We start from the raw sequence: 57,671 nt of genomic DNA on the forward strand, positions 1-57,671 counted from the left end.
GCAGACACACTCAAAGCCGCAGGAAAACCAGCGAAGGTCATCCTGGTCGCCGTCATGCGTAAATTGCTCGTTCTGGCAAACTGCCTCCTATCTCACGATCGCCTCTGGACCCCAAATCCGCCTTGACAACCAACACAGATTCTCATCCGACCCTTCGGGCCACCTTCTCCCCGAGGGGAGAAGAGGCAGCAAGGCGCGCCGTCACTGCCAAACGAACCCGCCTGCTCAACGGCACTGCCAAACAATGGGGTCGGTGACGAAGCGGCATTTTCCCTCTTCTCCCCAGCGGGGGTCCGAAGGACGGGTCGAGACCCGCGGCTCGACCCCGGTCGGTGCCCGTAGGGCGGATGAGGGGGCCGCACGGCACGCCTTTCATTAGCGCCCGTTGTTTCGCCGTGGTTAACATTGGGGTAACGAGATCAGGATAAATGTAGCGAGCGCCGCCCTCCGCGGCTTTGTTTTTGCGTTTTCTGGAGTGCGGACGTGTCTCATCGATCAGTCGTATCGATCTCTCTGGCTATTGCCCTTTCTTCCTTTGGTTCGGCCGCCGCGCAGGAAAGTGGCCAGCACTTCTGGTCCGGCGACTGGTATCTGAGCGTCGGCGTCGCCGGCTTCTCCGCCCCGAAATTCGAGGGCTCGTCGCACAATGAATTCAAGTTCAGCCCGTTGATCTCGGTTGGCCGCCAGGGCGCCGGCCCGCGTTTTGCCTCGCGCAACGACAATCCTTCTTTCGCCCTCATCGACAAGGGTGCCTTTCGTGCCGGCATCGTCGGCAGGTTCGTGCCGTCGCGCGATGACAGCGACGGCAGCGAGCTGAAGGGCTTGAAGAAGGTCAAATGGGGCGCGGAAGCCGGCGGTTTCGTCGAAGTCTACCCGACCGATTTCCTTCGCGCCCGCGCCGAAGTCCGCCAGGGCATCCGCTCGCATGACGGCATCGTCGCCGATCTCGCGGTCGATGCCTTCACCGATATTGCGCCAGACCTGCAACTATCAGGCGGTCCGCGCGCGACCTTCGCCACCAGCGGCTACTACGACGCCTATTACGGCGTCAACGCCAAGCAGGCGGCGGCAAGCGGCCTTGATCCTTACAAGCCCTCATCGGGCATCCAGTCCTATGGCGCCGGCACGGCGCTCACCTGGAAGGCGACGGAAAACCTCTCGGCGAGTTCCTTCCTCGAATATAAGCGGCTGGCGGGTCCTGCCGCCGACAGCAGTCTCGTGCGCGAGCGCGGCTCGAAGAACCAGGTCCTGATCGGGGTCTCGGCGACCTACAAGTTCAATTTTTCCCTGCAGTGATTGACGGCGCCACGGGCCTTTCCGCGTACGCGGCGCTGTAACGCTTTGAATTTGCACATAATTCATCCCTGGATCGATTCCAGTCTGAGGAATGATGCAAGTGGCATTGCAATGATCGCTTCTTGACCGGATCGGCGGCCCGCCGCTAGATGAGCGGCATGCACGATACCGGCGATTTCAACGATCGCGTCTCCGACGCACCTTCCGATAACTGGGTCTACCGGATCCTGCCGCCATGGCTTTGGCCCTATGCGCAGCTCGCACGCTGGGATCGCCCGATCGGCTGGCAGCTCTTGATGTGGCCGTGCTTCTGGTCGGCAACGCTTGCCGCCAATGCGGCGATCGGTGAGGGGATCTATTCCGGCAGTGTGCTGGTGTCTCACCTGTTCCTCTATTTCATCGGCGCTGTCGCCATGCGCGGCGCCGGCTGCACCTATAACGATCTTGTCGACCACGAGATCGACATGGAAGTGGCGCGCACGCGGTCGCGTCCGCTCCCCTCCGGCCGCGTCACGCGCCGACGGGCGAAGATCTTCATCGGTTTGCAGGCGCTGGTCGGCCTGTTCGTGCTGCTGCAGTTCAACTGGCTCAACGTCTTCCTCGGCGTGCTCTCGCTCGCGATCGTGGCACTTTATCCCTATGCCAAACGCTTCACCGACTGGCCGCAATTTTACCTCGGACTTGCCTTCTCCTGGGGCGCGCTGATGGGCTGGGCCGGCATTTTCGGCAGTCTCTCTTTCGCCGCCATCCTGCTCTACGCCGCCTCCGTCGCCTGGACGATCGGTTATGACACGATCTACGCGCATCAGGACAAGGAGGATGATGAACTGATCGGCGTCCGCTCCACTGCGCGCCTGTTCGGCGACAGGACGCGGCAATGGCTGATCGGCCTTTATGGACTGACGCTGGTGCTGATGTTTATCGCTTTCGCTCTCGCCGGCGCCAATCTCATCGCTTTCCTGGCCTTGCTCGGTGCGGCCGGCATGTTCGCCTGGCAGATTGTCCGGCTCGATATCAACGATGCCGACCAATGCCTGGCGCTCTTCAAATCAAACAATCGCGTCGGCCTGATCATCTTCTTCGGCCTCTTCGTCTCGCTGCTGTTTGCCATTCCCTGATTGGGACGAACYGGGCGCGGGCGATTGTCCCCAGATAGGAGGATTGGTCTAGCAGGCATTCGTGTTGTGCTTCATGGCAGATGGAAGCCATGCCTTGATCTGTTGATCCGTGAGGTTAGCACCACACAACATAGTCGCTACACGGCAGCCTTTCAGGGCAGATGCCTGCGCAAGAATAGCCGCGAGCCCCGCCGCTCCGGCTGGTTCGACGAGACGCTTCCATGTGTCATGAGCAAACCGCATTGCATCGAAAAGCTGATCGTCATCCACGAGAACGACGTCATCGATCGTGTCTTTAAGCCAGCCGATGGCCGACGGGACGGGAATCCGCACGGCAATTCCATCGGCAATCGTGCGTGCCTCCGGCGTTGAGATCACGTCACCCGCATTGTAGGACAGGGCCATGCAAGGTGCGCCCTTTGCGGCGACGGCGACGACCCTTGTTCGCGGTGATCGTGATTTGAACCAGCATCCTATTCCGGCCGCCAGAGCACCGTTGCCAAGCGGAATGAAAACGGCGTCGATATCTTCGACCTCTTCCGTCAGCTCCGCCGCAATCGTTCCTGCCCCTTCCGCAATGGCGGCACTCGCTCCGTCCTCGACGAACTGCAGTTTCCGTTCGGCGGCGTAGATTTTGGCCGCCTCCTTTGCAGCGTCAAAATCTTCCCCGGCGAGAAAGACTTCCGCCCCAAACCGGCGCATGGCTTCGATCTTCAGCGGATTAGCGTTGATACTGGCGAACACGACCAGAGATCGCCCATGCCGCGCGGCATTGTAAGCAAGCCCCTGACCGAAATTCCCGGCTGATGCCGTGATCAGAGGCGTTCTATCGCCGGCGACGTCGGCCAGAAAATACCCCGTGCCGCGCCCCTTGAAGCTGCGGATCGGATTTTCCGTTTCGTCCTTGGCGACGAGCGACAGCGCGAGCCTGTCAGAACGCAACAGATTGGTGTTGAGGAAAATCGGATCGATTTTCTGGCGAGCATCGTCGATTTTGACGGCTGAAAGAGGTGCTTGTTTTGTCATGGAGAGATGGTATGAGTTTTCGACGCGGGAAAATCGCGCCGATAGAAAAATTATAGCGGATTTTCCGCATAAATCTTGGCTATACGCTGTGGATGATATTGATCGCACCATTCTGTCGATGCTGCAGGAGAATGCCGACATTCCCGGCAAGGTCATTGCTGACGCGGTCAATCTCTCACCCTCGGCCGTCGAACGGCGCATCAGCAAACTGAAGCAGGATGGGATCATCGAGAAGATCGTGGCGGTGGTCAGTCCGAAAGCCGTTGATCGCACCCTGTCCGTTCTGGTTGAGCTCGAAATCCAGAACGAACACCGACACACGCTGGAGCAATTCCAGCGATGGCTGGACCGTGCGCCTGAAGTTCAGTCATGCTGGTATGTCACCGGCGACATGGACTATGTCCTGCTCGTGGCCGTCCGCAATCTCGAGGAATACAATGCCTTCATTGAGCGGCTTATGGGCGAGCAACAGGCGCTCGTGCGAAAATACAAGAGCCTGATCGCACTCAAAACGGTCAAGCACGGATTGGGACTTTCCGTCCTTGAATGAGAGGTTTTTCACCGGTGGCCACCGCAGTGATCCTGTCAAAATTCATCCTGCGGTGCCAACCGAGATTAAAGCGACAGTTTTGCGGCCGAATTCGACAGTGTCGCAGAAACGGGCATTCCGCGACAGATGAGTGCGCAGAATGCCCGGCAATGATATGTCCGGTGTCGCGATTTCGCTCAATTGCGGGCGATGATTTCCTTGCCTTCGATCTTCATGGCGACGCCCAGCCGGCCGGTGGTGCGGCGCACGAGGAAGCGCGGACGGCGATTGGCGAAGTAGGAATGACGGCGGCGCGGCTTGAGATCGCTGGTGCGTAGGGCACCAATATGGTCTTCGAGCGGCCGGGCGACGCCATCGGCCTCGACCATCAGCATCGGAATACGGAAGGCTTCGGACCAGCTGCGCCAGTCGGCGGCGATATCGCTGAGATCATGGGCGACGAGCAGCGGAATGCAGAGCTCCGGATCGGTGTGATGGAGTTCGAGCGTGACGGTGACATCGCCGTCGCCATGGTCAATGGCGCGGGCGGCGACACCCTTGAAGACGCGCTTCGGCAGCGCAATCGAGAGCGGCAGGCCGCTGGAGGGGAGGACCTTGCGCAGGACCGCACCGCGTTCGTCTATCGTGATATTGACGTCATCCGAACAATCGTGGATGGCGTAGCTGACCTGCTGGGGAAAGCGGGACGGATCGAGGCGTAACGTCGTGCCAGCCCAGGCGGGCTTCATAACGGGATTGTTCATTTCATTCTACCCTTGTCTTACCTGAGAGCCGATTTCCGGTCTTCTCCTTGGGACTTTTCGTCCTCTATGGCCGACAATAGGCAGCCGCCGTTCCGTACAGCTTAAAAATTGCGGTTAAGAAAACTTTGCCTCCTCTGATGGTTATCAAAACCGAATCCGGCAGGGTTTCCGGAAGGTGAACGGTGTGGTGTCCTGAAATGATGCATCCAGAGGTAAGCCTCAGGTAAGCTTTCCATGGCAAAATGTGCTCACCAGCAGTTCGTCGTTTTTTTAGAAATTTGGGTGAAAAGGGCGCTTTTCATGATCTCGGCTTCCCTCGCTTACACGATCCTGTCGCGGGATATGACGTCCAGCCTCAACAAGGTTGCGTCGCAGGCGACGGTCAAGAAGGATGCTCAATACTACGCCGACCATATCAACAAGGTCGAAAACGTCGACGATTTCCTCGGCGACTACAAGCTCTACAGCTATGCAATGAAGGCCTATGGTCTCGAGGACATGACCTATGCCAAGGCCTTCATGAAGAAGGTGCTCGAAAGCGACCTCACAGACCCCGACAGCTACGCCAACAAGCTTTCCGATACGCGTTATCGCGAGTTCGCCGCCGCCTTCAATTTCAACGCGCCGGCCAAGGATGTGCAGACGGACGCGCAGGAGGACGACCTGATCGGCCTCTACAAACAGTCCTTCGTCGATGCCGACAAGGCCGCCAGCGCCGAGAGCACCTATTACAGCAACAATATCGATAGCGTGCAGACCGTCGACGACCTGGTCAACAACACGCGGCTGCGCACCTATGTGCTGAAGACCTTCAAGATCGATCCGACCTATGCGTCGAAGGATTTTCTGCGGCAGGTGCTGACGAGCGATCTCAGCGACCCCACGAGCGTCGTCAACACGCAAGGCGGCGACAAGTACAAGGCGCTTGCCGCCCAGTTCAGCTTCAATGCCGACGGCACCGTCACCGGCACGGCGCAGACCGCCGCGCAGAAGGCCTCGGTCATCGAATCCTACACCCTGAATTCCCAGTCCGTCATCATCGACAATTCGGTCGGTTCGGACGTCTATTACGTCGGCCAGACGGCGGCGGACTACAACAAGGCCTATTACACGGCGAAGATCGGCACGATCACCAATGTCGACGATCTGGTCGCCGACAAACGCCTGACGTCTTATATCACGACGGCCTACAGCATGGGCGCCGACTTCACCGCTGCCGCGCTGCGCACGGTGCTGACCGATCCCGGTTATGCCCAGCTGATGGGYTTTACCAATGTCTACAACGCTTTCAACTTCAAGGCTGACGGGTCGGCCTCCAGCACCGCGCGCGTCCAGACGGTCGACCAGGCGAACAATCTGAAGAACGCCGCCGCGATGACCGGCAACTACTATACCACGACGTCCCAGTCGACCGGCATCACCAACGTCGATGACCTGCTCGCCGACAATGTGCTGGCGCGCTACATCAAGGATGCCTATGGTCTCGGCACGGACTTCAGCAATGCCGACCTGAAGAACATCCTGACCGATTCGGCCTATGCCGCGGCCCAGGGCCATGCCGATCTCAATGCCGACTTCAACTTCCAGGCAGACGGTTCGATCAACGGTTCCGTGATCCAGACTGCGGCGCAGCGGAAATCGACGACCGACAGGTCGGCGGCGAATGCAGCACATTTCAACAGCATGATCGGCAACGTCACCAATGTCGACGACATCATGTCGGATGCGGTTGCGGTCAGCTATATCAGAAACAGCATGCAGATCGCCGACAGCGTCTCCGATGCGACATTGAGGACTTTCCTCGTCGACCGCACGGCTGCCAGCGCCCAGGGCTACAGCGACGTTCACGATCTCTTCAATTTCAAATCGGACGGTTCGATCGCGACCCTTTACGCCTCGCAAACGGCGACGCAAAGTGCCAGCACCACCAGCAAGGCCGACAATGCGGCAGTTTACTACCAGTCGACCATCGCCGGCATCTCAAACGTCGATCAGTTGCTGGCGGACCAGAAGCTGAATAATTTCGTGCGCAACGCCTACGGCATCCCGTCGACGGTCAGCGACGTCGCTCTTCGCGCTATCCTGACCGATCAAAGCGGCACCGGCACCTATGCCGACGTCGCCGCGGCCTTCAATTTCAAGGCGGACGGCACGCTTGAGGACGGCATGGCGGCGCAGACGGCGACCCAGATCAGCAGCACGAAATTTGCCGCCGCGGCGCGCACGGATGATTATTCCGCCAGGATGTCGACGATCAGCAATGTCGATGATCTGCTTGCCGACAGCGCCATTACCAATTTCCTGAAAAGCACCTACAATCTGCCGTTCGATATTTCGGACGCCGATCTGAAGAGCATCCTGACCGATGCGACGGCCGCTGCCGCAGCCGGCCATGCCGATCTCAATGCCGACTTCAACTTCGCCGCCGACGGATCGCTTCCTGTCGTCAGCTCGGCCCAGACGGCCGATCAGGCACAGACCACCAACGACAATTATGCCGCGCGCTACGACGACGAACGCGACGAGGCGATCGACGAGGTCGCATCCAACTACCAGAAGCTTATGGCCGACAGCAGCAGCCTGCTGAATTTCTCCGACGTCAACAGTGTCAATGATTTCCTGCGCAGCAATTCGTCGGCCGATTTCAGCAAGAGCAACGACAATCTGCCGGATCTCTTCCATGTGGCGCTGCAGGCCTTCGGTCTGACCGACCAGGATGTCTCGCGCTCGATGATGCGCAAGATCCTGACGAGCGATGCCTATGATCCGAATGGCTATGTCGCCTCGCTCAAGGATGAACGCATCACCAATCTTGCCCGCGCCTTCAACTTCGGCCCCGACGGCAAGGCGGCATCACCCTTCCAGGCGCTACCCGACGCGACCCTGGCCAAATACGCCACCGACTATAGATCGCATATCACTATGCTGATGAAGGACGGTCCGCTGAAGGACAAGGCGGCGAAGGACGCGACGGCTGAAGTCACCTATTTCGCCAAGGGCATGGCGAAGGTGAAGTCGCTTGACGATTTCCTCGACGACAGCCGCCTGACCGACCTGGTGCTGAAGGCAAACAACCTTGATCCGAAGGATTACGACAAGGCGACGCTGAAGAAGATCTTCACATCCGATCCCGACGACAAGAAGAGCTATCTCAACACCACCGCCGATGCACGTTTCAAGGATATCGTCGCCGCCTTCAACTTCGACAAGGACGGCAATCTGACCCGCGCCAAGATCGGCACCATCCAGAACAAGGCGGCCGAGGAGCACACCCAGGGGCTCTACGTCCAGCAGACGATGGAAACCCAGGAAGGCGAAAGCAACGACGGTGTGCGCCTGGCGCTCTATTTCAGCCGCAAGGCCCCGAGCATCACCTCGATCTATTCGATCCTCGGCGACAAGGCGCTCTATCAGGTCATCACAACAGCCTACAGCCTGCCGTCGCAGATCTCGGGCATGGACGTCACCAAACAGGCCGATCTCATCAACCGCTTCGTCAAGCTCGAGGATCTCCAGGATCCGAAGAAGGTCGACAAGCTGCTGCGCCGGTTTACCGCGATGTACGACGTCCAGAACGCCACCCAGCAGTCACCGGCGCTGATGATCCTGACCGGGGGCGGCACACAGTAGTCCTGAGGCAATTTCCGGCAAAGTACGCAGCGGGTTTCCCCACGCTTCGTCGTCCCAGGGCTTGAGCTACAGCTGTCCGGTTGGCGTCAATGACTGCCCCTCACGCTAACCCTCTCCCCGTTCTGACGGGGAGAGGGGACGTGCCCTGCGAGAGGTGAGCGAGGAACGGAAAGGTCGCGGCTTGTCCCTTCGCCCCGTTTACGGGGAGAAGGTGGCGGCAGCCGGATGAGGGGCCGGCATCGGCGATCTCTTGGGCCGAGTAGCAGAAGATGACATTGAACTCCCGCTCTCAACCATCGGGAAATGCCCCGATCGTCGCCCTCACGGATCGAGGCTGACAACCTTTCCCGGGTTCATGATATTGGCGGGGTCGAAGGCGCGCTTGATGCGGCGCATCAGCTCGATTTCAATCGTTGGGCGGATCGCCGCCAGTTCGTCGCGCTTCAGCTGGCCGATGCCGTGCTCGGCCGAGATCGAGCCGCCATGCGCCAGCACCAGCCCATGCACGATGTGGTTCATCTCGCGCCAGCGAGCGATGAAAGCGGCCTTGTCGGCACCGAGCGGCTGGGAAATATTGTAATGAATATTGCCGTCGCCCATATGGCCGAAGGCGCAGATGCGGGCGCCCGGCATCGCCGCCATCACCGCTGCTTCGGCCTCAGCCATGAAATGCGGGATCTTCGACACTGGCACGGAAACATCGTGCTTGATCGACCCGCCTTCTGGCTTCTGAGCATCCGACATGCTCTCGCGCATATGCCAGATCGATTTCTGCTGGGCCACGGATGCGGCGATCGCGGCATCAAGCACCAGCCCGGCCTCGAAGCCCTGTTCCAGCACGCCATTCATCATCCGCTCCGCCGTCTCGGCCGAATCCGACGTCGAAATGTCGATCAACACGTACCAGGGATAGGCCGCGTCTAGCGGATCGCGCACGCCGTCGATGTGGCGCGTGGTGATCTCGACGCCGAAACGCGGCATCAGCTCGAAACCGGTGAGCGAGGCGCCGCAGAGGCTGGAGGCGAGGTTGAAGAGGGCAAGGGCATCCACTACCGAATTCAGGCCGGCGAAGGCCACCTGATGGCCGAGCGGCTGGGGAAAGAGCTTCAGTACCGCGCCGGTGATGATGCCGAGCGTGCCTTCGGCGCCGATCAAGAGGTCGCGCAGGTCGTAGCCGGTATTGTCCTTCTTCAGGCGGCGCAGGCCATCCCAGATCTCGCCGGTCGGCAGCACCACCTCGATGCCGAGGCAGAGCTGGCGCATATTGCCATAGGCAAGCACCGCCGTGCCGCCGGCATTGGTGGAAAGGTTGCCGCCGATGCGGCAGGAGCCCTCCGAGCCGAGCGACAGCGGAAACAGCCGCCCATGCGCCTCGGCCGCCTTCTGCACCTCGGCCAGGATGGCGCCGCCATCGGCCACCAGCACGTTCGCCACGGGATCGACATCGCGGATCTTGTTCATGCGCTCGAGCGACAGGATGACATCGGACTTGCCCTGACGCGGCGTCTGGCCGCCGACGAGCCCGGTATTGCCGGTCTGCGGCACGATCGCCGTTCCGGTCTCCGTCGCAAGCTTCATGATATCAGAGACTTCCTCGACCGAGCCGGGTTTCAAGAGGAGAGGGGAGGAGCCATGATAGAGCCCGCGGTTTTCGACCAGATGCGGCGCAAGATCGGCCTCGCTGCGCAGCGCGTATTTTTCGCCGACGATGGCCGCGAAGCGATCGAGGAGTTCGGTGGAAATTCTGGAATTGCTCATCGGCCTCGATTCTCCATCGTCATCTACAGCGCCGCGCGTCTTTTCAGTCGCGGGGCGCAGCCGCCCGCTGCAGGCGGTCGTTGATCGCTTCGCCGAGCCCCTCCTCGGGAATCGGGGAAAAGGCAATGCTCTGGGCCCCGCTGGCATCGGCCCGCTTCATGTAATCGAAAAGATTGGCGGCCGCCTCTGCCAGGTCGCCGCGCGGGCTGAGATCAAGGACGATCCGGGCACCGTTCGCCCCGGAAACCGCAGCGCTGCCGAAGGCAATCAGTGCCTCGCCGGGTTCCACTGCCGTCGCATTGAGGCGCACGGAAGCGCCCGGCGCGTAATGTGAGGCGAGCATGCCTGGCGCCTCGATCGCCGCCGATGCCGTTTTCGGCCGCAGCAGCGGCTGGCCGGCGACGCGCTCGATTTCACGCGCCGCCAATCCGCCCGGACGAAGCAGCCGCAGCCGGCCGCCCTCTGCCTTGACGATCGTCGATTCGACGCCGACAGCACTTGGGCCCGCATCGAGGATCAACGGGATCCGCGCCCCGAGATCGGCTTCGACATGGGCAGCACTCGTCGCGCTGATCCCGCCCGAGGTATTGGCGCTGGGGGCTGCGAGCGGCCGTCCGAAGGCGCCGATCAACGCGCCCGCGAAGCCCTTCGGCACGCGGATGCCGACGGTGTCGAGCCCGGCGGTCGCCAGCGAATGGATGGAGCTCTGAGGCTTCAGCGGCAGCACGAGGGTCAGCGGACCGGGCCAGAAGGCTCTGGCGAGCGCCCGCGAGACGGGGTCGAACTCGGCGTGCTCTTCGGCCATCGCGAGATCGGCCATGTGGCAGATCAGCGGGTTGAAGCGCGGCCGTCCCTTTGTCTCGTAGATGCGGGTGATGGCTGCGGGATTGGTGGCGTCGGCCGCAAGGCCGTAGACGGTCTCCGTCGGGATGGCGATGGCAAAGCCGTCGGCAAGAGCAGCCGAGGCCGCCTCGAGCGCTGCCTGCCTGTCTGCCGTGATGTCGATTATGCGTGCCATGTCCTGCCCGGTATTTGCTACTGCGCGTCTGAAAAGACGCGCAGTGCTGTAATCCCGGCAGTCATTAGGCTTTCCGCCGCCCGCGATCAATCGCTTTAGAGCTGGCGGATGATTTCGCGCAGCTGTTCGTTGCGGGCGCCGAGCAACAGAATGTTGCGGATCGCCGCTTGCGGATCATGAGTGCGGAAGAGCAGGCCGTTGCCGCGCACCGACCGGTCGATGGTCATCTTTTCCGCGGAGTTCTCGCCAGGTTTGATGGCGACGGCAAAATACATGCGGGAATAACCGACATCGATGCGCTCGAAGAAATTATCGTTCTCGCCGATGTCGGAATAGAAATTCGAGATGTAGAAGGCCCAGCTTACCTCTTCGTAATGGGCGAATTTCGTCCGCGCGGCGGTGACGTGGCAATAGCCAAGATGCGGGCTGTCCTCCAGCGTCCGGTGGAAGATCATCTTCGGAAACTGGATCGAGTGGTGAAAGCCGTTGATGTGCTGATGCGTCTTTTCGCCGGCGACCTGCAGCTTGCGGCCGGTCTTTGCGGCGACCTCATCATGGCTGAAATAGCGTTTTTCCTCGGCCAGCCAGTGCCGCCGCTCGCGGGGGATGCGGCCGGTGCGCAAAAATTCGGAATGCGCGGCAATCAGCTGCGGCTCTTGCAGTTTACCTGCTTCTTTCGCGTCGAAATAACGGAGTTTGGCCATGGTTCGCGTTCTTCGGTCGGTCTGAATCAACAGTAGGATAGGACGGTATGCTTAAGGCGATGTTAAAAAATCGCCATGGCGGCCGGCCGGCTGAACGGCAAATGCCGGTAGATGTCGCAAACACGACTGACATCGATATCAGGCAGTCGACCTCTTTGCGCAACGGGTCTTTACGCCATGTCGCAATTGAGGATAATTGCCGGGAGAGTCGGGCGAGGTGATCGACCGGGATGGGCTGCTTCAAGCCTTGCCGCATCCTGTCGTCAATTTCGAAGCCGATGTCGCATTACAACCAAGCGGCAGCCGTGCTCGGTGATTAAATGACGCCATGAACAATTCTCCCGAAGGAGAAGGAAGCGGGCGCGCTTCCGCCGGCCTTCTTGCCAGAAGGCGGTAGCCGGGTGCACGAGGACATGAAGATGGATATTCGCAGCAACGTTTTGCGTCAGCTCAAGAGCCGCCGTGAGGGCTTCAGCCTCGAACAGCCGTTCTACATTGACGAGGATTATTTCCAGCTCGACATGGAGATGATCTATTATCGCGACTGGCTGTTCATCGGCCATGATTGTGAACTGCCGAAGCCGGGCGCCTATTTCACCGTTCAGATCGGCAGCTATCCCGTCGTCATCGTCCGCGGCCGCGACAATGTCATCCGCGCCTTCCACAATAGCTGTCGCCATCGCGGCTCGCGCGTCTGCACCAAGGAGCACGGCTCCTCCGTGCGTCTCGTCTGCCCCTACCATCAGTGGACCTATGATCTCGAAGGCAAGCTCGCTTTCGCCCGCCACATGGGCGATGATTTCGACAAATCAGGTTTCAACCTGAAGCCTGTCCACTGCGAAACCGTCGCAGGCTTTGTCTTCATCTGCCTTGCCAACACCGCCCCGGATTTCCAGACGGTGCGCGACAAGATCGAACCCTATGTCGCGCCGCACAGGATCAGCGAGAGCAAGGTCGCCTTCCAAAGCACGATCATCGAGAAGGGCAACTGGAAGCTTGTCTGGGAAAACAACCGCGAGTGCTATCACTGCGCCGCCAATCACCCCGAACTCTGCCGCACCTATCCCGAAGCGCCGAGCGTGACCGGCACGGATGGCGGCGCCGACGATCCCGAGATCGCCGGCCATTGGGCGCGCTGCGAGGCCGCCGGCCTGCCGAGCAAGTTCCAGATTTCGCCGGACGGTCAATTCCGCACCGCCCGCATGCCGCTGATCGAGGATGCCGAAAGCTACACCATGTCGGGCAAGCGCGCCGTCAAGCGTCCGCTCTCCGACGATATCTCGATCGGCCATATCGGCACCATGCTGCTCTTCCACTACCCGACGACGTGGAACCATCTGCTCGGTGACCACGCCATCTCCTTCCGGGTGCTGCCGCTCAGCGCCAACGAGACGGCGGTGACGACCAAGTGGCTCGTCCACAAGGATGCCGTCGAAGGCGTGGATTACGATCTCGAGGAACTGACCCACGTCTGGACCGAAACCAACGATCAGGATCGCCGCATCGTCGAGGAAAACGCCTTCGGCATTCACTCGCCCGCTTATGAGCCTGGGCCCTATTCCTCCTTGCATGAAGGCGGCGTCATGCAGTTCCTCGAATGGTATTCGAACTTCATGGTGAACCGTCTGCAGGGCRACCAGGCGAAGTTCTCCGTCGTTGCCTAGATCCGGATGAATCCGGATCTAAATCAAAGAAGCAGAGCATGATGTCGTCCGAAAACCGCCCACACTTTTCGGCATCATGCTCTAGCGCTCTGCCGCACCGGTTAATGTCCGGTTCAGTTCAGTTGATATAAAAGGGAAAAAGCAGCCGGCTTCGGCCGCTTTCGGAACCATTCAGGCGCGAAGGCGTTGCAGGGCAGGCGGTGATCGCTGTTGAATGGGAGAGAAGCAATGATCGGGCTGAGAAACAAGATTGCAACCGCAGTTCTGGCTGCTGCGGTGGTCCTCACGGGCTTTGCGCCGTCGCAGGCAATCCAGATGCCCACCGCCCCGCAGGTGGAAAAATCCTCCGCTGTCGAGAACGTCCAGTACCGCCGCTATTATCGCCCCGGTTACCGTCCGGGCGCCTATTACCGGCCTGGCTATCGTCCCGGCGCCTACTACCGGCCCGGCTATTACGGCGGCTATCGCGGATATTCCTATTACCGCCCGGGCTATCGGCATTATAATGGCTACTGGTATCCGCTCGCCGCCTTCGGCGCCGGTGCAGTCATCGGCGGCGCCATTGTCGCGCAGCCGCGTTACGTTGCGCCGGCCCCCAGCATGGGTTCGAGCCACGTCGCCTGGTGCGCAAACCGCTACCGGTCCTATCGCGCCTACGACAACACCTTCCAGCCCTATAACGGCCCACGCCAGCAGTGCTATTCGCCGTATTGAGCCTGGGACGGGCAATACGTCCCCCACACTGCCCCTCACCCTAACCCTCTCCCCGTAAAAACGGGGAGAGGGGACGTGCCAAATGTGCAGCGTCGAGGTTGAGGAAAACGGTGCGGCATGTCCCTTCTCCCCGCCTGCGGGGGTCCGAAGGACGGGTCGAGACCCGTGGCTCGACCCCAGTGGTGCCGGCAGGCGGATGAGGGCCGGTGCGGGTTGCTCCCCATCGGATCGAGGCGTAGGTCCGCGAACCTAAGCCTACCCCGACAGTCACGTCGAACCTTCACCCTCAAAGAATATCCACGCGCCTCAGCAGCCACCAGGCAAAGGCGATGGAGGCGACGATGAGGGCGACGGCGTATTCCGTGCCGTAGTCGCCGACGGCGAAGGGCAGGTTTGCCGTGTTCATGCCGAAGAAGCCCGTCACCAGCGTCGGCGGCAGCAGGAAGGCCGTCATGATCGACAGCAGATAGAGGTGGCGGTTGGTTTCGGAGGATTGTTTCGAATCGATTTCTTCGTGCAGCAGGCGTGCCCGGTCCTGCAGCGCATAGATGTCGTGGTCGACCGTTTCCAGCCGGCTCGTCAGCCGCCGCGCTACATCGTCGAAGCCGAAGGGCATCTCGTCGTCGTCGGCCGCCGCCGCCCGGCGCATCAGCGCCAGCACGGTGCGCAGGTGCCGATGCAGCCTGACCACGGTGCGCCGCACCGGCGCCAGACGCCGGCGCTCGTCGCGCTGCGCACTGTCGTAGACGATATCCTCGATCTGGTTCAGCTCTTCCGTGAGTTCGATGACGATCGCGATCAGCGTGCGTTGGAACTCGATCACCAGCAGTTCGAAGAGGTCGACCGGCCGGGAAAATTTGCCCGGGTTTTTCTCGATCAGCGCCCGCGCCCGTTCGACGCTGCGCAGCGGCTGCAGCCTTGTGGTGATGATGAAGCGGTCGGACATGGCGAAATGCAGCCAGCCGAGATTGTTGGTATCCTGGGCGAAATCGCGCTGGCAATCGACGAGCGTGCCATAGAGCATCTGCTCGTCGACGGTGATGGCCGCATGCGTGTCGCGCGTCGTCAGCGCCGATTTCGCGTCCTCCGTCAACCCGTCCAGCGTATCGAGCAAGGCCGGCACGCGGGCGTCGACAACGTTGAGATGCAGCCAGTAGAAACAGTTGTCGGCGGTCAGTTCCGCCACCGTCGCACTATTGTTCAGTCGCACCGCGGTCTTTTCTTCGGGCGAAAAGCGATAGGCCCAGACGAAACCGGGTATGTTGACGGGCAATGTGTCCATTGTTCGCCGGTCCTTTGCGAAGGCGATGTCTTCCCTTAGAGATTGTTCATGACGTCCATTTGTCCAAAGGTGCAAGAGCAAAGCGCCATGTCAGGCGATTTATCGCATGGCGGCTGAGGAAATCGAAATTGACGTTTACGTAAAAATCAATTAGCCCTTGCMTCGGAGGGGCTTGCCCAAGTGCAGGCCGGTCTGCGGAGGAGAAACCATGTACAAGGCGCCGGTCGAGGAAATCGCGTTCACGTTGAAGCACGTAGCGGGCATGGGCGAGGCGATTTCAAACGGGCTGCTCGGCGATCTCGGCGAAGATCTGGTCGATGCGATCCTCGCCGAAGCGGGACGTTTTGCCACAGAGGAAGTGGCGCCTTTCGCCGAAATCGGCGACCGCCAGGGCGCCCGTCTGATCGATGGCGAGGTCAGGCTGCCGGATGGTTGGCGCGATCTCTATCGCCATTGGATCGCCGGCGGCTGGAACGGCCTGACGGCGCCGGAGGCCTTCGGCGGCCAGGCCTTGCCGCATATGCTGAATGTCGCAGCACTCGAAATGTGGAATTCCGGTTCCATGGCCTTCGCGCTCGCTCCGACGCTGACGATGGGGGCCATCGAAGCGGTCAGCACCCATGGCAGTGCTGCGCTGAAAGACACATATCTGGAAAAGATGGTCTCCGGCGAATGGACCGGCACCATGAACCTGACCGAGCCGCATGCCGGCTCGGATCTCGGCGTGCTGAAGGCCCGCGCCGAGCGCCGCGATGACGGCAGCTACCGCCTTTTCGGCCAGAAGATCTTCATCACTTGGGGCGAGCATGACGCGGCCGACAATATCATTCATCTGGTGCTGGCCCGCCTGCCGGATGCGCCGGCCGGCACCCGCGGCATCTCGCTCTTCCTGGTGCCGAAATTCCTGGTGAACGACGACGGTTCGCTTGGGCCCCGCAATGATCTCTTCTGCCATTCGCTGGAGCACAAGCTCGGCATCCATGGCTCGCCGACCTGCACGATGATCTACGGCGACGGAAAATTCGGCGGTGAAAAGGGCGCTGTGGGCTGGCTGGTCGGCGAGGAGAACAAGGGACTGGCCTGCATGTTCACGATGATGAACAATGCCCGACTTGCCGTCGGCATGCAGGGCGTGGCGATCGCGGAGGCCGCCACCCAGAAGGCGCTCGCCTATGCCAGGGAACGCACCCAGGGCAGGGCGCCGGGCGCAAGCGGCGCCGGCATGAGCCCGATCGTCGAACATCCCGATGTCGCCCGCATGCTCCTCACCATGAAGGCGCTGACCCAAGGGGCACGCGCCATCTCCTATGCCTGCGCCCATGCGATCGACATGTCGCACCGGGCAGGTGACATCAGCCGCCACTGGCAGGAGCGCGCCGCCCTTTTGACGCCAATTGCCAAATCCTTTTCGACCGATGCCGGTGTCGACGTCGCCTCGCTCGGCATCCAGGTGCATGGCGGCATGGGCTTCATCGAGGAGACGGGTGCGGCGCGTTATCTCCGCGATGCCCGCATCGCCCCGATCTATGAGGGCACCAACGGTATTCAGGCGATCGACCTCGTCACCCGCAAGCTGCCGCTCTCCGGCGGCGAGCAGGTGAAGGGCTTCATCGCCGAGCTCAGAGAGATCGCCGACGGCGTCCGCCGCTCCAATCATAATGGTTTCGGCGAGACCGCTGTGAGGCTCGACGCTGCGATCGCCGACCTTGAGCAGGCGACCGGCTGGCTCATCAAGGTGCTTGCCGAGAACAGGACCGCCGAGGCGCTCTCGGGTGCGACGCCCTATCAGCGCCTGTTCGGCCTCGTGCTCACCGGCTGTTATCTTGCCAAGGGCGGTCTCGCCGAGAGCGCCGATGGCGCGGCCGAAAACCGTATCGCGCTCTGCCGCTTCGCCGCCGAAAACCTGCTTGCCGAGACCGCAGCCCTGCGCGACCGGGTCGTCAATGGCGCGGCAAGCCTTGCTGCCGCCCGCATCCTGCTTGCCTGAGGAGACCTTATGACCGATCACATCGTCGTCGAGCAGCCTTCCGCCCATCCTGGTGTCCAGCTGATCCGCTTCAATCGGCCGGAAAAGAAGAATGCGATCACCCGCCCCATGTACCGCATCATGGCCGATGCGCTGAATGCGGCCAATGCCGATCCCGGCATTCGCGCCACCGCTTTCCTCGGCACCGAAGGCTGCTTCTCGGCCGGCAACGACATGAACGATTTTCTTGCTGCCGCGATGGGCGGCCGCGGCCTGGAGCAGGAGATCCTTGATTTCCTCTATGCGCTGGTGAAGGCCGAAAAACCCGTCGTCTCCGGCGTCGACGGCCTTGCGATCGGCATCGGCGCGACGATCCATCTCCATTGCGACCTGACCATCGCCTCTAGCCGCAGCCAGTTCCGCACACCCTTCGTCGATCTGGCGCTGGTGCCGGAGGCAGGTTCCAGCCTCGTCGCGCCGCGCCTGATGGGGCATCAGCGCGCCTTCGCCATGCTGGCCGCCGGCGAAGCATTTTCGGCCGAGGAGGCGAGGGAAGCCGGTCTGGTCTGGAAGGTCGTCGAGCCAGGCGAGGTCGATTCACTGACGCTTGGCCTGGCGGCAAAGCTCGCGGCCAAGCCGCCGGAGGCGCTGCGCATCGCCCGCGATCTCATTCGTGGCGATCGTGGCGAGATCATCGCCCGCATCGACGAGGAGGCCCGCTATTTCTCCGCGCGGCTGAAAAGCGCCGAGGCCCGGGCGGCCTTCGAAGCCTTCATGCGCCGCTGAGCGCCGCTTCGCGGCGATCTCGGTCAGCAGGGCGACCAACACCGGGAGCAAACGGATACCGATCAGGCCGCCGGCACGTTGAATACCTCGCCGGCCCTGAGCGGCCGGAACCGTTCCGGGGGAATATCATGCTCGCTCATGGCGTCTTGCAACGCTCTTGCCGGCGCGTCGACCGCTTCATTTGTCAGTTGGAACGTGGCGAAATGGTGCCCGGCGACATAGGTCGCATTTGCCAACTTCATCCCGATCACCGCCTCCTGCGGATTCTGGTGCTGCCCTTTCATGAACCAGCGCGGCTCATATGCGCCGAAGGGTAAAATGGCCAGGCGAAAGCCGCCATGCTTCTGCTGTGCCGCTTTGTAATTGATGCCGTGGTGAAAGCCCGTATCTCCGACGTGATAAATTTTTCCGGCTGGAGTCGATAAAACGAACGACGCCCAGAGTGCCATCCGGCGATCGGCGGTTCCGCGAGCGGACCAATGGTGTGCAGGCTCCGCATCAATGCTTATTCCGGCGTGCGAAATGCGCTCGCCCCAGTCCATCGATGTCGTCTGTATATCGGGCACGGCACGGCGAATGATCGTGTCATTGCCGAGTGGCGTCACGACACGCGGCCGATGCTTCGCACCCAACCGCCTGAGCGTTGCGATATCGAGATGATCATAATGATTGTGCGATACCAGCACGAGATCAATTGGCGGCAGATCATCGAACGCGATGCCCGGTTGGACGACGCGCTTGGGTCCAGCAAAAGCGAAGGGACTCGCGCGCTCTGACCACACCGGGTCGGTCAGGATATTGAGCCCAGCGACCTGCACGAGCATTGTTGCATGACCAACCATGGTCACTCTTAGATCCTCGCCGTCTACGCATGGATCCGGCTTGGCCGCCGCGTATGGACTTGGGACCGACTGCGGCCAACGCTCACGGCCACCGCCGAATTGCCACCGCAGCAGATCGCGGAAACCAAGGGGCTCAATACCTTCGGGATTGAAGAAAAGCGTGCCGTCGAAGTGATCGGACACTGGGCCGTTATAGTAGGGGTTGCGTCTTTTGGTCTTTCCGACAGGCACGCCTATTTCTCCAGCGTCGCCACCACCTCGACATGCGAGGTCCAGAGGAACTGGTCGATTGGCGTCACCCCGGTGATCCGGTAGCCGCCCTCGACGAGGATCGYGAGATCCCGCGCCAGCGTCAGCGGATTGCAGCTGACGGCCACGATCTTCTTCACGCCTGAGCGGGCAAGCTCCTGGCACTGGAACTCGGCACCGGCGCGCGGCGGATCGAAGACGACAACGTCATAGGGCTTGAACTCCTGCGTCATCAGGGGACGGCGAAAGAGATCGCGCTTTTCGACGGTGACCGGCTTCAGCCCTTGCGTGTTGCGGGCGGCATGGTCGAGTGCGGCGAGCGCCTTTGCCTCGGCTTCGACGGCGTGCACGCGGCCGATCCGCGCCAGCCGCAGCGAAAACGTGCCGGCGCCGGCAAAGAGATCCGCGATCCGCTTCGCCTTGCCGGCATGAGCCGTGACCAGCTCTGCCATCGCCTCTTCCGCCGGCTTGGTCGCCTGGGTGAAACCGCCCGGCGGCGGCGAAACCTGGACGCCGCCGAATTCGACCATCGGCTTCGACGGCTCGACGAGGATTTCGCCGTTCAGCGAAACACGGGCGATGCCGCGCAGGCTAAGCGCGGTCTCGATTGCCTTGCGCCGCTGCGGGTCGGAGAGTTTCTTCACCTCGTCGACTGATATGTCCAGGCCGGAAAGCGTTTCGAGCACCGCGACGCGGAAGGGTTCGGCGCTGGTCGCGAGCGATGCAGCAATCGCCCTGATCGCCGGCAGTCGGGCGATGATCCCTGCCGACGAGATCGGACATTCCTCGATGGCGACGATATGGTGGCTTTCGGCCTGGTTGAAGCCGATCAGCATGTCCTTCTCGGTCTTGCGCGCCGCAAAGACGACACGCCGGCGCTCGCCCGGCCGGGCCGGAACGATCTCGCCGACCTCGGGTGTCAGCCCCTTCGATTTCAGCGCATCGATCACCAGCTGGCGCTTGAAGGCGCCGTAGGGCGCATCCGCCATATGCTGCAGCGTGCAGCCGCCGCAGGTGCCGTTGACGCCATCCGGGCCGAAATGCCGGCAGGGCGGCTCCTGCCGGTCGGGCGAGGGTGTCGTGATCGACATGATCGTGCCCTGGCTCTTGACGCGGGCGATCGCCACCGTTTCGCCGGGCAGGGAAAAGGGCACATAGACAGGCCCGCCGGCGCTGCTGGCGATGCCGTCGCCCTGGGCGCCGAGCTTCTCGATCGTGACGGTTTCGGTGCTCACGGTTTCAATCCTGCCAGAAGGAATTCCTGATTGCCGTCACCGCCGGAAATCGGGGAGGGAATGAGGCCGAGGCTTTTCCAGCCCATGTCCTCGATGAACCAGCGCTCCAGTTCCGCGGCGACGGCGGGAGCAGACGAGGGGTCCTTCAGCATCCCGCCCTTGCCGATCGCCTCGCGCCCGGCCTCGAACTGCGGCTTGACCAGCAGCACGGCGACAGCGCCCGGTCCGGCGATCTCGAGAGCCGGCGCAAGCGCCAGCCTCAGCGTGATGAAGGAGACGTCGGAAACGATGAAGGTGGCGGGATGGCCGATATCCTCTGCCGTCAGGTTGCGGGCGTTGAGGCCTTCCCTGTTGGTCACCCGCGGATCGCCTGATATGCGCGGGTGCATCTGCCCATGGCCGACATCGACCGCGGTGACATGCGCAGCGCCGCGCTGCAGCAGCACCTCGGTGAAGCCGCCGGTGGAGGCACCGACATCGAGACAGTGATGGCCGGCGGGATCGAGCCGGAAATGGTCGAGTGCGGCGGCAAGCTTCAGTGCGGCGCGCGAGACATAGTCCTGCGCCGGATCGTCGATCTCGATTGCCGCGTCTGCGCCAAATAGCGCGCCGGCCTTCGTGACCACCTGGCCGCCGATCCTGACAGTGCCGCGCTGCACGGCGTCGCGGGCGCGTGAACGGCTGGCAAACAGGCCGAGAGAGACGAGAAGTTGGTCGAGGCGTTGGGTGTTTTGATCTGACATCGGCTGTGCATGACCGGCAAAGCCGCCGGTTGCAAGCATTTTGTTCCCAAGACCGTCATTGACCCTCAAAAGCTTTCGGCGATAATCCTGCCGCGGCGATCGCGGGGCGGACCGCAGACACGGGGGTGTTCCATGCTGAAGCTCTTCACTCTGATTGTCGCGGTAGCGATCGCATCGCCCGCGCTCGCGAACGACACTATGGCCGAGATCAAGACCGGCGGGCTGATCTTTGCCCAATCCGACGATGTCAGCATGGCGGAAGAGGATCTCTTCATCTCCGCTTCGGAAGTGCGCGTCGACTATGTGTTCGAGAATAGCTCCGACAAGGATGTCGAGAGCCTGGTCGCCTTTCCGATGCCCGACATCACTGGCCAGGTCGACAACAATTCCGCCATCTCCGATTATGACAGCGATAATTTCCTGCATTTCTCCACCGTGCAGGATGGCAGGCCTATCACCGCCAAGCTGCAGCAGCGCGTCGTCTCGCTCGGCATCGATGTGACCGACGAGTTCGCCAAGCTGGGCATTCCCGTCCTGCCCTATAGCCAGAAGACGACCGAGGCGCTCGCCAAGCTTTCCGAAACCGTCCGCAAGGACTGGATCGCCCGCGGCCTCGTCTATCCCATGGCCGAGGGCGACGCCGACGGCACCGCCAAGGTGGATCTCGTGCCGCTCTGGACGCTGCGCTCGACCTATTGGTGGCGCACCACCTTCCCGGCGAAGAAGAAAGTCAGCGTCGAGCATCGCTACAAGCCGGCCGTCGGCGGCACCGTTGCCATCAGCTTTCTCGACGGTGGCGAGCCGAAGGGCGAGCGTTTCGAGGACTATTCGCGCAAATACTGCCTCGACGGAGATTTCGTCAAGGTTGCCCAGCAGCGTGCTCGGGAAGCCGAGGCGGGAGGCGCCAACTATACCGAAAGCTGGATCTCCTATGTGCTGTCGACCGGCGCCAACTGGGCGGGACCGATCAAGCGCTTCCAGCTGACGATCGACAAGGGCAAGCCCGGAAGCCTCATCAGCTTCTGCGGCAGCAACGTTCGGAAGATCGGTCCGACGACCTTCCGGATGACATCAGAGGATTTCGATCCGACAAAAGATTTCGACATCCTGATCCTCAATCCTCCGGAAACGGCACAATAATCCGCCGGGTCGGCCGCTGTTGCGCTGCACAAATTTAAACAAATTTAAAGCCTGCCCATATAGGTTCGGCTTGATTGCAGCGGTTCGTCTGGACTGCCCGGCGCCATGAAGGCGCAAGCGTTTCCGATCATGTTCTCAGGTTCAAACGTCCCTGCGGTTGCGCGTCTCGCGCGACCTGCCTCTCGCCGCGTCGACTGTCGTCAGGAGAAACCACCGATGTCCGCCAAAAACATATCCTTGAACGGTAAACTTGCGGCCACGTTCGCAGCCCTCATTCTCATTTTCGTCGCCGTTTCCGCTTTCGTTTATTMCAAGGCGACGGCGTCCGCGGCCGCTTCTGCCGAGCAGGAAAAGTCCGAGCTGCTCGTCAACCAGATCGACGATGCGCTGCAGGCGATGCTCGAACAGGCCGTCAACCTGCGTGGCTTCATCCTCTTCCGCACCGACAGCACCTATGGCGACGTCTTCGCCAATCGCGAGCGCATGCTGAAGGCGATTGCCGCCGCCAAGCAGACGGCGGCCGGCGAGCCGCAGCTGGTCGAGATGATCGACGGCATGCAGAAGGCCGCCGATCTCTATTTCCATGAACTCGCCGAGCCGCAGACCAAGGCGCGCAAGGAAACCGACATGCCGATCGAAGAGGTCGTCAAGATCGGCGTCAACGCCACCAAGGGCCAGCTCGACGGTTTCCGCCAGGCCTCGGCCAAGATCAAGGCCACCGCGCGTGAAAAATCGGACGCACTCGCCGCCATCCGCGCCGATGCCAACAGCGATCTGAAGATGACGCTGCTTGCCGGCGGCATCCTCGCCTCGCTGGCCGCCGCCATGCTCGCCTGGCTGATGTCGCGCATCATCGTCCGCCCGGTCGTTGGCATGACTGCGGCCATGGATCGCCTCGCCGGCGGTCAGAACGACATCGAGGTTCCGGCTGTCGAGCGCGGCGACGAAATCGGCCGCATGGCCCAGTCGGTTCTGGTCTTCAAGCAGGCGGCGATCGAGAAGCTGCGCCTTGCCGGCGAGACCGACCGCATGCGCGACGACGCCGAGCGCCAGCGCCGGGCAGGTGATGAGCAGAAGGCGCGCGAGGAAGGCGAGATCCGCTATGCCATCGACGCTTTGGCGGGCGGCCTTGCCGAACTTGCCAATGGCGATATGGCCGGTCGTATCCAGACGCCGTTCGCCTCGCAATATGACAGCCTGCGCAATGACTTCAACCATGCCGTCGAAAAGCTGCAGGCGGCACTGCAATCGGTCGGCCGCAACGCCTCGGCGATCAATGCCGGCGCCGGCGAAATCCGCTCGGCCGCCGACGATCTTGCCCACCGCACCGAGCAGCAGGCTGCCGCCGTCGAACAGACGGCCGCAGCGCTCGAGGAAGTGACGACGACCGTCCGCGACAGCGCCAAACGCGCCGAAGATGTCGGCAATCTCGTCGAGCGCGCCCGCCTCGGCGCTGAAAAATCAGGCGAAGTCGTCCGTAAGGCCGTCTCCGCCATGCAGCAGATCGAGAAGTCCTCGGGCGAAATCTCCAACATCATCGGCGTCATCGACGACATCGCCTTCCAGACCAACCTTTTGGCCTTGAACGCCGGCGTTGAAGCCGCCCGCGCCGGCGAAGCCGGCAAGGGCTTTGCGGTCGTCGCCCAGGAAGTGCGCGAGCTCGCCCAGCGCTCGGCCAAGGCCGCCAAGGAGATCAAGGCGCTGATCACCACCTCGGGCGAACAAGTCGTTGCCGGCGTCGGCCTCGTCGGCGAGACCGGCAAGGCGCTGGAGGTCATCGTCTCTGAGGTGCAGGAGATCAACCACCACGTCAGCGCCATCGTCACCGCCACGCGCGAACAGTCGATCGGCCTGCAGGAGATCAACACCGCCGTCAACAATATGGACCAGGGCACGCAGCAGAACGCCGCCATGGTCGAGGAGCAGACCGCGGCCAGCCATGCGCTCGCCCAGGAAGCCAGCGCCCTCGACGAGTTGCTGCGCCAGTTCAAGCTCGGCCAGGTGGCCCCGGCGCCGCGCGCAGCCGTTGCCGGCACCAACGCCCGCCCGGTCGCCTCTCCGGCCCACGCTTTGACCCGCACCGTCGCCAAGGCCTTCAGCGGAAGACAGGCGAGCGCTGCGGCTACCGTTCAGGAGGAATGGACGGAGTTCTGAGGGGGCCCTTCACAGGGACGTTAAATGAAAAGGGCGGTGCAGTGATGCGCCGCCTTTTTTGTTGAGAGGACCTGCCGGGCGGCCCCCTCATCCGCCTGCCGGCACCTTCTCCCCGAGGGGAGAAGAGATTTGCGGCGACGTCTCGATTCCCTCTTCTCCCCTCGGGGAGAAGGTGCCCGTAGGGCGGATGAGGGGGCTACACGGCACCCCTCAAAAATTCACCTACCCAGCAACCCCAACCCCAACCGCAACACCGCGCCCCAGCGCCTTGAACACCGTCGAGACGATGCCGGCGCGGTCGAGGCCGGCGTGGGCGTTCATCGCTTCGGGCTTGGCCTGCTCCATCCAGATGTCGGGCATCACAAGCGAGCGCAGCTTCAGGCCGTTGTCGAGCAGGCCTTCGGTGGCGAGGAAATGCATCACGTGGCTGCCGAAGCCGCCGATCGAGCCTTCCTCGACGGTGATCACCATCTCGTGGTGGCGGGCAAGCTGGCGGATCAGGTCGTGATCGAGCGGCTTGGCGAAACGCGCATCGGCGACCGTCGTCGAAAGCCCCGCGGCATCGAGATCCTCGGCGGCAAGCAGACAGTCGGCAAGCCGGGTGCCGAAGGAGAGCAGCGCCACCTTGGTGCCTTCCTTGACGATGCGGCCCTTGCCGATCTGCAGGATTTCGCCACGTGCCGGCATGTCGACGCCGACGCCTTCGCCGCGCGGATAGCGGAACGAGATCGGCCCGCCATCATAGGCCACAGCCGTGCGCACCATGTGCTTGAGTTCGGCCTCGTCGGCCGCCGCCATCACCACGAAGCCGGGCAGGGTGGTGAGGAAGGTGGTGTCGAAGGAGCCGGCATGCGTCGGCCCGTCGGCGCCGACGAAGCCGGCACGGTCGATCGGAAAACGCACCGGCAGTCCCTGGATCGCCACGTCATGCACGACCTGGTCGTAGGCGCGCTGCAGGAAGGTGGAATAGAGCGCTGCGAACGGCTTGTAGCCTTCCGCCGCCAGGCCGGCGGCGAAGGTGACGGCATGCTGTTCGGCAATACCGACGTCGAAGCAGCGCGACGGATAGGCCTCGGCGAGCTTGTCGAGGCCGGTGCCGTTCGGCATGGCGGCGGTGATGCCGACGATCTTGTCGTCGAGGGCGGCTTCCTGCACCAGCGCTTCGGCAAAGACGCTGGTATAGCTCGGCGCATTCGGCTTGACCCTTGCCTGGGCACCGGTGATGACGTCGAACTTGTTGACGCCGTGATATTTGTCGGCCGCGGCYTCCGCCGGCGGATAGCCCTTGCCCTTCTGGGTGACGACATGGATCAGCACCGGTCCGCGCCCATTGTCGCGCACGTTGCGCAACACCGGCAGCAGGTGGTCGAAGGAATGCCCGTCGATCGGGCCGATATGATAGAAGCCCATCTCCTCGAACATCGTGCCGCCGGTGACATAGCCGCGCGCATGCTCAACGGCGCGGGTGATCGCCCGGTCGATGTTCTTGCCGAGGTAGGCCGTCAGCTTCTTGCCGAGATCACGGAAGCCCATATAGGTGCGTCCCGAGGCAAGGCGCGCGAGATAGGCGCTCATGGCGCCCRYCGGCGGSGCGATCGACATGTCGTTGTCGTTGAGGATGACGATGAGGCGGGCATCGAGGGCGCCGGCATTGTTCAGCGCCTCATAGGCCATGCCGGCCGACATTGCCCCGTCGCCGATGACGGCGATGACGCGGCGGTCTGATTTGTCGAGGTCGGCGGCAATCGCCATGCCGAGGCCGGCCGAGATCGAGGTCGAGGAATGCGCCGCTCCGAAGGGATCATATTCGCTCTCCGCCCGGCGGGYGAAGCCGGACAGCCCGTCTTCCTGGCGCAGCGTCCGGATGCGGTCACGCCGGCCGGTGAGAATCTTGTGCGGATAACATTGATGGCCGACATCGAAGATCAGTCGATCATCAGGCGTGTCGAAGACGCTGTGGATGGCGATCGTCAATTCGACGACGCCGAGACCGGCGCCAAGATGGCCGCCGGTGCGCGACACCGCATCAATCATTTCGTCCCGGACTTCGCGGGCAAGCTGCGGTAGGTCGCGATCCTCGAGCTTGCGCAGGTCGGCGGGATAGATGACCTGGTCGAGCAGGGGGGTCTTCGGCAGTTGTGTCACGGGCGGGCGCTCTTTCTTGCTTTTCCTTGTTCCGCTTTATTCGATTAGATTGCGGCAAAACAAGTGCATTTCAGGAACCGAAGGTTTTCACCTTAGAGCATGATGCCGAAAAGTGTGAGCGGTTTTCGGATAACATCATGCTCCCACTATTAAAGCATGGTGCCGAAAAGCGTGAGCGGTTTTCAGCGGATATCACCCTCTATTTCTTCGATCAGGGTCCGGATTCGGGTGGGTTCAGCCTTCCGGCAAAGGCACGAATTCCTCTTCGTCACCGGGAACGATATCGAAGCGGCCGCTGCGCCATTCCTCCTTGGCCTGTTCGATCCGCTCCTTCGAGGAGGAGACGAAATTCCACCAGATATAACGTTTCGAATTGAGCGCCGCACCGCCGAAGAGCATCAGATGGCAGCCGTCACGGCCGGCTTCCAGCGTGATCGCATCGCCCGGCCGGAAGACCAGCAGCTGGTCGGCGGCAAAACGATCACCTGATATGACGACCTCGCCCGACAGCACATAGACGGCGCGCTCTTCGTGGCCCGCGCCGAAGGGAAATTTGGCGCCCGCCTGCAGGTCGAGATCGACATAGAGCGTGTCGGAGAAAACACCGACCGGCGACGTCATGCCTTCGAACGAGCCGATGACCACGCGCCCGCGCACACCGCTCGTCTCGATCAGCGGCATGGCGGACTTTTCCGTATGGGCGAAGGCGGGATCGATCTCCTCCTTGTCGTCGGGCAGAGCCAGCCAGGTCTGCAGCCCCGACATCAGCAGCGGATGGCCGCGCAGATTGTCGGGCGTGCGCTCGGAATGCACGATGCCGCGGCCGGCCGTCATCAGGTTGATATCGCCGGGACGGATGACTTTTTCGGTGCCGAGGCTGTCGCGATGGCGGATCTCGCCGTCGAACAGATAGGTGACCGTCGACAGCCCGATATGCGGATGCGGCTTGACGTCGAGCGCCTCGTCCGGCTTGAGGATCGCCGGCCCCATCCGGTCGAAGAAGATGAATGGCCCGACCAGCCGCCGCTGCCGGCTGGGCAGCGCGCGGCGCACCTGAAAACCGCCGATATCGCTGGTGCGCGGGATGATCAGGCTCTCGATCGCGTCGCAGGCGAAGGCATCGCCGGGCAGGGGGTCTTTACCGGGAAAGAAGGACATGGGGATCTCCGATCGCTACAGTGCCGCGCGTCATCACTCACAGATAGCGCCTGGAGCGCCGCGCGTCCAATCGGACGCGCTAAGGACGCTCCAACACTTGAAAGCGCGCCGCGCGTCCAATCGGACGTGCTAAGACGCTCCAACACTTGAATGCGCGATTGGTTCAGATCGCGGTAAACCCGTTGTCGACGAAGAGATGGGCGCCATTGACGAAGCTCGACTCGTCGCTGGCAAGATAAAGCGCGGCCCGCGCCACGTCTTCGGGCTCGCCGATCCGCCCCTGCTGGGCGGCAATGGCGGCATCCGAAACGTCGACGCCGAGGGCCTGCAGGTCGGCCACCTCGCGCAGGCCGTGCGGCGTGCGGATGAAGCCGGGGCAGACGGCGTTGCAGCGGATGTTGCGGTCGCGGAATTCCACCGCGATGGCGCGGGCAAACATATGCACGGCCCCTTTGGTCGTGTCGTAAAGCACTTCCATCGGCGTGGCGGCGACCGCCGAGATCGACGAGGTGCAGACGATCGACCCGCCGCCGCTTGCAATCATCTTCGGCAGCACGGCCTTGGTCATCAGAAACATCGAGCGCACGTTGACGGCGTGCAGCCAGTCCCATTCCTCGACGGTTGTTTCCAGGAAAGGTTTGATGACGATCGTGCCGGCGTGATTGAAGAGCACGGTCACTGCGCCGTAGCGCGCCTCCACCCCGGCGACGGCGGCATTGACGGCGGCTTCGTCCGAAACGTCAGCCGTCCAGCAATCGGCCTCGCCGCCGGCATCACGAATCGCCTGGACGGTCTCGGCGGCTGCATCGCCATTGCGGTCGATGATCGCAACACGCGCGCCCTCCGCCGCAAAAAGCTTCGAAGCGGCACCGCCCATGCCGGTCGCGCCGCCCGAGATAATGGCGACCTTGCCCTTCAACCTGTCCGTCATTTCCTTGTCCCCTCATCGTTTTGGATGGGGATCATAGATCGGTCCGAAGCCGATAGCCAAGCATCTTCAAAAGGGAGTTTGCCGTCTCAGGCGCCGTCGAGCGGCTCAACGCCCTGCGGCTTGCCGGCGCGGTCGAGCCGGATCTTCTCGATGCGGTTTTCGGCGGCCGAAAGCAGGGTCTCGCAATGTTTCTTCAGCGCTTCGCCGCGCTCATAGATCTCGATCGATTCATCCAGCGCCACATCGCCGCGTTCCAGCCGGGCGACGATACTTTCGAGTTCGGCGACCGCCTTTTCGAAGGAAAGGCCTGATACCTCAGGCTTGGCGCTGTCAGTCATTCTCAACCCTTCATCATTCTCAGAACATGCATGCCCGCCGATTCGGCGAGTCCCTCGAGATCATAACCGCCTTCGAGCAGGCTGACGACCCGGTTCTTCGCGTGCCGGTCCGCGAGTTCGAGCACCCGCCCGGTCGCCCAGTCGAAATCCTCGCCGGTCAGATTGATCTGCGCTAAGGGATCGCGGTGATGCGCGTCGAAGCCGGCGGAGATGATGATGAGATCCGGCCGGAAATCGTCAAGGGCCGGCAGCACGCGCGATTTGAACGCCTCGCGGAAGTGGTCGCTGCCGACATTCGGCGACAGCGGCGCATTGACGATGGTGTTGTGTGTGCCCTTCTCATCCTTGGCGCCGGTGCCGGGATAGAGCGGCATCTGATGCGTCGAGCAGAACAGCACCGAGGCATCGTCCCAGAAGATATCCTGCGTGCCGTTGCCGTGGTGCACATCCCAATCGACGATGGCGATGCGCTCGGCGCCATGCGTCTTCTGCGCATGGCGGGCGGCGATCGCCGCATTGTTGAAGAAGCAGAAGCCCATCGCCGTCATCTTCTCGGCATGGTGCCCCGGCGGGCGGGCAGCGACGAAGACATTGTCGGCCCGGCCGGTAAAGACGTCGTCCACCGCCGCCATCGCCCCGCCAATGCCGGTCAGCGCCGCCTGCAGGCTCTTGCTGCTGGCATAGGTGTCGGCTTCGATCTGGTTGATCTCGCCCTCTTCCTCGGGGATCTCCCGCATGACGGCGATGAGATGTTCTTCGGGATGGGCCAGCAGCACCGCATCCTCATTCGCCTGCGGCGCCTGCCGGCGCTCCAACCGCTCGAAATTCGGATGTTCCAGCGCGACATTGATGGCGCGGATCCTGTCCGATCGCTCCGGATGGCCGGCGGGCGTTACATGTTCCAGGAAGATCGGGTGTTCATAAAGACGGGTGCTCATGAAGACACTCTATCGGTCGCTTATGTCATGTGCCACAGCAGATGGGGCATCGCCTGACGATTTCAACAAGCGCTCTTGCCGCGCCTGCGGACCGTTCGCCTATCACGCTGTCTCATTTGCGCCGTTTCCATCGAGCAGGTCCATTGCAGCGGCGCCGCATCTTTTCAGGCGCGTGGAGGACACTGTAACACTTTGAACTATTGCGTAATTTTATCCTTAAGCAGGTTCCGGTATAAGCAATTATGAAGTAGTGTTGCGATGGGAACTCTGTAAGGCAGATCTGTTGATGAGTCAGTCGAAACGTCCTGATGTGGCGGAAATACGCGTGCCGTTTCGCGATGTCGATATGACCGGCCGGATGTTTCTGGCATCCTATATTTCCTATGCCGAGTCCGTGCTTGCGAGCTTCTGGTCCTCACGGCCCGATGTCGATGACGAACCCCTCTATAGCCCCAGCAAGGTTTCCTGCTTTCTCCACCGTCCGCTGCACTACGACGAGCCGGCAACCTTCACCGCCACCATCGACAAGATCGGCGTGCGCTCCATCGGCTTCCTCATTTCGATCGATACCGGCGAGGAGCGCGCCGCCGAGGTGGAAATCATCTGGCAGGCCCACGCCCCCGAAGACGAATCGCCGGCTCCGTTGCCGGAGGAGACGCGCGACTGGCTTTATCGGTTTTTGAATTAGGGGCAAAGCAGAGCCGCTCGACCAACCAGAATTGCCATTAGGTGCTTTTGCCCCGGAGGAGTGGCTCGCTGAGTATATTGATCTCGACGCTTGGATAAACGCGCTCTTCCAGCAATTTAAGGGATCCAACCTTCACTGCCGTGGGCAATAAGCCTGCGTCGACGTTGACTGCGGGTAGCCTGTCTTCTGCAGAAAATCTGAACAGTGTTATGTGCGCTATTCGAGGCGGGGTTGGACGCCACTGTTCGAAGCAGATGGCATTTGAAATGGCCGAACGAAGCCTGCGCAATTCCGGCGGCTCCTCAGCCTTTACGAAGATAGCGGCTTCCGAAGCAGCCACCTCATGAAAATGGAGCTCAAAAGGCGGGGTCTCTTCGACCAGTCTATCCGCGATCTCCTTCCATCTTCCCCCATTCAGCCTCCAGACCTCGTCGTTCGGAATATTGAGTTGGGTCGTTGCGCTGACCAAAGTGACGACGGTCATGTGCAGGCTTGTAGACGGGACGCGTAAGAGCGGCGCTGTGCTGTCTCGCTCGATGCTGCCCTGCAAGCTGCAGAGCTTTGACTGTGCCTCGCGATCGGGAAAGAACTGCAGGTGAAACGCGCAGCACCGCTTAAACCACAGTGTGTCGACCTTTGTGCGGATCACAGCAGCAGACCCTTCCACCCAACATGGGCATGCCGCGCCGAGAGCGTGCAATTCCCGTGTCTTGCTATCACATCACGAAACCGTTCGCCAATCAGGCAACGATCCCTTCCGGACGCGGACGAGCAGGGCGGTCAGTTCCAGCCGGTCATTCACCTCACCCTCGACATATTGGACCTGATCACCCAACGGCACGCGATGGGCCGGAGCCCAAGCCTGGCTATGCGCTGACCGGCTCTGAAACGCTCTTTCGCGAACCCCACTCCTCCTTGGTCTGCGTCTTGATGTCAAACTGGTCGCGCGTCCTTGTGTAGGTATGGCCGCCCATCCGTCCGACGGCGTCCATCAATTGCTGGTCGATATGCAGGTTTGTCGGATTGACCGCATCGCTTCTGACATAGACGCCGAGGACTTCGCCGAGGATGATTTCGCGCGCCGGGCCGACCTGCAAGGTCGTGTGGCGGCGGCATTCGAGTGCTGCGGGCGCGGCCAGGATGCGCGGGCTTCTGACCATCTGTCCCGGCGCCGTTGCCAGTCCGGCTTCGGAGAGTTCGTCGACCTCAGGGCCGAACTTGATGGCGCAGACCTCCATCTGGTCGACGAGGGCGTCATCGCAGATATGGACCGTAAACTCGCCTGTTTCGCGGATGTTGCGGGCGGTATCCTTGAAGCGCATGTCGGCATAATTCTCGACGCCGATGGCGACGATCGCCGGGTCGTGGGTGAGGACGTTGAAGAAGCTGAACGGGCCGGCATTCGGCAGGCCTTCCTTGCTCACCGTCGTCACCAGCGCGATCGGGCGGGGAATGACCGTGCCGATGAGGATCTTGTAACGCTCGCGCTCGGTCAGCTTGGCGAAATCGAAATGGGTGTGTTGTTTATGATGGGTCATGTCAGGCCTCGGCAGCGACGCGGTGGGTTTCAAGCGGGGTATGGCGGCTGAGGTTCTCAAAACCGTCCTTGGTCACGACATACATGTCGCCGATATTGCAGCCGGCCGACAGCGGTTCCAGCCATTGCGTGTGYAGCACGAAGACCATGCCCTCCTCCATCCTGTCGTAGTTATGCGAGGAGATGTTGAAGCTGTTCTGGCCACCAGCCATGCCGACCGAATGGCCGAGGTTCGGATTGTGCGGTCCGTGCGTTGCCGGATAGACGTGCATGAGCTTGCGGCCCTGCGCCTCCCAATCGATGTCCTTCACATACTGATGGGGGATCAGGCGTGCCCCACCGTCTTCCATCGGCGACCAGTTATAGGGCATGGTGCGCGCCTCCGGCGAGGTGAGCATGCCGCGCTCGATCATCGGTTCGAAGGCGGCATTGTTGACGTCGCGCATCAAGGCGCCGGGCCTAATCAGCTTTTCGGCCCGCTTGACGCCCTCGGTGCAGGCGGCAAGCACCTCCTCCTGATGGCTGGTGATGTCGCCGATCGCGATCATGCGGGCGGTCTGGGCGGTATAGCCGCGATAGGTGACGTTGGAGATATAGAGGTTGATGAGGTCGCCGGGCCTGACGATGTGGCCATAGGGCTTGCCGCAATGGGTGCCGAATTCATTGATGCCGATCTGGTAGCCGTCGCCGGTTTCGCCGCCGAGCGCCATCTGCGCATAGGTGAAGGCGGCAAGCATTTCATGGTCGGTGACGCCTGACTTCGCCACATGATAGGCGGCCTGCGTGCCGATGCTGATCAGCTGGGCGGCGGCGCGGAACATCTCGATCTCGGGCAGTGAGCGGACCTTCTGCATGCGGTCGAGAATGGCGTTGTCAGCCACGAACTTGCTCTTCGGCATCAACTCGTCGAGCGCTGACCAGAAGGTCAGCGACGTACGGTCGCCGATCCTGCCGATCTGGGCCTTGGCAAGACCGAGACTGGCGAGAACCTCGGCGCATTTCTCGGCGGTCTTGATAACGGAATCGCCGGGACGGTCGGCATATTCGCGGCCGATCGGGCCGATCTGCCAGATTTCGTCGACGAGCACAGGCTCGCCGCCCGGCGGCAGCAGGACGGATTGGGTGAAGAAGGAGAGAAGCACCATCGCCTTGTCGGCATCGGTCGGAATGATCAGCACGCCTTCGCGCATCCAGTCGCAAATATAGCGAAGATAGGCGTTCGAAGCGTGGAACCAGCCGACGCTGCCGGCGTGAACGATCAGCGCGTCATGACCGGCCTCGACCGCCTGGCGGCGAATTCTGCGAAGGCGATCCTCGAACTCTTCGACAGGAAGCGGCAAGGGCGCGGAGAAGTCGAAATCCGGATGGAAATCGGCCAGCAGCGATCCCATCCCGCCGCCTGCGTTTGTCGCGCGCATGTTCATGAGTTTATTCCTTCCAATTCAGGCATAGGTCATTGACGGATTGTTCAGGCCTGCCGGGGCGGCGCGAGAACGCGCCGGGCAACCAGCAGTCCGACCAGCGTCACGGCGATCAGAATTCCGGAGATTGCCGCGACGCGCACATCGAGCGATTCCTCGATCAGCGCGAACATGCGCAACGGCAAGACCGTCGTTCGGGCGTCGGCGAGGAAAAGCGATACCGACACATTGTCGAGCGACTGGATGAAGACGAGGAATGCGCCGGCCAGAATGCCGGGCATCAGCAGCGGCAGGGTCACGCGCCGCAGTGTCATGAACCAGCTCGCGCCCATCGTCGTCGATGCCTCGGCAAGCGAGGGATTGAGGCCTTGGGCGACGACGGAGGCGGCGCGGTACATCAGCGGCCCGAAGACCACGACATGGCCTGATACGGTCAGCCAGAGCGACGGCTTGAAGCCGATGAAGTTGGCGACGATCAGGGCGGCAAGGCCGTAGACCAGGCTCGGCAGGACGAGCGGGGCGAGCAGCAGCGGCTCGATGGTGCCGGCGGTGCTGCGCTTCATGCGCGTCATGCCGATGGTTGCCGGAACCGCAAAGATCAGCGATCCGAGGACGGCAAGGCCGGCAATCTTCAGCGAGTTCCAGGCGGCGATATGTTCGGTCGCCGATCGCACCGGATCGAGCAGCGCCGCGTACCACCTGAGCGAAAAGCCCTGCGGCGGATATTTCAGTGTCTGCCCCGAGGTGAACGACATCGTCAGCGCAATCACGATCGGTGCCACGAGATAGATCACGCAGAGCCCGCCGAAACCGTAGACGAATGCCTTGTAGAGCATGACGGGAATGGGATTTTCGCGACGATCAGGCATGACCGACCAACCTCCTGTGACGGGACATCATGGTAAGGGCGACCAGCAGGCAGCCGGTGGACAGCAGGAGGACGACGGCGATGGCCGAGGCCAGCGGCCAGTCGAACAGCGTGCCGACCTCGCGGTAGATCAGCTGCGGAACATAGACGTTGCGCGCACCGCCGATGACGGCCTGGGTAACGAAGGAACTGCTGGTGCTGGCAAAGACCAGGATCCAGCCCGCCAGCAGGCCCGGCAGCATCAGCGGCAAAAGCACGGTGACAAAGATGCGCCAGGGACCGGCGCCGGAAACCTGAGCCGCTTCCGTCAGTTGCACCGGCGTACGCGACAGGATGGCAATCAGCGGCAGGATGATCAGCGGCAGGTCGATCTGGCACATGGCCATGACCAGGCCGAGTTCGGTAAACAGCAGGCTGGTCGGCATGCCAGTCAGGCCGAGCCCGACCAGCGCTTCGCTGATCGGCCCCTGGCGCCCGAGGATGACGATCCAGGCGAAGGTGCGCACGACATTGCTGGTCAGCATCGGAATGAGCGTCAGGAAAATCAGCACCTGCCGCAGGTTTCGGCCGCCGTGCCAGTAGAGGAGTGCGATCGGCACGCCGAGCAAGGTCGTGCCGATGACGGTTTCGAGCCCGAGCCTTGCGGTATTGACGAGGACGCGGAAATTGAACGCGTCGCCGAAGAAGCGGGCATAATGTTCGAGGGTTGCTCCGCCGGGACCGGCGAAGCTGAAACCGACGAGGACGGCGAGCGGCGTTGCGAAGAACGCCACGGAAAGCAACAGCATCGGTAGGACGTATGGGAAGCCGCTCGCCTTCATCACATCACCTCAACCGGCAACGAGAGCGTCGAACTGGCGAATCCAGTCGTCGCGGTTCTTGTTGATCGCGACCCAGTCCGGATAGACCATGGTCTTGATCTGGTCGCGGGTGACATAGGCTTCGATGCCGGGTGTCAGCGCCACGTCCTTGTTGGTCGGGAACATCTCGGTCGGCGGCTCCTTGAGCTGGTCCTGGGCGGCCTTGGAGATCGCAGCATCCATATAGGCATAGGCCGCGTCGAGATTGGCTGAGCCCTTGGTCAGGTGGATGTTGACGGGGGCTGCCGGCGAGCCGGTTTCCGGATGGACGAATTCGGCATTGAGGCCGAGGCTCTTCAGATGGGCGACATTGCCGGTCGAGCACATGAAGACGGCGATTTCGCCCTGCTGGAACAGCGTCATCTGATGGTTGGTGCTGTCGACCACGCCCTTCAGATGCTCCGGATGATCCTTGAACAGCTTGAAGACGGCGTCCATGTCGTTGGGGCCGGAGCCGAAGATCTTGGCGATCTCGGTATAGGCCATCACGGCGGTGTTCGAGGCAAAGCCGGTCCAGGAAACCTTGCCGCTATAGGCCGGGTTTTCGAAGAGATCGCGATAACCCTTCGGCTTCGGAACGAGATCGGGATTGTAGGCAATGCCGTTGACTTCGATGGTCACGGTCGGACCGTATTCGCCCTGAAAGGACGGATCGAGCATGCCCCAGTTCTTGAGTTTGCTCGGATCGATCTTCTGGATGAGATCCTTCTCGATGGCGACGGCCATCTGGCCGGGCGACATCAGCAGCGTGTCATAGGGCGGGTTGCCGGGGCTTGCCATGATCTTGGCAAGCTGGTCCTGCGCCATCGCCGGCGCAATCGTCAGGTCGTAGCCTGCATCCTTGACCATCGGCGTCAGCACTGTGCGGTAGGCATCCTCCCAACTGCCTGGGAAAGTGGCGGCAACGGCTCCTCCGCCGGCAGCGCGGGCGGAAAGCGGARGCATGGCCGATGCGGCGACACCGGCCGCCAGGAAACCGAACCCACGACGGGTAATCTGAAAGTCCTTCATCACGTTCACCTCTGTTGAATTGTTTCTTCACTCATGATTTCCGGTTCGGCCGGAAAGGCGTGACACCGTGCGGTGTCGATCTCGGCAAATAGCTGCGTTCCCGGTTCGGGAATGAATGTGGAGGGGCCTCTGACCTCGGAGGCGCGCAGGCCCGTGCCGTCCTCCAGAACAAGGTCATGGACGAGAGAAGGGCCGAGCGGCACGGAAACCGTCATGCGAACCGGCAGGGTGCTTTCGCTCGGCTGCGTCGACAGGCGAACCTCTTCCGGCCGGAAGGTGATCGTGACCTTCGAGCCGAGGGTGAAGTTCAGCCGGCGCGGCAGGAGCAGGGTCCGGTCATTGGCAAGGCCGATCAGCGTGCTCTCGGCATCGAGCCGCAGCACCGTTCCATTGAGCAGGTTTGCCTGGCCGATGAAGGTATTGACGAAGAGCGTCTTCGGGCGGTCATAGACGGTCATCGGCGTGTCGATCTGCTCGACATTGCCCTTGTTCATCAGCACCAGGCGGTTTGCGAGGCTCTGGGCTTCCTCCTGGTCGTGCGTGACGATCAGCGTCGTGATGCCGAGCGTCTTCTGCAGGTGCAGCAGCTCCACCTGCAGATCGAAACGCAGGGCCCGATCGAGCGCGCCGAAGGGTTCGTCGAGAAGCAGAAGGGACGGGCGCCCGGCAATGGCGCGGGCAACGGCGACGCGCTGCTGCTGACCGCCGGAGAGTTCGCGCGGCAGGCGGTTGCCATAATCCTTGAGCCTGACGAGAGACAGCATCTCCTCGACGCGCGCCTTGCGCTGAGCGCGGGGAAGCTTCTGGCAGGCCAGCGGATAGGCGATGTTTTCTGCGACCGTCAGATGCGGAAACAAAGCATAGTTCTGAAAGACCATGCCGACGCCGCGTGAGCGGGCCGAGACATCAGCCAAATCTCTCTCTCCGAGCACAATCTTGCCCGCCTTCGGCTGGATCAGCCCTGCGATGGCGCGCAGTACGGTCGACTTGCCGCAGCCGCTCGGCCCGAGCAGGGCAACGATCTCGCCGGCCTCGATATCGAAGGCCACGTCGCTGATGGCATTCTGGCCACCGTAACTATGGGTGAGGCCCTGAACGCTGAGCCGTTTGCGTTCAGCCATATTCGGTATGCCTGGCATAGGGCCTCCCTGGTTCTGGGTAGAGGTCACGGATTGCTGCGCTGTCTCCGGCACAAGACGGAGATGCGGTCCGGCGAGAAATTTTGCGTCGAGCTTGTTCATGAGAAACGAATTGCAAGCGGCATGCCAGTTTTGCCATTCGTCATTGTCGTCAATGCCAAGTCAATGAAAATTAAGCAATATTTTCGACTTATAAAGTTTCGAAACTTTATAATAATGCATATGCGATTTAGAATACGCATTTAGTTTTTGTATAAATTTTCGCCAGTGTCGTATATTAAATGGGCATCAGATAGAAACAGCCGCGGCCCATGAACGGGCGATCAAGCGCCGAAAAGCGCGGGATTCGGCATCTGAAGAGGTGTTTTTGGGTCTTGTGGGCGAATGAGGCGGTCAAAAGTGATGCGGCAGCGCCGGGGAGCGTAGAAATTGTGCAGCGTATGTTCGAAACTTCATGCGAATTATGTTGCGAAACTCTATCCGAAATGTCGACATCAACAAAAATCCTATGGATATCAGGTAATTATTGACGCGCCACTGCAGGTGGCACGGCGATTGCATGGATGATCCCGAGAATTCACCGGTACAAAAATGAAAGGGGATCACATGATGCGCATTCAGAAAATCTTGAAGGCCGGGGTTGCCGGAGCGATGGTCTCTTTGATCGCGGCCTCTGCTTATGCCGCCGGAGGTGCCGCTGAGAAGATGACGCCCGATGCCGATGTCGCCAAGCTCCCCGGCATCGTCCTCACGCAGAAACTGGCCGACGGGCTGCCGCCCTCCATCAAGTCATCGGGCGTATTGAAGGTCGCGACCGACCTGACGCCGCCGATCAGCTTTCACGGCGAGGATGGCAAGCTGATCGGCATCGATGCCGATATTGCTGCCGCAGTCGGCGTCATCCTGGGTGTCGATGTTGAGATGACCGATGTCGGGGCGGGTGCGGCGATCGTGCCCTCCATATTGGCGAAGCGCTTCGACATCTCGATCTCGGGAATCAACGACGATCCGGAGCTGGAAAAGCAGGTCGACGTCATCGACTACATGTATGACGCAACGACGATCATGACGATCAAGGACAATCCTCTCGCCATCAAGGGCATGGAGGATCTGTGCGGCAAGAAGGTCGCCGTTCCCGTCGGCACCTTCCAGGCGAAGATGGTCGAGGCGGCATCGGCCAAATGCGCGACGCCGGTCAACATCATGTCGATCCCGAAAATGCCGGATGTGCTGCAGGCCGTTCGCACGGGAAGGGCTGACGCCACGGTCAACGGCTACGCCACCAGCGTCTACACGACCGAACACCAGACCGGAAACGGCAAGGGCCTGCAGGCGCTGCCGGATATCCGCCTTGCCGCCGGTTATCTCGGCATGCTGACGGCCAAGGACAATCCGCAGCTGCGCGATAGCGTCGTTGCCGCCTTGCAGCAGATGGTGGACTCCGGCGCCTACGAGACCATCATGAAGAAGTGGAGCCTCGGACCGCTGGCCGTGAAGACCGTCAAGGTCAACGATGCTGCCAGCATGCCTGCGGATTGACGCCGATGGCCCTGTTTCAAGCGTCACCCATATCGCTCTCCCTTGCGCCATCGGTCGGAAGACCGATGCGTTGGGGCCAGATCGCAACCGGTGCCATCGCGATTTCAGCGCTGGCCTTCTTCGCGCTCGTCGTCGGGCAGAGCCAGAGCATCCAGTGGTCCGAGATCCCCCGCTATCTGGTGGATCCTTCGATCCTGCGCGGCGTGCTGCTGACGCTTGAACTGACGGCAGGCGCCATGGTGTTCGGCATCGTGCTCGGATGCCTGCTGGCGCTGATGGCGACGAGCCAGAACCCGGTTCTCAAGGTGATCGCCGCCGGCTTCGTCTGGTGGTTTCGCGGCGTGCCGCTGATCGTCCAGATCTTCTTCTGGTTCAACATCGCCCTCTTCATCCCGCAGGTCGGGATGGGAAGCTTCACCATTTCGATCAACGATCTGGTGACGCCGGCCCTGGCCGGCTTCCTCGCACTCGGACTGCACGAAGCCGCGAACATGTCGGAGATCATCCGCGGCGGCCTGGTCGCGGTCGATCGCGGCCAACGCGAGGCGGCCACGGCGCTCGGGCTGAAAAAGACACAGACTTTTTTCACCGTCATCATGCCCCAGGCCACACGTATCATCGTGCCGCCGACGGGGAACCAGGCCATCGGCATGCTGAAGGCCAGTGCCATCGTCTCGGTCATCGGCATGCAGGATCTGCTGACGCAGGCGCAGGCAATCTATGCCCGGAACTTCCTCGTCATCGAACTGCTGTTCGTCGCCTCGATCTGGTACCTCGCCATCACGAGTGTCGCATCCATAGGCCAGCACTATCTCGAAAAGAGTCTCGTTCCGAAAGGCCGGACAGCAGAGAAGCCTCGCGCTCCCGGACGGGCGTGATCGCGGATCCATCGACGTGAATTGAGATCAACAACGAAGGGGTCGCCAGTGCAGCGCGCCCCATCAGGAAACAGCAGAGGAGCATGACATGAAATTGGGAATCGACAGCATAAAGCTGCCTGAGGCGAAGAAGCGTGGTCCGCTGGCAAGCCTTGATCACGTCAAGGAACTTGGGCTCGCAGGCATTTTCTTCAGTACGGCGCTGGACATGAGCCCTGACCTCGACAGCGGCCTGCTGCACGAGATCAGGGCGAAGGCTGACGATCTTGGCCTCTATCTCGAAAGCGGCATCGGCAAGATCAATCCCTATTGCAGCGCCGAGGAACCGGCGCTCCGGGCAGCCGGCGGCGGCGATATCATCGCCGGTTTCACGCGCATGATCGAGGCAAGTGCCGCAATCGGCTGCCATGAGCTCTGGGTTGCTCCGGGCAATTTCAAGAGCGAATATCGCGGCCGGCTGGCCAATGACCGCTTCCGCACCGACGTGACCTGGGAAGAGCAGTTGCTCGGGATCGAAAAGGTCCTCCGCAAGCTGGCGCCCGTCGCCCGTGCCAATGGCGCGCACATGAACATCGAAACCCATGACGAGATCACGTCCTTCGAGATTCTGCGATTGATCGAGAAGGTCGGCGCCGATTGCGTCGGCGTCGTCTTCGACACGGCAAACGGACTGCAGCGGGGCGAGCATCCGGTCTTCGCCGCCAAGCGCCTGGCTCCCCATATCCGCCAGACCCATATCAAGGATGCCTATGTCGGGCGCGCTCCGGGTGGTCTCGATTTCCAGACCAGACCCGTTGGCGGCGGCATCGTCGATTTCGCCGCGATCCTTCCCATTCTTGCGGACGCCCACCCGACGCTGAACCTGTCGCTGGAAGTCGCCCAGTCTGTCGCCGACAAGCCCCGCAAAGCCAATCCGCGCCAGTGCATCGAGATCGACGATCCTATCTGGCGCGCCGGCCACCCCGACCTGACGGCGGATGAGCTTGCGGCCTATATGGCGATGGTGGATGCCTATGAGAAACGGGTCGCCTCAGGTGAATTCCCGGACTGGGTAGCCTATGAATGCCGCCAATACGGCTACCCGACCTACGAAAATCAGTCCTACGGCTTTGCCGAGGCGATCGGCTTCATCCAGCAATCGGCGCGTCATGTCGAGGCGGTTTGCGCCGAAAAGGGTATTGCCCTGTCGGTGCCGGAAAAGAAGCAGAAAGCGGCCTGAGTCCCAAGGCGGTGTCGGCGTTTTCGCCGGTACCGTCGATCGAATTACCTGTGCCGAGATGATCTACGCAAGAATATTCTTATGGAAATAATTATCGGGCACGGATATCTGGTGATCGATCGAATCCACGCCGGGCCGCCAGAGGCAATTTGGAGACTGCAATGAGAAAGATGCGCCGTCAGAGTCCCAAAGCGATGGCAGCGACCAATGGGTCGGTGGAGAGCGCCGATACCCATGACGATGTTTCGGAGCGTATCCGCGCCACGCTTGCCGCCGCCATCGGCGAGGGTGCGCTCAAGCCCGGTACCAAAATTCTGGAGGAGGCGATCGCCGAGCATTTCGGTGTCAGCCGAACCGTCGTGCGCGGGGCACTCGGTGTGCTTGAGAGCGACCACCTGCTGGAACGCAAGAGAAATCGCGGCACCTTCGTCGCCGAGCCGAGCGTCGAGCAGGCAAAGAGCCTTTTCGAGGCGCGTCGGAAGATAGAGAGGCTGCTTCTGGAACTCGTCATCGCCCGGGTCACGCCGGAGCAGCTGGATGCGCTGCAAAAGCTGACGGACGAAGAAGAGCACATCCACCACCACGGCGACGAAAAGTCGAAGACGGTTCTGTCGGGCAAGTTCCACATCGTGCTCGCCGAAATGGCCGGCAATCCGGTGCTGACCGAAGTGCTCGCCAAGATCGTCGCCCGGCTTTCCCTCGTCATGTCGCTCTACGAGGAAGACCGCAAGGACGACTGCGGCGCGGACCACCATCGGATGATCGTAGCCGCCTTGAAGGCGAAAGACCTCGCCAAGGCGCAACAGCTGATGGACCACCACCTCGCCGACATCGAAGGCCGTGTGCGCCTGACCGAAGGGCAGGGCGACCGGCACACATTCCTGGCCGTGCTGGAGAATTTTTCCTGATAGAGGCCCGCGCGTATCGCTGATGCTTGGCCAGAGCTGAAGCACCATTTCTGGTCACAGGAGCGCTTGTTCAAAACACTCCGCAATGCTAGGAAATTTGCATGGACAACACCGTGATCAGCGCTTTCGTGATGATGATGCCGCGCTCATAGCGTGGCGGGTTTCGTGCGTCCAGAATGCACCAGCGACCGCCCTCGAGGCGGTCTTTTCATGGGTCGATCCGTCTCGCGGGCAATAACAGCCTTCGAAAGGAAACGCCGATGAACAAGATCTACATCACCACCTCGATCCCCTATGTGAATGCCGCGCCGCATGTGGGCTTCGCCCTGGAGCTTGTCCAGGCCGACGCCTATGCCCGCCATTTCCGGCTTCTCGGCCACGACGTCAGGTTCCAGTGCGGAACCGACGACAACAGCCTGAAGAATGTCCGGTCGGCGGAAGCCGCGGGATTGCCCGTGAAGGACTTCGTGGATGCGAATGCAGACAGGTTCGAGCGCCTCGGCCGTCTGCTCGATATCTCCAACGAGGAATTCGTTCGCACCTCCCGCGATCCAAGGCACATCGCCTGCGTCCATGCCTTGTGGAGGGCATGCGCCGGCAATGGCGACCTCTATCGCAAGGCATATGAGGGTCTCTATTGCGTCGGTTGCGAGCAATTCTACGAGCCGTCGGAACTCGATGACGGGCGCTGCCCGGAACATGGCATTGCCCTTGAGACCATCCGCGAGGAGAACTGGTTCTTCCGTCTCTCCCGATACGGCGGCCGGCTGCTTGAGCTCATTGAGACCGGCGAGCTTCGGATCGTTCCCGCCCATCGGCGCAACGAAATCCTTGCCCTGCTGCGGCGTGGCCTGACCGACATCAGCGTCTCGCGCAGTGCGGAGCGGGCGCGAGGCTGGGGTGTTCCCGTCCCCGATGGAGATGAGGTCGTCTATGTCTGGTTCGATGCCCTGGCGAACTATCTCACCGGTCTCGGCCACGGGTCCGATGTAACCCTCTTGCCGCGCTATTGGAACGGCGGCCAACGCATCCATGTCGTCGGCAAGGGCATCTCCAAGTTCCACGCCATCTACTGGCCGGCCATCCTTTTGTCCGCGGGCCTGCCGCCGCCATCGTCGATCCTCGTGCACGGCTACGTCACGGTGGACGGCAGGAAGATCGGTAAGTCGGCCGGCAACGGCATCGATCCGGAAGGCATCATCCAATCCTACGAAACGCCGGACGCGCTGCGATATTACCTGCTGCGGCATATACGCTCGGGAGATGATGGCGACTTCTCGGCCGAACGTCTCGAAGCCGCATGGTCGGGAGAGTTGGCAGGACAGCTCGGAAATCTCGCCAACCGGGTGCTTGCCCTTCTCTCCACCTCGTTCAACGGGATCGTTCCGCCGGTGCCGGACAGCGCGTTCGTCGAGGCCGCCGCCCGCCTTCCGGCGAAAGTGGCCCAGGCCTTCGATGCCTACGAACTCCATGTTGGGCTGGCTGATATTTTCGAGTTTGTCGGCGTGGCGAACAAGCGGTTTGCACAACGCGCGCCATGGGCGGATGCGAAAGCCCTGCTTGCCGATCTCACGCCGGAGGAACGGAAGGCGACCGCCGCGCGTCTCGGCGCCTCCCTGGCCGAGCAAGTCTATGGCCTTGCGATCATTGTCCGCTGCCTCCTGCCGTTCCTGCCGAGTTCGGCCGCAACGCTGCATTCCAGGCTGGGAATACCGGCTCCTCGCCTCTATCGGGACCCCTTGATCGTGACGGGCGTCAAGGCCGCTCCGCAAGCCGTCCTCTTTCCGCAAAGAGCGCCGGCTTGAAGAGGCAGTCCGAGATACTCTGCGCTGCACCTTAGGCAGCGCAGAGTTTTGACGTGATCCAGACTGTCATGAAAGTTTCATATTCAGGCTATTTCCGGGAGGGGGAAAATAATCTACTATTTTAGTCAGGAAACGAGATTTCCTGAAACAACGAAAGGATACTGATTGGAGACATTTCTTGTGGTTACCGTGCTCGTTGGAGGCTTCGCACTGATCTTTGCGCTGATCGCAAGGGCAGAAAGAGGCGCCACCACCCAGACCACTGCAAACACCAAGCGCAGGTGGGGCAATTTGGGAGGCTCCGGCGATGGAGGTGGAGGCTGGTTCGATGCCTCAGGCGATGGCGGTGGCGGAGATGGCGGAGGAGGAGACTAAATCAAACTGAAATCGATAGAATGCCCGACCGCCTCAAGGCGGTTTTTTGTTGCCCGGATTCCAGGCGGGGCGAGATGGCGACCGGCTTCTGCGCCAGGCGCGCACCGACAGCAAGGAATAGCCGCTTACGCTGGCCGGCTGTGCAGCCCGGATCAATCCAAGGGCATCACAAAGGTGAAGCGCGTCTCCGTGTCATCGGAACTGACCGTGATCGTGCCGCCATGGGCGCGGGCGATTTCCGAAGCGATGTGCAAACCGAGCCCCAATCCTCTTTGACTTGTGCCGATTTCGCCTCTGAAATAAGGCTGAAAAAGCCTTGTCATCGCATCGCAGGAAATCGGAGGGCCGCTGTTGGCGATCCAAAGTTCCAGTCTTCCGTCGACAGTTGCCGCCGAGAGCCGCACCGGTTCGTCCGACTTCCCATGGGTAAGGGCATTTCCGAGCAGATTGGACACCAGCTGGCCAATCCGGCCGCTGTCGCAATTTATCGGTCCGGCGAATTCGATACTCACCTCAATCCCGCGGTCGAGATGACAGGAGCGGAGTTCTCCGATGACCTGTCGCAGGATCGGTTCGAGATGCTCCGCTCGCCTCTCGAGCGTGATGCCGCCACCCAATCGTCCGCGCGCGAAGTCGAGGACGTTGTCGATCAGGCCGGACATGCGAACGACGCTGCCCTGCATCAAATCGAGAACGTTAATCGAGCGATCGGTCTGTTCCTCCTTTCGCAGCATGCGCGCCGCGGCGGCAATCGAGGCAAGCGGGTTGCGCAGATCATGGCCAAGGACAGCGATGAACTGCTCCCGCAATTCGGCGGTTTGCTGTTCAAGGTCGAGCTGGGATTTGACGATGGCACCGGCTGCATCGGCGGCTGCGCGCGCCTCGAGCAGCTCCCGTTCATAACGGCGACGCTCGGCAGCCTGGAACATCGTCACACGGGTGAAAAGCAAGGCACCGTCTTCTGCGCGTCTTTCCATTGCATTGGCGAGCACGGGCAAGGTTCTGCCGTCCGCCGTCACAAGATCGAGGGCAACCTCATTGAAAAACCCCTGCATGCGCAGCAGAGGCGCAAAATGGGTCTCGTAAAATATACGGCCCGACGTGTTGAGCAGGTCGCGAAGTCGTTTGCCGAGGAGTTGCTCGGCAGGGATGCCGATCCAGGTCGATAGCGTTCGGTTCACCTTGACGATGCGCCCGTCCGGCTGCAGCGAAAGATAGCCGCATGGCGCGTTTTCGTACAGGTCCTCAAGGTCTTCCGCCGGCATGACGATCTGCGTGTCGCCACCAGTCATCGAACGAACCGCCGGATTGCAGATATGACCTCGTCGGGAGCGCTGAGGTTAGGGCAGTGGCCACTGGCGTTCAGCACGACCAATTGACTATTTGGGATCTGCCGATGGACGAATTCGCCGACCTCTTCGCAGGCGATGATATCATCGCGGCATTGAAGGATCAGCGTTCTGGCGGTGACTTCAGGAAGGTCGCTGCGATTGTCTGAGGTGAATGTCACCCGTGCAAACGCCTTGGCGATCTCAGGATCGGTGCGGCAGAAACTATTTGTCAGTTCTTCGCCGAGTTCCGGCCGATCCGGATTGCCCATGATGACGGGCGCCATGGCGGCAGACCACCCCATGTGATTGTCGTCCAGCGATGTCAGCAGTTCGTCTACGTCTGTGGCGCTAAAACCGCCGATATAGTCATCGTCGTTGATATAGCGCGGCGACGGCCCGACGAGGATCAGGCTTTCAAACAGTTCCGGTGCCTGCAGCGACGCGATGACGCCGATCATCGCGCTGACGGAGTGCCCGACGAAGACCGTTTGCGTCAGGCCAAGTTCGCGGCAAATTTCCACGAGGTCATCCGCATAACCGGACAATGACGAATATTTCCCGGCATCATAAGCCGTAAGATCGGATCGTCCCGCGCCAACGTGATCGAACAGCACTGTTTTGAAGTCGGCCTCAAAAGCCGGGGCCACGAAACGCCACATATTTTGGTCGCACCCGAATCCATGCGAAAAGATCATCGCACGCTGGCCATCGCCCCGGACTTGAACATGATTTCGATCGATGACGGTCATCTCGCCCTCTTCCCTGCTTTCATAGCATGTTCCGCCTGTCTTGGATTGAGGAAAGAATTGGGCAATGGGTTCGATGTCGTGTGCCGCGATGCTCCAGAGGTGGCGGCCAGCCCTTTGCGGCATACCTCAGTCCATCACTTTCCGGAGCTTGAAGAAGAACCGCCGAGGGTCGCCGCGCACGCACATCATGCCGGCAATCTCGTCATCGTCCATCCTGCGGAAGTAGTCCACGATCGGCTGTTTGTCGTAGATCATCACAGCCGTTTCGATGCCGTCGAGGGCCTGAAGCCGCAACGAAGCGGTCGTGCCTCTCGCTCGAAGCAGCTTCTGCAGGTATGAGAACCAGCCGCGCGCGACGAACGTCCGGCCAAAGGGCGCCATCTTGATCGCCAGACCAATGGGTAAGAAACTTGGCTCGAGCGGCACGAGGCGGCCCGGTCTCCAGGTGAAGAGCAGGGCGTCCGCCCGCATGTCGGAATGGAAGCGCTTGCCAAACCAGTTGAGATTCTCGAGCACGCCGTCCAGTGGATGATCCGACGGAATACCGACGCCGCTCCAAAGGCCGACCATGTCCCTTGGCTGGACAGGATCCAGCGAGCGGAACCAGGCAGCCATCTCCTCCTGCCGGCCGCTTCGCATGGTTCTCCTTCAGGGATGTTCATTGCGGAAAAATGAAAAGAAGGTTTGGAAGTTCCCGTTCATGCGGACCGGGTTGAACGCCTGGTGAGGCTTTCGCATAGATTCTATGTCTTTAAGCGCAACGGCCCCCGAAGGGGCCGTTGGGGTGTTCACCAGACAAGACCGGCCTATGCGTCAGGCGCGCGACGGCAGCAGGGGATAGCCGACCATGACGGCGCGGCCAAGCAGGGCTGCGACGAAAGCCTTGATCACATCGCCGGGAATGAAGGCCATCGAGCCGACGAAGGCTTTCGTGAAGCCGAGGCCGGCGACGGTGGCGAGATAGGTAATGCCGAAGGCGTAGAGTACGACGATGCCGCCGGCCATAGCGGTGAGGAAGAAGCTCACCGTCTGCACCAGGGCGGATTGCTGATGGTTGACCAGCCGTTCGCTGAAATAGCCGGTGACGAAGGCGGCAAAGATCCAGCCGATCAGGAAGCCGGCCGTTGGTGACGCGAAGATGGCAAGGCCGCCGCGGCCGCCGGAAAGCACCGGCAGGCCGATCGCGACCAGAACCAGCACGATCAGCACGGCAATCGCGCCGCGCCGGGCGCCGAGCACGACGCCGGCCATCATCACGCCGAGCGATTGGGCGGTGATCGGCACCGGAATGAAGCCGAGCGAGATCGGCGGCAGCAGGCCGAGCGCCACGATGATCGCGGCAAAGAGGGCGGTAAGAACGAGGTCGCGAGTGCTCATCATGAATTCCGTGTTTATCAATCGTTAACTCACATGCCGCCGAATGCCGCGCGCGTCAATCGCCGCGGCGATATTATCCGCATCCTTGAGCGTCAGGATGATCAGCGGCGCAAGCAGCGTCGTCGGCCGCACCCTCAGTCCGCGTGCCTTATGCGCCTCGCGGATCGCCTGATAACGCCCGACGATCTCAGGCACAAAACGCAGCACCAGCCCCAGCGCCAGGCCAATATCGTCGGCCTGCACCCAGCCGGTGCGTTCGAGCGGGCGGGCAAGCGCCGTCACCTCGTCGATGAACTCGGTGATCGACGTCGTCGCCGTCACGGTGGCGGCAAGCAGCATCAGCGCCGTCAGCCGCAGCAGGGGCACGAGCGCCTCCTGCCAGGGATTGAAGATGAGGTTGAAGAGTGCCACGACCGCGATCGTCAGAAAGACCGGCCGCAGCCGCCTGAGCCCATCGGCAAACGGCAGGCCGATCATGCGGTAGAGAACCGCCGTCAGCAGCACGGCGATCGAAAGCAGGATGAGGTTCCCGCTGACGAACAGCACGACGCCGAAGATCGTCAGCGACAACAGCTTTACCCGCGGCGAAAGCCGGTGCATCACGCTGTTGCCTTCGACATAGAGCGATTGCATCAGGCGGCGATCTCCTTGTAGCGGGCGATCGCTTCGGCAGCCGGCGCATCGGCGGCAAGCCGCCCTTCATGAAACAGCAGCACCCGCTCGAAATCGGCGATCAGCTCCAGATCATGCGTGATGATGATGGCACTTTCCGGCAGTCCGGCGATAATCCCTTCGACCAGGGCCCGGTTCTTGAGGTCGAGCTGGTTGGTCGGTTCGTCGAGGATGAGAATGCCCGGCCCCGTCGCCAGCACCGAGCAGAGGGCCGCCACCTGCAGCTCGCCGCCGGAAAGCTCGTGCGCGCGCCGATCGGCCAGCGTCTCAGCGCCGAAGCGGGCCAGCACGCCCTCGACCTTCGCCTCGATCTCCGCCTTGCTGAAGCCGCGCCGCTTCAGCCCGAAGGCGATGTCGTCTTTGACGATCGGCAGGATGATCTGGTTCTGCGGCGACTGGAAGATGAAGCCGACATCGGCCACCGCAGTCTTTTCGTCGCTCGTGTCGCGGCCGTTGACGGTGACGCGGCCGACCGATGGTTTGGTCAATCCGTTGATCAGCCGCGCGAACGTCGTCTTGCCCGAGCCGTTCAGCCCGATGACGCCGATGCGTTTTCCACTGATGCCAAGCGTCAGCGGCTGCAGCGCCACCCGTGTCCCGAAACTGACCCCGGCGCCTTCGAAACGAATATCCAAACCAATCCCTCGCATTTTTCACCGGAGGAGATTGCCGATGCCGGCCCCTCATCCGCCTGCCGGCACCTCTGCCTGGGTCGAGACACGTGGCTCGACCCGTCCTTCGGACCCCCGCTCGCGGGGAGAAGGGATATGCCGCACCGGCTCCCTCAACCTCGACGCTGCGTTTGGCACGTCCCCTCTCTCCGCAGGCGGGGAGAGGGCTAGGGTGAGGGGCAGCCATTGGCGCCAACCGGACAGCAGTGCTTCTACACGGGGAATCGAGGATGATGAAAGCGCAAATCTCGCTGTCGATATCGGGTGGCTAGGAAGATTTTCCGGATTATGATGTGGCCATGACGAATCTGCTTTCCAATTCCGACGCCCGCCGGGTCTTCCTTGCCAAGCAGGGCCTCAGCGCCCCGCCGAACCGCGCCTTGACCAAGGCCGGCCTGCTGCAGCTCATCCATGAACTGGGTTTCGTCCAGGTGGACAGCATCCAGACGGTGGAGCGGGCCCATCATCAGATCCTGTTTTCCCGCAACCAGACCTACCGGCGCGAACATCTGACCGCGCTGCTCGAAAAGGACGGTGCGCTGTTCGAGCACTGGACGCACGACGCTTCCATTCTGCCGAGCGCCTTCTTCGTCTATTGGAAGCACAAGTTCCTTCATCAGGAAAAGGTGATCATCGAACGCTGGCGCAAATGGCGCGGCGAGGGCTTCGAGGCGGCTTTCGAGGAGACCTATGAGCGCGTGCGGCGCGACGGCGCGATCCTGTCGCGCGATATCAAGGCCGACGGCCACGTTTCCGGCGGCTGGTGGAACTGGCATCCGAACAAGACGGCACTCGAATATTTCTGGCACACCGGCAAGTTCGCCATTGCCGGCCGCTCGAATTTCCAGAAGATCTATGATCTGGCGGAGCGCGTCATCCCGGCCGAGTTCCGCGAGCCGGAGGTGAGCCGCGAGGAATTCGTCGACTGGGCCTGCCGTAGCGCGCTCACCCGGCTCGGCTTCGCCACCCATGGCGAGATATCAGCCTTCTGGAACCTGGTTTCGCCCGATGAGGCCAAGGCCTGGGTGGCGGCCCATGGCGACGAACTGATCGAAGTGCTGATCGAACCGGCGCTCGGCGGCAAGGCGCGCCCATCTTGGGCCTTTGCCGATTTCCTCTCGACACTCGACACTTACCCCGGCGCGCCGCCGCGCATCCGCGTGCTCAGCCCCTTCGACCCGATGATCCGCGACCGCAACCGCACCGAACGCCTGTTCGGCTTCTTCTATCGCATCGAGATCTTCGTGCCCGAGCCGAAGCGCGAATATGGCTACTACGTCTTCCCGCTGCTCGAAGGCGACAGGCTGATCGGCCGCATCGACATGAAGGCGGATCGGAAGAAATCAACACTCGATGTCAAGCGGCTGTGGCTGGAACCCGGCGTCAAGCCGTCGGCCGGCCGGCTGGAGAGGCTGGAAGCGGAGTTGGAGCGGGTCGCGCGGTTTGCGGGTGTGGAGAAGGTCGTCTTGCTCGACGGGTGGAGAGGGTAATCCCTTCTCCCCTCGGGGAGAAGGTGGCGGCAGCCGGATGGGGGGGCTTCATGGCACGCCGCTCAATATTGCGCTTCGCTTGCGCTCAGTGCACTCGCTCCTAACGTCGCTCACCTCCTCATCTGTCCTTCGGGCCACTGACCGGGGTTGAGCCACGGGTCTCAACCCTTCCTTCGGACCACCGCTGGGGAGAAGGGAAAAGCCCTCTAGCAAATCTCCGTCGTGCTGATCTTGATGCCGAAACCTTCGAGGCCGACATAGTGGCGCTCGCGGCTGGTGAGCAGCTTGATCGAGCTGACGCCGAGATCCCTGAGGATCTGTGCGCCGAGGCCGATTTCCAGCCATTCGCTGTCGCGCGTCTGGGCTTCGGCATGGGCTTCTCGGCCCTGGTTGCGGGCCTTGCGGCCGTTGTCGTGGTGGCCGACGCCGACCGAGCCTTCGCGCAGATAGACGATGACGCCGCGGCCTTGCTCGGCAATCTTCTGCATGTAGAAATCGACCGGGCTGTTCTTGCCGAAGAGATCCTCTGCGACATTCTCCGGATGCAGGCGCACCGGGATGTCGACGCCGTCGCGGATGTCGCCGAAGACGACGGCGAGATGCTGCATCGGATCCCAGGGCAATGAATAGGTATGGGCCTTCGCCTTGCCGAACGGCGTCTCGATGTCAAAGCTGGTGCCGAGTTCGATCAGCGTCTCCTTGCGCTGGCGATAGGCGATGAGATCGGCGACGGAGACGAGCTTCAGCCCGTGTTGTCCGGCAAAATCGACCACCTCAGGGCCGCGCGTGACGGTGCCGTCGTCGTTGACCAGCTCGGAGATGACGCCGATCAGCGGCAGGCCGGCAAGCTTGCAGAGATCGACGGCGGCTTCCGTATGGCCGGAGCGCATCAGCACACCGCCCTCGCGGGAGACCAGCGGGAAGATGTGGCCGGGACGGACGAAATCGGAAGCGCCGACATTCGGATTGGCGAGGTTGCGCACCGTCAGCGTCCGGTCGTCGGCCGAGATGCCGGTCGTCGTGCCGTGCTTGAAATCGACCGAGACGGTGAAGGCCGTCGTATGGGCCGAATCGTTTTCCGCCACCATGGCGTTGAGGTTGAGGCGTTTGGCCTCTTCCTTCGGCATCGGCGCGCAGACGATGCCGGAGGTGTGTCGCACGATGAAGGCCATCTTCTCGGGCGTGCAATGCACGGCGGCGACGATCAGGTCGCCCTCGTTCTCACGGTCATTGTCGTCCATGACGACGACGATTTCGCCGGCCTCGAAGGCCCGGATGGCGTCGACGACGCGCTTCTGGTCATAAGACATGGGGCGAGCGCTCCTATTTCAGACGGCCGGTCTGGCCGCGGTCGCGAAGATAATGGTCGGCGACGGCGCAGGCGACCATCGCCTCGCCGATCGGCACGGCGCGGATGCCGACGCAGGGGTCGTGCCGGCCCTTGGTGCGGATATCGACATTCTTGCCCTCCGCATCGATCGACTGGCGTTCGGTCAGGATCGAGGAGGTCGGCTTGACGGCAAAACGCGCCACCACCGGCTGCCCGGTGGAGATGCCGCCGAGAATACCGCCGGCATTGTTGGAAAGGAAGATCGGCGTGCCGTCATTGCCCATGCGCATCTCGTCGGCATTGTCTTCGCCTGAGGTTTCGGCGGCGGCAAAACCATTGCCGATTTCGACGCCCTTGACGGCGTTGATCGACATCAGCAGCGAGGCRATATCCTGRTCGAGCTTGGCRTAGATCGGCGCGCCGAGGCCGGCCGGCACCCCTTCGGCGATCACTTCGATGACCGCGCCGATCGAGGAGCCGTTCTTGCGGATGCCGTCGAGATATTCCTCCCAGACCGGCACGATCGCGGCATCGGGGGAGAAGAATGGGTTCTGATCGACCTGATCCCAATCCCAGTTGCGGCGGTCGATCTTGTGTTTGCCGATCTGCACCAGCGCGCCGCGCACGGTGACGCCTGGCACGACAAGCCGGGCGATGCCGCCGGCGGCAACCCGCGCAGCGGTTTCGCGCGCCGAGGAGCGGCCGCCGCCGCGATAGTCGCGAATGCCGTATTTGAGGTCATAGGTATAATCGGCATGGCCGGGGCGGTATTGCTTGGCGATCTCGCCGTAATCCTTGGAGCGCTGGTCGGTGTTTTCGATCAGCATGGAGATCGGCGTGCCGGTGGTCGTCATCGTCTCGCCATCGGCGTCGAGCATGACGCCGGACAGCACCTTCACCAGATCGTCCTCGCGCCGCTGCGTCACGAAGCGGGATTGTCCGGGCTTGCGCTTGTCGAGCCAGACTTGCAGGTCCTCGAGCTTGAAGCTGAGCCCCGGAGGGCAGCCGTCGACGACGCAGCCGAGCGCCGGACCGTGGCTTTCGCCCCAGGTGGTTACGCGGAAAAGGTGACCGAATGTATTGTGCGACATGTGTTCCCACGGTGGCGCCAAAGCCGGTCGCTGCCGGCCGCGCCATTGCTTGAAAAGGCGCGACACTCATAGGCCAAAAATCCGCCGAGGCAAAAGCCTTTCTTTGCGCCAAACCGCCAGCTCAGGAAATGCTGTTTCGGTTCGTTGTCAGGGATGGGCGGCGCATCTTGCCGCCGCCCTCTCTGCGCAGGCGGCGAGGGGGAGGGCGGGGCGATCGGCAGGCCGCGATCAGGACGCCAGCCGCCACCCCGTTCCTGTGGCTTCGTTGGTGAAATCGTCGAAGGAGAGAGGCCGTGAGAAGGCATAGCCTTGCAGGATATCGCAGCCGAGATCGCGCAGCAGTGCGGCATGTGCCGCCGTCTCCACCCCTTCGGCCACCGTCTCGACGCCGAGCGAGCGGGCGATTTCGATGATCGAGCTGACGAGTGCGCGCTCCTGCGAGGCATTGACGATCGGCTGCACCAGCTGGCGATCGATCTTCAGGCGCTTCGGCTTCAGCTTCAACAGGCTGACGATAGAGGTATGGCCGGTGCCGAAATCGTCGATCTCGATATCGATGCCGAGCGCCTTGATGCGCTCGAGATTCTGCGAGACGACGTCCTCGCTCTCGTCGAGGAAGATCGATTCCACCAGCTCGAAGGAGATTTCGCCTGGACGAATATGCAGGTCGGCGAGTGATTCCAAGAGGCTGCCATCATGCAGCCGCCGCGCCGAAACATTGACCGAGACCTTGGGCACCACAATGTCGCGCGCTGTCCAGCGCACCTTGTCGCGCAGCGCCGTTTCGAGAACGATCCGGTCGAGCATCTGCACGACATTGATCTCGTCGGCAATGCGCAGGAACTTGTCGGGTGTCAGCAGCCCCTTGGACGGGTGATTCCAGCGCACCAGCGCCTCGACGCCCGTCAGTTCCATCGTCCGGGCGGAGAATTGCGGCTGATACCATGCGGTGAATTCGCCATTGTCGATGCCGGCAAGGATCTCGTCGGCGGTGCGCTTGGTGTTGATGATATCGGCCTGGAGATTGTGATTGAAGAATTCGAAGCGGTTGCGGCCCATGCTCTTGGCGCGGTAGAGCGCGATATCGGCATTGATCAGCACCTTGCGCGCATCGACATGGATGCCGTTGGCGAGCGCAATGCCGATCGACACGCCGCAGCGGCAGGAAAAGCCCTGGAAATCGATCGGCTGGCGCATCTCCTCGATGATCCGCGTCGAAAGCTGCGCCATCTCCTTGTCGCCGACGTCGAGGGCCAGAATGACGAACTCGTCGCCGCCGATGCGCGCGACGATGTCGCTGCCGCGGACATTCTTGGCAAGCACCTTCGAGGCGTGCACCAGCATCGCATCGCCGGCCGCATGGCCGAGCGTATCGTTGATGTCCTTGAAGCGGTCGAGGTCGATGTGCAGGATCGAGAATTTCTGCCGCTGCTGGCGACCGTCATGGGTCAGGCTTTCCAGTGCGATATCAAGCTTGCGGCGGTTGGCGAGTGCGGTCAGCGGATCATGCAGCGAATTGTGCTCGATCCTGTTCTTGACAAGCTCAAGCTCGATATTCTTGGCGACCGCCTCGTCCTTGGCCGCCTTCAGCCGGATCGTCATCAGCACGTCTTCAGTGGCATCGAAGGCGATGCCCATGATCTTCATCTCGCTAGTCCCCGTCTGGTGGACCTTGCCGACCGAGCGCACATAACGCACCGAGCCGTCGTCGACCAGCACGCGGCAGACGAGCGTGTGCGTATCGCCGTTCTTCTTGAAGTGGCGTGCGCTTTCGAGCGCTAAGGCTCGATCCTCGGGGTGGATGCAGCCAAGCCAGATCTCCTCGGTCATGAAGCCGTTGCGCGGCGCAAGCCCATAGAGCTCGTGCATCCGCTCGTTCCAGATCGAGCCGCCCCGGCCGGGCCGGGCTTCCCATATGCCGCACTGATAGGAATTGAGCGCCAGGTCGAGCCGGCTGGAAAGCTCGGCGAGCTGCCCCTCGCGGCTCGAGAGCTCTTCAAGCGCCAGTTCCAGCTCGGCATTCTTGACCTCGCTCATATCCTTGGCCTTGCGCAGCGTGTCGGTGATCTCCGCATCGGCAGTCACGTCCCAGACGATGCCGATCGTCTTGCTGACGCCGCCGGCATCCGTATAGAAGGCGCCGACCGAGCGCAGGTGGCGGATACCGCCGTCGGCAAGCATGATGCGGTATTGCGCCGTGCAGGCAGCACCGGCAATGCTGCAGCTGAAGAAATGCACTTCGGCGACGTCGCGGTCCTCGGGCAGGACCGCCGCCAGCCATTTGTCGAGCGCCCAGCTTCCTTCCTCAGCCGGCTTGCCGTGCAGGGCCGCGGCGCGCGTGTCCCAGAGCAGGCTGCTCGAATCATCCTGCAGCTCCCAGATGCCGATATTCGAGGATTCCAGCGCCAAATTGAGCCGCTGCGACAGTTCCAGCAGTTTTGCCTCGCGCGTCTCCAGCGCGGTAATGTTGCGATTGCGCTCGCCGAGCAGGAGGGTCGCGAAGAAGATCGGCACGATGATGATGAAGCCGGCGGCAAGGATGATCAGACGCAGCTTGGTGCGGTTTTCGGGTATCGCGTCCCAGCCGCTGTTCGGGACGGCGGAAAGCTCCCACTTGCCGCCGGCAAAGCCGATCTTCTGGCGCATCGGATCCTTGCCGTCGATATCGGCCGACCCGAAGAACGGCGCCGGGAGACCAGCTTTGGCGGCGGCCGGCGAGCCGATATCCCGGATGGCGATCGAAAGATGGTCGAGATGCGGATAGCGTTCCTGATTCTCGCGGTCGCGTGCCGGCATCAGCCCGGTCGCCTGGTAGAACATCGTCTGGTCGATGGCGACCTCGACCGCCCCCCAGATCCGCCGCTGGCCGTTCTCCTTGACGTAAACCGGGAAGAAGATGGCAAAGGCGTCGCGGCCGTCAATGCTCATCGGGCCGTAGAAGCGCGCCGACTGGTTGCTGGCCGCGCTGGTCATCGCCTGGCGGAAGAACAGAACCTCGCGCACATCGCGGCCGATCCGCTCATTGCCGGACTGCGATGGGTGGATGTCGCGGATGATGAAATCAGGCGCGACGGCGATATGAATGAAAGACGGGTTCTGGATTAGCAGCCAGTTGATCTGGCGCTCCATCTCCTCTCCGTTTGCCGCGCTGACGGAGATCAGGTTCGTCAGGTCGCGCACGACGCTGAGGTCCATATTGATCTCGGCCATGACCCGGGCGCGAATGAGGTTCGTCTCGTTTTCGGTGCGGATATGAAGTTCGCGCACATGAGACGCAGTATTGGCCTGGTCGAGCCCGAAGCCGACCATGATGACGACCAGGGCGACAAGCGACGAAACCAGAAACGAGACGCGGCTATTCTTCAACACGCGCCGCAACTGCTTGCTGTCGCTGAGCCTGGATAACAAAATGAAACCCCCATGTTGACGAGCAACTGTAGGGCGCGCGGGTTAATTTACGATTGCCCACCGGCGATGMCGAGAGATCGCGGGAAGGGAAAAACCACGGATTAACGCACCATCTTGATTATATTTAAAATCCTATTCATCAATTGGGCGGGAAAAGCCATTCTTACGGGCAATTTTCGCCATATTCAGGAGCTTATCTGTGGCCAGTCAGTTTCTCGTGCAGCGTCTTAAAAGGATTGTCGCCATGCGTTTCGTCGTCGCCACGCTTTTGGCAACAGCAAGCTTCCTGTCACCGATGAGCGGTTTTGCCGAGAGCGCCGATGTCGAGGCGACCATCAAGAAGGTCGACACGGCCAACCTCGTGCTGACGCTCGATGACGGCAAAACCTATCAGGCGCCCGAGGAATTCAATTTCGACGGCCTCGAAGCCGGCGTGAAGGTGATCGTCTTCTATACCGAGGTCGACGGCAAGCGCGTCATCAACGATCTCGATATCGTTAAATAACCGGTTCTCTGGAGAATGATCGGGTGAGGTACGCGCCGATGGCTGCCCCTCACCCTAACCCTCTCCCCGCTCGCGGGGCGAGGGGACGTGCCCTACGAGAGTGAGTGGAAACGGAGAGGTGGCGGCAGCCGGATGAGGGGCAGGTCTCGGCAATCTCCTGGCCGACAACTCGCTCGTGTCCCAATTCGACCGAGCGCCCTGCGATGCCTACAGCCAAGCGATCGTCCGCTCAGTAGTTTCGATCCTGATGATCCGGTCCTGCGGGATTGCGCCTTCTGCAGCCGTGCTTTTCGGCAGGTCGGCGATCGTCTGGAACAGCGTGCGGATGACGCCGCCATGGGTCACGCAGACCGTCGGCCGATCGACGGAGTTCAGCCATGAGCCGGTGCGCCAGGAGAGGATTTCATAGCTTTCCGCGTCATCGCCGGGCGGGATGAAATCCCATTTCGAGGTGTTGCGTTCCGCCACTCGCTCGCGCTGCGTCGCCTTCAGCTCCTTGAGCGTCGAGCCCTCCCAGTCGCCGAAGGAAATTTCCACCAGCCTCGGATCGGTGCGATAGGCCAGCGGCGGCAGGCCCATGGCGGTGCGCATGATTTCCATCGTCGCGCGCGTGCGCTGGAGCGGGCTTGCGACGAAATCGAACTGGTCGATCGTGTCGCCGAGAATCCCGG

The 57,671-nt window shown here is 61.7% G+C and carries 49 protein-coding genes and 2 pseudogenes (1 of these 51 running past the window's edge); 20 read left to right on the top strand and 31 right to left on the bottom strand.

The window, feature by feature from the left end; genetic code table 11:
* The 3 genes and pseudogenes from AC1ECN_RS21505 to ubiA form a co-directional block, all read left to right on the top strand.
* A pseudogene (locus tag AC1ECN_RS21505) lies at positions 1-126 on the top strand (IS110 family transposase); the annotation flags it as partial.
* Between the two features lie 357 nt (positions 127-483).
* The gene (locus AC1ECN_RS21510) at positions 484-1,296 is read left to right on the top strand and encodes a MipA/OmpV family protein (RefSeq protein ID WP_075224741.1); all 813 of its coding nucleotides are present in this window, start codon (positions 484-486) and stop codon (positions 1,294-1,296) included.
* A gap of 158 nt (positions 1,297-1,454) precedes the next feature.
* Positions 1,455-2,414 (top strand): 4-hydroxybenzoate octaprenyltransferase, encoded by a 960-nt coding sequence (ubiA, locus tag AC1ECN_RS21515; RefSeq protein ID WP_130672046.1) that lies wholly within the window; start codon positions 1,455-1,457, stop codon positions 2,412-2,414.
* Between the two features lie 48 nt (positions 2,415-2,462).
* Here ubiA and AC1ECN_RS21520 read toward each other — a convergent pair whose 3' ends face one another.
* Positions 2,463-3,440 carry a threonine ammonia-lyase gene (locus AC1ECN_RS21520; protein WP_130673488.1) on the bottom strand — a complete coding sequence of 326 codons (978 nt, stop codon included), beginning with the start codon at positions 3,438-3,440 and terminating at the stop codon, positions 2,463-2,465.
* A 118-nt stretch (positions 3,441-3,558) separates the two neighbouring features.
* Between AC1ECN_RS21520 and AC1ECN_RS21525 the strand changes: the two genes are divergently transcribed.
* Positions 3,559-3,990, top strand: a complete 432-nt coding sequence (locus AC1ECN_RS21525) for an Lrp/AsnC family transcriptional regulator (RefSeq protein WP_024321280.1) — start codon at positions 3,559-3,561, stop codon at positions 3,988-3,990.
* A gap of 176 nt (positions 3,991-4,166) precedes the next feature.
* Here the strand turns inward: AC1ECN_RS21525 and AC1ECN_RS21530 are convergent, their stop codons facing one another.
* Positions 4,167-4,733 (bottom strand): DUF6101 family protein, encoded by a 567-nt coding sequence (locus tag AC1ECN_RS21530; protein WP_018486292.1) that lies wholly within the window; start codon positions 4,731-4,733, stop codon positions 4,167-4,169.
* Between the two features lie 300 nt (positions 4,734-5,033).
* Here AC1ECN_RS21530 and AC1ECN_RS21535 point away from each other — a divergent pair, with 300 nt between their 5' ends.
* Positions 5,034-8,363, top strand: a complete 3,330-nt coding sequence (locus tag AC1ECN_RS21535; RefSeq protein WP_130672047.1) for a DUF1217 domain-containing protein — start codon at positions 5,034-5,036, stop codon at positions 8,361-8,363.
* A 321-nt stretch (positions 8,364-8,684) separates the two neighbouring features.
* On the opposite strand, the gene AC1ECN_RS21540 is transcribed toward AC1ECN_RS21535, so the two are convergent.
* The 3 genes from AC1ECN_RS21540 to AC1ECN_RS21550 all read right to left on the bottom strand — a co-directional run bounded on the left by AC1ECN_RS21540 (position 8,685) and on the right by AC1ECN_RS21550 (position 11,843).
* A complete protein-coding gene (locus AC1ECN_RS21540; protein WP_075224738.1) occupies positions 8,685-10,121 on the bottom strand; it encodes an FAD-binding oxidoreductase in 1,437 nt (478 codons plus the stop codon).
* A gap of 43 nt (positions 10,122-10,164) precedes the next feature.
* Positions 10,165-11,139: an L-threonylcarbamoyladenylate synthase gene (locus AC1ECN_RS21545; protein WP_130672048.1), complete on the bottom strand. Its 975-nt coding sequence runs from the start codon at positions 11,137-11,139 to the stop codon at positions 10,165-10,167.
* Between the two features lie 95 nt (positions 11,140-11,234).
* The gene (locus AC1ECN_RS21550; RefSeq protein WP_018068400.1) at positions 11,235-11,843 is read right to left on the bottom strand and encodes a DUF6656 family protein; all 609 of its coding nucleotides are present in this window, start codon (positions 11,841-11,843) and stop codon (positions 11,235-11,237) included.
* Positions 11,844-12,262: 419 nt separating this feature from the next.
* Here AC1ECN_RS21550 and AC1ECN_RS21555 point away from each other — a divergent pair, with 419 nt between their 5' ends.
* Both AC1ECN_RS21555 and AC1ECN_RS21560 read left to right on the top strand, forming a co-directional pair.
* Complete coding sequence (locus AC1ECN_RS21555) at positions 12,263-13,507, top strand: aromatic ring-hydroxylating oxygenase subunit alpha (protein ID WP_477954054.1); 1,245 nt, start codon at positions 12,263-12,265, stop codon at positions 13,505-13,507.
* Positions 13,508-13,735: 228 nt separating this feature from the next.
* The gene (locus AC1ECN_RS21560; RefSeq protein WP_130654758.1) at positions 13,736-14,221 is read left to right on the top strand and encodes a BA14K family protein; all 486 of its coding nucleotides are present in this window, start codon (positions 13,736-13,738) and stop codon (positions 14,219-14,221) included.
* Positions 14,222-14,507: 286 nt separating this feature from the next.
* Here the strand turns inward: AC1ECN_RS21560 and AC1ECN_RS21565 are convergent, their stop codons facing one another.
* A complete protein-coding gene (locus tag AC1ECN_RS21565) occupies positions 14,508-15,503 on the bottom strand; it encodes a transporter (protein WP_130672050.1) in 996 nt (331 codons plus the stop codon).
* A gap of 208 nt (positions 15,504-15,711) precedes the next feature.
* On the opposite strand from AC1ECN_RS21565, the gene AC1ECN_RS21570 reads away from it, so the two are divergent.
* Positions 15,712-17,490: an acyl-CoA dehydrogenase family protein gene (locus AC1ECN_RS21570; RefSeq protein WP_130672051.1), complete on the top strand. Its 1,779-nt coding sequence runs from the start codon at positions 15,712-15,714 to the stop codon at positions 17,488-17,490.
* A gap of 9 nt (positions 17,491-17,499) precedes the next feature.
* Positions 17,500-18,255 carry a crotonase/enoyl-CoA hydratase family protein gene (locus AC1ECN_RS21575; RefSeq protein WP_130654761.1) on the top strand — a complete coding sequence of 252 codons (756 nt, stop codon included), beginning with the start codon at positions 17,500-17,502 and terminating at the stop codon, positions 18,253-18,255.
* A 62-nt stretch (positions 18,256-18,317) separates the two neighbouring features.
* Here AC1ECN_RS21575 and AC1ECN_RS21580 read toward each other — a convergent pair whose 3' ends face one another.
* Genes AC1ECN_RS21580 through AC1ECN_RS21590 form a run of 3 tightly spaced genes read right to left on the bottom strand, consistent with a single transcriptional unit; the run spans position 18,318 to position 21,363 of the window.
* Positions 18,318-19,328, bottom strand: a complete 1,011-nt coding sequence (locus AC1ECN_RS21580; protein WP_130672052.1) for an MBL fold metallo-hydrolase — start codon at positions 19,326-19,328, stop codon at positions 18,318-18,320.
* 2 nt (positions 19,329-19,330) lie between these two features.
* The gene (locus tag AC1ECN_RS21585; protein ID WP_477954056.1) at positions 19,331-20,581 is read right to left on the bottom strand and encodes a class I SAM-dependent RNA methyltransferase; all 1,251 of its coding nucleotides are present in this window, start codon (positions 20,579-20,581) and stop codon (positions 19,331-19,333) included.
* Positions 20,578-21,363, bottom strand: a complete 786-nt coding sequence (locus AC1ECN_RS21590) for a TlyA family RNA methyltransferase (RefSeq protein ID WP_197727379.1) — start codon at positions 21,361-21,363, stop codon at positions 20,578-20,580. The genes AC1ECN_RS21585 and AC1ECN_RS21590 overlap by 4 nt, the downstream gene beginning before the upstream one ends.
* Before the next feature lie 93 nt (positions 21,364-21,456).
* On the opposite strand from AC1ECN_RS21590, the gene AC1ECN_RS21595 reads away from it, so the two are divergent.
* Positions 21,457-22,464 carry a DUF4424 domain-containing protein gene (locus AC1ECN_RS21595; protein ID WP_130672054.1) on the top strand — a complete coding sequence of 336 codons (1,008 nt, stop codon included), beginning with the start codon at positions 21,457-21,459 and terminating at the stop codon, positions 22,462-22,464.
* 216 nt (positions 22,465-22,680) lie between these two features.
* Complete coding sequence (locus AC1ECN_RS21600; RefSeq protein WP_477954058.1) at positions 22,681-24,618, top strand: methyl-accepting chemotaxis protein; 1,938 nt, start codon at positions 22,681-22,683, stop codon at positions 24,616-24,618.
* 222 nt (positions 24,619-24,840) lie between these two features.
* Here AC1ECN_RS21600 and dxs read toward each other — a convergent pair whose 3' ends face one another.
* The 5 genes from dxs to AC1ECN_RS21625 all read right to left on the bottom strand — a co-directional run bounded on the left by dxs (position 24,841) and on the right by AC1ECN_RS21625 (position 30,128).
* Positions 24,841-26,763 (bottom strand): 1-deoxy-D-xylulose-5-phosphate synthase, encoded by a 1,923-nt coding sequence (dxs, locus tag AC1ECN_RS21605; protein WP_477954060.1) that lies wholly within the window; start codon positions 26,761-26,763, stop codon positions 24,841-24,843.
* Positions 26,764-26,997: 234 nt separating this feature from the next.
* Entirely contained in the window at positions 26,998-27,921 is a 924-nt protein-coding gene (locus AC1ECN_RS21610; protein ID WP_130666639.1) for a pirin family protein, read from the bottom strand.
* Positions 27,922-28,084: 163 nt separating this feature from the next.
* Positions 28,085-28,852: an SDR family NAD(P)-dependent oxidoreductase gene (locus AC1ECN_RS21615; RefSeq protein WP_130654768.1), complete on the bottom strand. Its 768-nt coding sequence runs from the start codon at positions 28,850-28,852 to the stop codon at positions 28,085-28,087.
* 86 nt (positions 28,853-28,938) lie between these two features.
* The gene (locus AC1ECN_RS21620) at positions 28,939-29,190 is read right to left on the bottom strand and encodes an exodeoxyribonuclease VII small subunit (RefSeq protein ID WP_003545921.1); all 252 of its coding nucleotides are present in this window, start codon (positions 29,188-29,190) and stop codon (positions 28,939-28,941) included.
* Between the two features lie 2 nt (positions 29,191-29,192).
* Positions 29,193-30,128: a histone deacetylase family protein gene (locus AC1ECN_RS21625; RefSeq protein WP_130672057.1), complete on the bottom strand. Its 936-nt coding sequence runs from the start codon at positions 30,126-30,128 to the stop codon at positions 29,193-29,195.
* 286 nt (positions 30,129-30,414) lie between these two features.
* Between AC1ECN_RS21625 and AC1ECN_RS21630 the strand changes: the two genes are divergently transcribed.
* On the top strand, positions 30,415-30,816 hold the full coding sequence (locus tag AC1ECN_RS21630; RefSeq protein WP_130672058.1) for an acyl-CoA thioesterase: 402 nt from the start codon (positions 30,415-30,417) through the stop codon (positions 30,814-30,816).
* Between the two features lie 37 nt (positions 30,817-30,853).
* Here AC1ECN_RS21630 and AC1ECN_RS21635 read toward each other — a convergent pair whose 3' ends face one another.
* The 7 genes from AC1ECN_RS21635 to AC1ECN_RS21665 form a co-directional block, all read right to left on the bottom strand.
* Positions 30,854-31,465, bottom strand: a complete 612-nt coding sequence (locus tag AC1ECN_RS21635; RefSeq protein WP_130666640.1) for a 2'-5' RNA ligase family protein — start codon at positions 31,463-31,465, stop codon at positions 30,854-30,856.
* A gap of 217 nt (positions 31,466-31,682) precedes the next feature.
* Positions 31,683-32,354: a flavin reductase family protein gene (locus AC1ECN_RS21640; protein ID WP_018068381.1), complete on the bottom strand. Its 672-nt coding sequence runs from the start codon at positions 32,352-32,354 to the stop codon at positions 31,683-31,685.
* 1 nt (position 32,355) lies between these two features.
* Positions 32,356-33,777: a M24 family metallopeptidase gene (locus AC1ECN_RS21645; RefSeq protein ID WP_018068380.1), complete on the bottom strand. Its 1,422-nt coding sequence runs from the start codon at positions 33,775-33,777 to the stop codon at positions 32,356-32,358.
* 44 nt (positions 33,778-33,821) lie between these two features.
* Positions 33,822-34,643, bottom strand: coding sequence for an ABC transporter permease (locus AC1ECN_RS21650; RefSeq protein ID WP_018068379.1), 822 nt, complete (start codon positions 34,641-34,643; stop codon positions 33,822-33,824).
* Positions 34,636-35,463 carry an ABC transporter permease gene (locus AC1ECN_RS21655; RefSeq protein WP_012755672.1) on the bottom strand — a complete coding sequence of 276 codons (828 nt, stop codon included), beginning with the start codon at positions 35,461-35,463 and terminating at the stop codon, positions 34,636-34,638. The genes AC1ECN_RS21650 and AC1ECN_RS21655 overlap by 8 nt, the downstream gene beginning before the upstream one ends.
* A gap of 9 nt (positions 35,464-35,472) precedes the next feature.
* Positions 35,473-36,522 carry an extracellular solute-binding protein gene (locus AC1ECN_RS21660; RefSeq protein WP_477954063.1) on the bottom strand — a complete coding sequence of 350 codons (1,050 nt, stop codon included), beginning with the start codon at positions 36,520-36,522 and terminating at the stop codon, positions 35,473-35,475.
* Positions 36,519-37,754: an ABC transporter ATP-binding protein gene (locus AC1ECN_RS21665; protein ID WP_018068376.1), complete on the bottom strand. Its 1,236-nt coding sequence runs from the start codon at positions 37,752-37,754 to the stop codon at positions 36,519-36,521. Before AC1ECN_RS21665 ends, AC1ECN_RS21660 begins: the two co-directional genes overlap by 4 nt.
* A gap of 504 nt (positions 37,755-38,258) precedes the next feature.
* On the opposite strand from AC1ECN_RS21665, the gene AC1ECN_RS21670 reads away from it, so the two are divergent.
* From AC1ECN_RS21670 to AC1ECN_RS21695, 6 genes are all read left to right on the top strand, one after another.
* Complete coding sequence (locus tag AC1ECN_RS21670) at positions 38,259-39,191, top strand: ABC transporter substrate-binding protein (RefSeq protein WP_130672059.1); 933 nt, start codon at positions 38,259-38,261, stop codon at positions 39,189-39,191.
* 5 nt (positions 39,192-39,196) lie between these two features.
* Positions 39,197-40,069: an amino acid ABC transporter permease gene (locus AC1ECN_RS21675; protein WP_130672060.1), complete on the top strand. Its 873-nt coding sequence runs from the start codon at positions 39,197-39,199 to the stop codon at positions 40,067-40,069.
* An 88-nt stretch (positions 40,070-40,157) separates the two neighbouring features.
* Positions 40,158-41,288 (top strand): sugar phosphate isomerase/epimerase family protein, encoded by a 1,131-nt coding sequence (locus AC1ECN_RS21680; RefSeq protein WP_130672061.1) that lies wholly within the window; start codon positions 40,158-40,160, stop codon positions 41,286-41,288.
* A 161-nt stretch (positions 41,289-41,449) separates the two neighbouring features.
* A complete protein-coding gene (locus tag AC1ECN_RS21685) occupies positions 41,450-42,196 on the top strand; it encodes a GntR family transcriptional regulator (RefSeq protein WP_130672062.1) in 747 nt (248 codons plus the stop codon).
* A gap of 260 nt (positions 42,197-42,456) precedes the next feature.
* Entirely contained in the window at positions 42,457-44,001 is a 1,545-nt protein-coding gene (gene metG / locus AC1ECN_RS21690) for a methionine--tRNA ligase (RefSeq protein WP_130672063.1), read from the top strand.
* A gap of 165 nt (positions 44,002-44,166) precedes the next feature.
* Positions 44,167-44,376, top strand: coding sequence for a hypothetical protein (locus AC1ECN_RS21695; RefSeq protein WP_130672064.1), 210 nt, complete (start codon positions 44,167-44,169; stop codon positions 44,374-44,376).
* 152 nt (positions 44,377-44,528) lie between these two features.
* On the opposite strand, the gene AC1ECN_RS21700 is transcribed toward AC1ECN_RS21695, so the two are convergent.
* The 6 genes and pseudogenes from AC1ECN_RS21700 to AC1ECN_RS21725 all read right to left on the bottom strand — a co-directional run bounded on the left by AC1ECN_RS21700 (position 44,529) and on the right by AC1ECN_RS21725 (position 49,140).
* Positions 44,529-45,668, bottom strand: a complete 1,140-nt coding sequence (locus AC1ECN_RS21700) for a PAS domain-containing sensor histidine kinase (RefSeq protein ID WP_024321252.1) — start codon at positions 45,666-45,668, stop codon at positions 44,529-44,531.
* The gene (locus AC1ECN_RS21705; protein ID WP_024321251.1) at positions 45,665-46,456 is read right to left on the bottom strand and encodes an alpha/beta fold hydrolase; all 792 of its coding nucleotides are present in this window, start codon (positions 46,454-46,456) and stop codon (positions 45,665-45,667) included. The genes AC1ECN_RS21700 and AC1ECN_RS21705 overlap by 4 nt, the downstream gene beginning before the upstream one ends.
* A gap of 126 nt (positions 46,457-46,582) precedes the next feature.
* Positions 46,583-47,118 (bottom strand): annotated as a pseudogene (locus AC1ECN_RS21710) (GXWXG domain-containing protein).
* 151 nt (positions 47,119-47,269) lie between these two features.
* Entirely contained in the window at positions 47,270-47,833 is a 564-nt protein-coding gene (locus AC1ECN_RS21715) for a biotin transporter BioY (protein WP_018068366.1), read from the bottom strand.
* A gap of 24 nt (positions 47,834-47,857) precedes the next feature.
* The gene (locus AC1ECN_RS21720; protein WP_130672066.1) at positions 47,858-48,466 is read right to left on the bottom strand and encodes an energy-coupling factor transporter transmembrane component T family protein; all 609 of its coding nucleotides are present in this window, start codon (positions 48,464-48,466) and stop codon (positions 47,858-47,860) included.
* Complete coding sequence (locus tag AC1ECN_RS21725; protein ID WP_075224730.1) at positions 48,466-49,140, bottom strand: energy-coupling factor ABC transporter ATP-binding protein; 675 nt, start codon at positions 49,138-49,140, stop codon at positions 48,466-48,468. The genes AC1ECN_RS21720 and AC1ECN_RS21725 overlap by 1 nt, the downstream gene beginning before the upstream one ends.
* Positions 49,141-49,475: 335 nt before the next feature.
* On the opposite strand from AC1ECN_RS21725, the gene AC1ECN_RS21730 reads away from it, so the two are divergent.
* Positions 49,476-50,666, top strand: a complete 1,191-nt coding sequence (locus AC1ECN_RS21730) for a winged helix-turn-helix domain-containing protein (RefSeq protein ID WP_130672067.1) — start codon at positions 49,476-49,478, stop codon at positions 50,664-50,666.
* Between the two features lie 206 nt (positions 50,667-50,872).
* Here AC1ECN_RS21730 and ribB read toward each other — a convergent pair whose 3' ends face one another.
* From ribB to AC1ECN_RS21745, 3 genes are all read right to left on the bottom strand, one after another.
* A complete protein-coding gene (ribB, locus tag AC1ECN_RS21735) occupies positions 50,873-51,976 on the bottom strand; it encodes a 3,4-dihydroxy-2-butanone-4-phosphate synthase (RefSeq protein ID WP_130661037.1) in 1,104 nt (367 codons plus the stop codon).
* A gap of 13 nt (positions 51,977-51,989) precedes the next feature.
* Entirely contained in the window at positions 51,990-53,087 is a 1,098-nt protein-coding gene (gene aroC, locus AC1ECN_RS21740; protein WP_105008073.1) for a chorismate synthase, read from the bottom strand.
* Positions 53,088-53,315: 228 nt separating this feature from the next.
* A complete protein-coding gene (locus AC1ECN_RS21745) occupies positions 53,316-56,495 on the bottom strand; it encodes a bifunctional diguanylate cyclase/phosphodiesterase (RefSeq protein ID WP_130672068.1) in 3,180 nt (1,059 codons plus the stop codon).
* Between the two features lie 244 nt (positions 56,496-56,739).
* Here AC1ECN_RS21745 and AC1ECN_RS21750 point away from each other — a divergent pair, with 244 nt between their 5' ends.
* Positions 56,740-57,000, top strand: a complete 261-nt coding sequence (locus AC1ECN_RS21750; RefSeq protein ID WP_003569889.1) for a DUF1344 domain-containing protein — start codon at positions 56,740-56,742, stop codon at positions 56,998-57,000.
* Positions 57,001-57,207: 207 nt separating this feature from the next.
* Here the strand turns inward: AC1ECN_RS21750 and AC1ECN_RS21755 are convergent, their stop codons facing one another.
* On the bottom strand, positions 57,208-57,671 hold the 3' portion of the coding sequence (locus tag AC1ECN_RS21755; RefSeq protein WP_018067978.1) for a histidine phosphatase family protein. Its footprint extends 127 nt past the window's final position; 464 of the gene's 591 nt are visible here — the last part of the coding sequence; its start codon lies beyond the right edge, outside the window; its stop codon occupies positions 57,208-57,210.

The sequence above is a fragment of the Rhizobium sp. 01N447_2 genome (assembly GCF_056399245.1).

Bases quoted from the DNA above. Each gene is read 5' to 3' on its own strand.
- AC1ECN_RS21540 (WP_075224738.1), bottom strand. From the start codon at position 10,121: ATGAGCAATTCCAGAATTTCCACCGAACTCCTCGATCGCTTCGCGGCC.
- AC1ECN_RS21520 (WP_130673488.1), bottom strand. From the start codon at position 3,440: ATGACAAAACAAGCACCTCTTTCAGCCGTCAAAATCGACGATGCTCGC.
- ribB (WP_130661037.1), bottom strand. From the start codon at position 51,976: ATGTCTTATGACCAGAAGCGCGTCGTCGACGCCATCCGGGCCTTCGAG.
- AC1ECN_RS21560 (WP_130654758.1), top strand. From the start codon at position 13,736: ATGATCGGGCTGAGAAACAAGATTGCAACCGCAGTTCTGGCTGCTGCG.
- AC1ECN_RS21700 (WP_024321252.1), bottom strand. From the start codon at position 45,668: ATGACTGGTGGCGACACGCAGATCGTCATGCCGGCGGAAGACCTTGAG.
- AC1ECN_RS21625 (WP_130672057.1), bottom strand. From the start codon at position 30,128: ATGAGCACCCGTCTTTATGAACACCCGATCTTCCTGGAACATGTAACG.
- AC1ECN_RS21525 (WP_024321280.1), top strand. From the start codon at position 3,559: ATGCTGCAGGAGAATGCCGACATTCCCGGCAAGGTCATTGCTGACGCG.
- AC1ECN_RS21640 (WP_018068381.1), bottom strand. From the start codon at position 32,354: ATGACCCATCATAAACAACACACCCATTTCGATTTCGCCAAGCTGACC.
- metG (WP_130672063.1), top strand. From the start codon at position 42,457: ATGAACAAGATCTACATCACCACCTCGATCCCCTATGTGAATGCCGCG.
- AC1ECN_RS21680 (WP_130672061.1), top strand. From the start codon at position 40,158: ATGAAATTGGGAATCGACAGCATAAAGCTGCCTGAGGCGAAGAAGCGT.
- AC1ECN_RS21615 (WP_130654768.1), bottom strand. From the start codon at position 28,852: ATGACGGACAGGTTGAAGGGCAAGGTCGCCATTATCTCGGGCGGCGCG.
- AC1ECN_RS21715 (WP_018068366.1), bottom strand. From the start codon at position 47,833: ATGAGCACTCGCGACCTCGTTCTTACCGCCCTCTTTGCCGCGATCATC.
- AC1ECN_RS21650 (WP_018068379.1), bottom strand. From the start codon at position 34,643: ATGCCTGATCGTCGCGAAAATCCCATTCCCGTCATGCTCTACAAGGCA.
- AC1ECN_RS21590 (WP_197727379.1), bottom strand. From the start codon at position 21,363: ATGCTTGCAACCGGCGGCTTTGCCGGTCATGCACAGCCGATGTCAGAT.
- AC1ECN_RS21665 (WP_018068376.1), bottom strand. From the start codon at position 37,754: ATGAACAAGCTCGACGCAAAATTTCTCGCCGGACCGCATCTCCGTCTT.
- AC1ECN_RS21730 (WP_130672067.1), top strand. From the start codon at position 49,476: ATGACGAATCTGCTTTCCAATTCCGACGCCCGCCGGGTCTTCCTTGCC.
- AC1ECN_RS21550 (WP_018068400.1), bottom strand. From the start codon at position 11,843: ATGGCCAAACTCCGTTATTTCGACGCGAAAGAAGCAGGTAAACTGCAA.
- AC1ECN_RS21570 (WP_130672051.1), top strand. From the start codon at position 15,712: ATGTACAAGGCGCCGGTCGAGGAAATCGCGTTCACGTTGAAGCACGTA.
- AC1ECN_RS21655 (WP_012755672.1), bottom strand. From the start codon at position 35,463: ATGAAGGCGAGCGGCTTCCCATACGTCCTACCGATGCTGTTGCTTTCC.
- AC1ECN_RS21610 (WP_130666639.1), bottom strand. From the start codon at position 27,921: ATGTCCTTCTTTCCCGGTAAAGACCCCCTGCCCGGCGATGCCTTCGCC.
- AC1ECN_RS21545 (WP_130672048.1), bottom strand. From the start codon at position 11,139: ATGGCACGCATAATCGACATCACGGCAGACAGGCAGGCAGCGCTCGAG.
- AC1ECN_RS21630 (WP_130672058.1), top strand. From the start codon at position 30,415: ATGAGTCAGTCGAAACGTCCTGATGTGGCGGAAATACGCGTGCCGTTT.
- AC1ECN_RS21685 (WP_130672062.1), top strand. From the start codon at position 41,450: ATGAGAAAGATGCGCCGTCAGAGTCCCAAAGCGATGGCAGCGACCAAT.
- AC1ECN_RS21750 (WP_003569889.1), top strand. From the start codon at position 56,740: ATGCGTTTCGTCGTCGCCACGCTTTTGGCAACAGCAAGCTTCCTGTCA.
- AC1ECN_RS21620 (WP_003545921.1), bottom strand. From the start codon at position 29,190: ATGACTGACAGCGCCAAGCCTGAGGTATCAGGCCTTTCCTTCGAAAAG.
- AC1ECN_RS21675 (WP_130672060.1), top strand. From the start codon at position 39,197: ATGGCCCTGTTTCAAGCGTCACCCATATCGCTCTCCCTTGCGCCATCG.
- ubiA (WP_130672046.1), top strand. From the start codon at position 1,455: ATGCACGATACCGGCGATTTCAACGATCGCGTCTCCGACGCACCTTCC.
- AC1ECN_RS21720 (WP_130672066.1), bottom strand. From the start codon at position 48,466: ATGCAATCGCTCTATGTCGAAGGCAACAGCGTGATGCACCGGCTTTCG.
- AC1ECN_RS21670 (WP_130672059.1), top strand. From the start codon at position 38,259: ATGATGCGCATTCAGAAAATCTTGAAGGCCGGGGTTGCCGGAGCGATG.
- AC1ECN_RS21595 (WP_130672054.1), top strand. From the start codon at position 21,457: ATGCTGAAGCTCTTCACTCTGATTGTCGCGGTAGCGATCGCATCGCCC.
- AC1ECN_RS21565 (WP_130672050.1), bottom strand. From the start codon at position 15,503: ATGGACACATTGCCCGTCAACATACCCGGTTTCGTCTGGGCCTATCGC.
- AC1ECN_RS21575 (WP_130654761.1), top strand. From the start codon at position 17,500: ATGACCGATCACATCGTCGTCGAGCAGCCTTCCGCCCATCCTGGTGTC.
- AC1ECN_RS21705 (WP_024321251.1), bottom strand. From the start codon at position 46,456: ATGACCGTCATCGATCGAAATCATGTTCAAGTCCGGGGCGATGGCCAG.
- AC1ECN_RS21530 (WP_018486292.1), bottom strand. From the start codon at position 4,733: ATGAACAATCCCGTTATGAAGCCCGCCTGGGCTGGCACGACGTTACGC.